Here is a 54,514-nt window from a genome sequence, read left to right on the forward strand (position 1 = left end):
CGCGGCGAGATCGGGCCCGCCGACAGCCAGCGCGGCGCGGCCGAGCAGCCGGGCGTAGCCCAGCTCCCGGGCGGTCCGGGCGGCCGCCAGGGCCGCCGCCCACGCCCGGTCCACCGCTCCGGAACGCGCCTCGGAACGGGCGGTCTCCAGCCGCGAGCGGGCCTCGGCGGAACGGCTCTCGAACTCGTCGGTACGCATGGCCACCTGCGGGAGTACGGGATTCCTCGGATACCGCGCGGTACCGGGACGACCCTAGCGTCCGCGACCATGACCAACAGACTGTCCGAGCCGGATTCCCGGGCCCGTGCCCGGTGGGGTGGGATCGCCGCGGTGGTCGCCGGGCTCACCGGCGCGGGGGCCGCGGTGTTCCTGGTGCTGGTCCCCCCGGCCGTTCCGGAGGGCGTCTTCAGCTACCCGCTGACGGCCGCCGGCTTCGCCGTCGCCCAGTCCGCGTTCTTCGTGCACCACCTGGTGGCCGCCGCGGCGTTGGACTGCCTGCGCCGGGCCGGGCTGGCCGGGCACGGACGCGGGGCGAACGCGGCCGGCCTCGCCGCCGTCGTCGTGCTGGTGTTGCTGGGGCTGCAGGAGCTGGTGGCGATCGGGGCGGCAACGGCTCCCTACCCGTCACCGCGGACCGATCTCATCGAGGCGGTGTACGGCGCGATCAGCGTCGCGCTGGCGATGGTGCTCGTCTGGCTGGGCGCCCGGGTCGTCCGAGCCGGGATGCTCACCGGCGCCGGTCGATGGTCGGTGCTCGTCGCGGGACTCTACGTGTTCGTCCCGTTGACGCCTGCCACGTTCGGCCCGCACGTCCTGGCCCGTCTGGCGATCGGCGGTTGGCTGCTGCTGTTCGCCTGGATCGGGGTGGCGATGCTGCAGTGGACGACCGCCGGACGCGGGTCTCCGGCGGTGCCGCTGTGAGGCCCGTCCCCCGGGCGGCGGGGTGACGGGACCGTCGGGGACCATCAGGGGAGGTGCGGGCCGCCGACCAGGACGTGGCCCCGACGCAACCGACCTGCGGAGGAACCTCGGTGAGCGCGAGCACGGAGCCGGCGGCGGCCACAGCGCAGCGGGACACCGGTGACGGCACCGGCCGGCGCGGCCGCGACCTCCGGCCGTTCACGACGGCGGCGACCCTGCTGCTGGTCGCCGTCTGCGGCGGCGTCGCGGTCGCCCTCACCATCGGCGACGACGGCTACTGGGGCCAGGGCGGGCTGCCCGTGCCCGACGACGTGGTCCGGATCGGCACCGTGCTGGCGCGGGTCGCGACGGTCGCCGGGATGGTGCTCGCCGCCGGATCGCTGCTGGTCGCCGGGTTCGTGGCGGCCCCGCAGTCGTCCGGCACGGTGGACGTGCAGGGCTACCGGGCGCTGCGCCGCGGCGGGCTGGCCGCGCTGCTCGGCGGCGTCGCCGGGATCGCCGCGGGCTGGCTGTCGGTGGCCGACATGTCCGGCACCTCGCTCGGTGATCTGGCCACCGCCGGGCCGTTCGGCTGGCTCGGCGCGGCCGCGACGCTCAACGAGCCGATGGGCTGGATGCTGGCCGGGTTCGTGCTGCTGCTGGTCGCCGCGGGCGCCGGGTACGTGCTGAGCTGGAAGGCGACCGCCGCGCTCGGCATCCTCGCCGCGGCGACCGCGCTGTTCCCGGCCGCGGTGCACCCGGCCGCCACCGGGATGGCGCACGACTGGAGCGGCGACGGCGTGATGCTCCGGACCGTCGCCGGGGTGGTCTTCCTCGGCGTCGCCGCCGCGCTGGCCGCCTACCGGATCCACGGCGGCCCGCTCACCGGTGCGGCCGGACGCCGCGGCCGGGCGGTGCTCGTCACCGCCGGATCGGTGTACCTGGTCGGCGAGATCGTCTTCCAGGTCGTCGTCGTCTGGAACGGGCCGTGGGCCGGGTCCGCCTACGCGACGACCGTGGCCGTCTCCGCGGTGCTGCTGGCGCTGCTGGTCGCCGGGACGGCGGTGCTGGCCCGGTCGCTCACCTCGGCCCGGCCGGACGCCGCCGGCCGGCTGCTCCCGCTGCTCGCGGTGGCCGGGGCGCTGGTCGCCGCGCTCGGCGTCGCCGGGACCCGGCTGGTGCCGCCGCGTTTCCTGGTCCGCCCGGACACCGCGCTGGAGACGCTGATCGGCTGGAACATCGACCGGCCGTTCACCGCGCTGACGCTGCTGGTCGAGTGGCGCTGGAACATCGTGTTCGGCACCGGGGCGCTGCTGCTCGCCGCACTGTACGCGCTCGGGGTGCGCCGGCTCGCCGCCCGCGGCGTGCGCTGGCCGGTCGGCCGGACCTGGGCCTGGATGCTGGGCTGCGCGGCGCTGCTGCTCGCGACGTCGTCCGGGCTGGGCTTCTACTCCCCGGCCATGTTCAGCGTCCACATGATCAGCCACATGACTCTGAACATGCTCACCCCGATCCTGCTCAGCCTGGGTGGCGCGGTGACGCTGGCGCTGCGGGTGCTGCGCCCGGCCGGCCGGGGCAACCCGCCGGGGCCCCGGGAGTGGCTGCTGGCCGCGGTGCACTCGCGGGCCGCCCGGGTGCTCACCCATCCCGGCTGCGCCGCGGTGCTGTTCGTCGGGTCGTTCTACGTCCTGTACTTCACCTCGCTGTTCGACGAGGCGCTGCGGTTCCACTGGACGCACCAGCTGATGAACCTGCACTTCGTGCTGGTCGGCTACCTGTTCTTCTGGCCGCTGATCGGCGTCGACTCGGCGCCGCACAAGCTGCCGCACCTGGGCCGGCTGGCGGTGCTGCTGGCGACCATGCCGTTCCACGCGTTCTTCGGGATCGCCGTGATGAGCTCGTCGAACGTGCTCGGCGAGAACTTCTACGCGCAGGTCGGGCTGCCCTGGCTCGATCTGGCCGCCGACCAGAGCGTCGGCGGCGGGATCGCCTGGGCCACCGGCGAGCTGCCGATGTTGCTGGTGATGGTGACGCTGGTGGTGCAGTGGTCCCGGGACGACTCCCGGGAGGCGGTGCGCACCGACCGGCAGGCCGACCGGGACGACGACGCCGAGCTCAGGGCGTACAACGAGATGCTGGCGAAGCTGCGCCAGGGCGGCTGATCAGGCGTAGGCCGGGGCGCCGGGAGCCGGGGCGGCCCGCAGCACCACCCCACCGGCCCGCAGCCGGGCCGCGACCGCGGACGGCAGCCCGGAGTCGGTCACCACGGCGTCGAACCCGGTGAGGTCGGCGACCCGGAAGGTGCCCACCCGGCCGTACTTGTCGGAGCCGGCCACCAGGTAGGACCGGGCGGCCACCTCCATTGCGGCCCGCTTCACCGGCACCTTGGCCTCGTGCGGCGTGGTGCTCCCCCGCTGCTCGTCCCAGGAGCTGGTCGAGATCAGCGCGACGTCGAGGTTCAGCTCGCGGACCGCACGCGCCATCAGCTCCCCGACGGTGGACCGGTTGGCCCGGTCGACCCGCCCGCCGACGTGGTAGAGCTCCAGTCCCGGGTGCTCGCTGAGCAGCACCGCCGTGGTCAGGTCGTTGGTCACCACGGTGAGCCCGGTGTGCGACCACAACAGCGGCGCGACCTGCCCGAGGGTGGTGCCGGCGTCGAGGTAGACGACCTGGTCGTTGCCGATGCGGAGAACATCGCCGGCGGCGTGCAGGAGATCGGCATCTCGCCGATCGTCATCCCGTTCCTGGTCGCCGCCGCGGTGTGCACGATCACGGTTCGAACATCCTCGGCGTGATGACCGCCGCCGCGATCATGCAGCCGGCTGATCGAGACGCTGGGCCTGTCGCCGATCGCGGTGTACCTGGCCTGCGCCACCGGGGCGCAGATCATGAAGCACGCGAACTCGTCGGGCTGGTGGGTCACCACGTCGCTGTCCAACATGACGGTGGGCCAGGGCATCCGGTCGATCGGCGTCGCGTCGGTCATCTCCGGGGTCACCGGGTTCGCCGTGCTGTACCTGTTGCTCGTGACCGGCATCGTCTGAGTCACCCACCACCACCGCAGGAGGAGACCGTGCCCCAGCTCGGCGCCATCGCCGACGACCTCACCGGCGCGACCGATCTCGCGATCGTCCTGACCGCGTCCGGGTTCCGCACCACCGTCGTGCCGGGTGAGGTGATGGCCGGCGGCCCGCCGTCGTCGGTGGACGACGCCGACGCGGTGGTCGTCGCGCTCAAGAGCCGCACCGCCCCGGTCGAGCAGGCCGTGGCGGAGTCGCTCGCGGCGCTCGACGGCCTGCGCGGGGCCGGGTGCACCCGGTTCCTGTTCAAGTACTGCTCGACGTTCGACTCGACCCCGGCGGGCAACATCGGCCCGGTCGCCGACGCCCTGCAGGACGCGCTGGGGTCCCGCTGGACCGTGGTGGCACCGGCGTTCCCGGCGAACGGCCGGACCGTCTACGCCGGGCACCTGTTCGTCGGTACCGACCCGCTCGACGAGTCCCCGATGCGCGATCACCCGCTCACCCCGATGCGTGACTCCAGCCTGGTCCGGCTGCTGGCATCCCAGGTCCGCGACGGCACCGCGGCCGTCGGGCACGTCGGGCTCGGCCACGTCGAGGCCGGCCCGGAGGCGCTGCGCCGGGCGCTGGACGAGGCGGTGGCCGCCGGGGCGCGCTACCTCGTGGCCGACGCCGTGCGCGACGCCGACCTGGTGGCGCTGGTCGAGGCCACCGCCGACCTGCCGCTGCTGACCGGCGGCAGTGCGGTCGCCCAGGGCCTGTCCGGGCCGCGGGAGGTCGCCGAGGTCGCCGTCGCGGTCGGGGACGGGCCGCGCGTGGTGCTGTCGGGCAGCGCCTCGCAGGCCACCCAGCGGCAGGTCCGCGCCGGTGTCGCGGCCGGACGCGGGATCAAGCTGGATCCGGCCGCGCTGCGCGCCGACGCCGCGGCCGAGCACGCCGCGCTGGCCGACCGGGTGCTCGACGCCGGCGCCGCCGACGGCCCGGTCGTGGTCCACGCGACCGCCGAGCCCGGCGACGTCGCCGACCCGGCGGACGCACCGCTGTTCGAACAGGCGCTGGCCGCGCTGGCCCGCGAGCTGGTCGACCGGGGCGTCCGCGCGATCGCCGTCGCGGGGGGCGAGACCTCCGGTGCCGTCGTCGCCGCGCTCGGCGTGCGGAGCCTGGCCGTCGGGCCGCGGCTGGACCCGGGGGTCGCCTGGTCGCTCGCCGAGCGGTCCGGGTCCGGGGAGCCGCTGGCGCTGCTGCTCAAGTCCGGCAACTTCGGCGGCGAGGACCTGTTCGTGCGGGCGTGGACCGCCGGGGCGGGCCGGTGACCGGCGACGTCCCGGCCCACCTGCTCCCCGTCGCGGAACGGCTGTGCACGGCCGGGCACCGGCTGGCCGCACTCGGGCTCAGCCCCGGCTCGTCGGGGAACCTCTCCGAGCGCTCCGGCGACGCCGTCGTGGTGACCCCGACCGGTGTCGGCCTCGCCGACCTGGGCAGGCCCCGCTCGCGCCGTACGCCGCACCCGGCTCGCAGGCGCTGGCCGACGGGCTCACCGCGCTGCCCGGCAGGTTCACCTCGGCGCTGCTCGCCCACCACGGGTCGCTGGCCGGCGGCACCGGCCTGAACCGGGCCGTCGACGCCGCCGTCGAGCTGGAGGAGGCGGCGCGGGTGGTGGTGCTGCTCACCGGCACCCCGGCGCGCTGGCTGGACGACGACGCGGTGCGCGAGCTGACCGGGCGCTACGGCACCCACTGGGATCTGCCGGCGGGCTGAGTCCGATCAGCCCTCGACGTACTCCGTCTCGCGGTCCGGGGTACGGACCGATCCCAGGGTCTCGTCGGCCCAGCTCGCGGCCTTGCGCAGGCGCAGGCTGTTCGTCACCACCAGGAACGACGAGATCGCCATCGCCGCGCCGGCGAGCAGCGGGTTGAGCAGCCCGGCCATCGCGACCGGGATCGCGGCGGTGTTGTAGCCGAACGCCCACCACAGGTTCCCGCGGATCGTGCCCATCGTGGCCCTGGCCAGCTCGACGGTCGCCGGGAGCACCCGCAGGTCGTCGCGCACCAGCACGACATCGGCCGCCTCCAGCGCCACGTCGGTGCCCGACCCGACGGCGATGCCCAGGTCCGCGGCGGCGAGCGCGGCGGCGTCGTTCACCCCGTCGCCGACCATCGCGACCGTCCGGCCCTGCGCCTGCAACGCGCGGACGTGGTCGACCTTGTCGTCGGGCAGTGCACCGGCGACGACGTCGTCGATCCCACAGGCCCGCGCGACGGCGTGCGCCGCGGCCGGCCGGTCACCGGTCAGCAGCACCGGCCGCAGGCCCATCGCGACCAGCTCGGCGACGGCGACCGGCGCGGACTCCTTCACCGGATCGGCCAGCGCGATCACCCCGGCCAGCCCGTCGCGCACCTGCACGGCGACCACGGTGTGCCCGGACGCCTCCCAGCCGGCGATCCGCCCGGCCAGCGCGCCGGTGTCGGCGGGCGGGCGGCCGACCGTGATCGCGACGCCGTCGACGGTGCCGCGGGCGCCGAGGCCGGGCAGCGCGACGAACTCGCCGACCTCGGGGACCGCCAGCCCGGCCTCCCGGGCGTGCCGGCGGACGGCGGCGGCGATGGCGTGCTCCGAGCCGGACTCGACGGCCGCGGCCCGGGCCAGCAGCAGATCGGCGTCCACCCCGGGGACGGCGGCGACGTCGGTGACGGTCATCCGGCCGGTGGTCAGCGTGCCGGTCTTGTCGAGCACGACGGTGTCGGCGGCCCGGGTCGCCTCCAGCGCCCGGTAGCCCTTCACGAAGATCCCCAGCTCGGCGCCGCGGCCGGTGGCGACCATCAGCGCGGTCGGCGTGGCCAGCCCCAGGGCGCACGGGCAGGCGATGATCACGACGGCGATCGCCGGGCCGAGCGCGCCCGCCCAGCCGGCGCCCGCGAGCAGCCAGCCGCCGAGCGTCAGCACGGCCAGCACCAGCACGACCGGCACGAACACCGACGACACCCGGTCGACCAGCCGCTGGGTCGCCGACTTCTGCACCTGCGCCCGCTCGACGGCGGCGATCATCCGGGCCAGCCGGGTGTCCGCGCCGACCTGTTCGGCGACGACCACCAGGCGCCCGCCGGCCGGGATGGTGCCGCCGGTGACCGTGTCGCCCGGGCCGACCTCGACCGGGACCGGTTCGCCGGTCATCGCGCTGGTGTCGACGGCCGCGGCACCCTCGGCGACGACGCCGTCGGCGGCGATCCGCTCACCCGGCCGGACCAGGAAGCGGTCGCCGGCCCGCAGCCGCCCGACCGGGATCCGGGTCTCCGTCCCGTCGACGAGCAGGGTGACCTCGTCGGACTCCAACGCGGCCAGCGAGCGCATCACCCGGCCGGCCGTGCGCCGGGCACGGGCCTCGAAGTAGCGCCCGGCCAGCACGAACGTCGTGACGCCCGCCGCGACCTCCAGGTACAGCGGGCCCGACGGGTGCAGCACCGCGTCCCACCCGGTCAGCGTGGTGCGGGTGTCCAGGAACGCCATCTCGCCCAGCGACCAGGCCGACGCCGAGATCACGCCCAGCGAGACCAGCGTGTCCATCGAGGTGGCGCCGTGCCGCAGGTTCACGAACGCGGTCCGGTGGAACGGCCACGCCGCCCACACCACGACCGGCAGCGCCAGCGCGACGACCACCCACTGCCAGTACGGGAAGCGCAGCGACGGGACCAGCGACATCGCCAGCGACAGGTCGGCCAGCGGGATGAACAGCACCAGCGCGACGGCCATCCGGGTGCGCAGCCTGCGCAGCGCGGTGTCGTCCTCGGTGGCCGCGTCGCCGGTGTCGGTGACGCCGGGCCGCAGCTCGGTGGCCCCGTAGCCGGCCTTGCGGACGGTGCCCAGCAGCGTCTCGACGTCGGTGCCGGCCGGGTACTCGACCGTCGCCCGCTCGGTCGCCAGGTTGACGGTCGCCCGGACGCCCTCGAGCTTGCCGAGCTTGCGCTCCACCCGCCCGACGCAGGCCGCGCAGGTCATGCCGTCGATCCGCAGCTCGACCCTGCGGACGTCCACGACGCCGTCGATGCTCACTCCTCCATGGTTCTACACGAGGTCAAACCTCGACCACCCGGGACCGCGGTACCCCGGAGCGGCGTCGAACACAACCGCCCAGTACAAACAAGGGTGTGACGACCACCCCCGAGGAGGACGGATGATGGCCGCAAAGAGGAGCGCGGGGAAGGGGAAGAACCCGCTCACCGCCAAGAACGGGCCGTCCCAGGCGACGGTGCTCGGCATCATCGTGGTGGTCGCCTTCGCCGCCCTCGTCGGGTTCGGGGTGTACTGGAACAACCAGCCGGCCGAGCTGATCGTGCCGCAGAACGCGACCGCCCAGGGCGTCCCGACAGGGAACCCCGACGCGCCGACGAAGATCGACGTCTACCTCGACTTCCAGTGTCCGGCGTGCAAGCAGTTCGAGGAGATGTCGGGATCGACACTCGACGAGCTGCGCAACAACGGTCAGGCGGAGATCATCTACCACCCGATCGCGATCCTGGACCGGGCGTCGACGGACCGGTACTCCTCCCGCTCGGCGGCCGCATCCGGCTGTGCCGCGGACGCCGGCGTGTTCCCCGAGTTCGAGAAGTTGCTCTACGCCAACCAGCCCACCGAAGGCGGCCCGGGACTGACCACCGAGCAGCTCGGGCAGCTCGGCGAGCAGGCCGGCGCCGGCCCCGAGTTCACCCAGTGCGTCGAGGACGAGCGCTACGAGACGTGGGCTCAGGGCATCACCCAGCAGGCGTTCCAGGCGGACGTTCAGAGCACCCCGACCGTGCGGGTCAACGGACAGCCGCTGGAGCAGCCGACGCCGGACGCGCTGCGCCAGGCCGCCGTGGGCTGAACCCCGCGAGCTGATCACGGACCGGGCACCGCGCACGGTCCGTGATCCCAGGCCCCGGAGCATCCCGGGCCCCCTCCGGCACCACGGGAAGGCGACACGATGGCGGACGACCGGGCCAGGGCGATCCTGGCCCGCCTCGGCGGGGCGGCGAACGTCGTCGAGATCGAGGGCTGCATCACCCGGCTGCGGACCGAGGTCCGTGATCCCGGGCTGGTCGACCGGGCAGCGCTGCAGAAGCACGCGCACGGCGTGGTCGTGGCCGGGACGGTCGTGCAGGTCGTCGTCGGGCCGGAGGCGGACATGATCGCCGACGACATCGGGGACCTTCTGTGACCGTGCACGTCACGGCACCGCTGGCCGGGCGGGTCGCGCCGCTGATCGCAGTACCCGATCCGGTGTTCGCCGAGCAGATGCTCGGCTCCGGTCTCGCGATCGAGCCGCCGGGCGGGCTGGTCGAGGCCGTCGCCCCGATCTCCGGGACGCTGGCGAAGCTGCACCCGCACGCCTACGTCGTCGTCGGTGACGACGGCGCGGGTGTGCTGGTGCATCTGGGCATCGACACGGTCGGTCTCGGCGCCTTCGTCGTGCACGCCGAGGAGGGCGCCCAGGTCACCGCCGGCCGGCCGGTCGTCACGATGGACGCGGACGAGGTGCGCGCTCGCGGCCTGTCCGCGATCTGCCCGGTGGTGCTGATGGACTCCGCACCGGGCGGCACCCACGCCCACGCGACCGGCGAGGTCCGGCCGGGCGATCCGCTCTTCACCTGGGACGCCTGAGTCCGCCTCACTCACCGAGATGCAGCTCAGCGGGCCGGTGCGTGCCCCGCGACCCCGGTGACGTGCATCTCGGCGCCGCGCCGCGCCGTCTCATCTGCGCAGCGGGCAGTCGAGGCACAGACCGTCGGGGTCGAGCGGGCGCCGTTCCCCCTGGCGTTCCTCCCAGGCGGCGCGGCGCTGCTCCGCCACCCGCTTCCACTCGCGGCGCTGTCCCTCGGTGTCCAGTGACGTGCCGATGAGCAGGGCGAACCAGAACATCAGGAGGATGCCGCCGCCGGCGACGAGATAGGTCGTCATCGGGGCCACCCCCGCTCGCGGATGGCCGGACCGTGCTTCCGGGAACTGACTGTGGTGCCGTCATGGTCGTGCATGGCGCACCCCCTTCAGCGGCTGTTGCCGCTGCTCAGGATCAGGAGGACAGTATGCGTGCGAACAACCGCCTGCACCAGACCCGATGCAATTTCCGACCCATGCAATTGCACGGGAGCCGCCGGTAACATGATCGCAGGCCCGGGCGTGGAGGAGTGGACATGACCGTCACACACGGCCCCGTCGTCATCCGGCGGCGCCTCGGTCACGTCCTCAAGCGGCTGCGCAGTGACCGGAACCTGCAGCTCGCCGAGGTGGCGAAGCGGCTGGAGATCTCGCCGTCGAAGCTCAGCCGGATCGAGACGGGTGCGGTCGAGCCGAAGTACCGGGACGTACGGGACCTGCTGGACATCTACGAGGCCCCGGTCGAGCAGCGGGACCGGGTGCTGGACTGGGCGACGGAGGCGAAGTCGCCGGGGTGGTGGGAGCCGTTCAGCCCCACGGTGGTCGCGAGCGAGAACCTGGACATGCTCGCCTCCCTGGAGGCGGAGTCCCGGTCCAAGCGGACCTTCGCCATCCCCGTCTCCGGCCTCCTGCAGACCGAGACGTATGCCCGCAGCCTGCTCGGCGCGAGCCAGCTGGGCATGGCGGCCGAGGAGGTCGACCGCATGGTGCAGATCAGGATGCGCCGGCAGGACGTGATCGACACCGAGCGGACCGACGCGGCACCACTGGAGATCCACGTCGTGCTCGACGAGGTCGCGCTGCACCGGGTGACCGACCCGGCGATCGTCCGGGGACAGGTCCAGGCCCTCCTCGAGCGGATGGAGCAGCCGAACGTGACGCTGCAGATCCTGCCGTTCAGCGCCGGCTGGACCCGCGCCACCAGCACCTTCTCGATCTTCGAACCGCGCGACCCGGACACCGACTGGCCGGTCGTGAACGTCGAGAGCACCGAGAACGACGGCTACTACGACGGCGAGCAGACCGTCGCGATCTACGAGGCGGTCTGGCGCGACCTGCTGACGAAGGCACTGGACGAGACGGCGACCCGGCAGGTGCTGCTCGCCCGGCTCAGCTCCTGAGCAGTCAGCCGCGCAGGCGCTCCACGTCGAACTCGCCGTTGCGCACGCCGGCGACGAAGGCCGCCCACTCGACGTCGGTGAAGCTCACCTCGGCGCCGTTCACGGTCGAGCGGACGACCACGCCGTCCTCGGGCGCCGCGACCGCGACGCACTCGCCGCCGATGCAGAAGGAACTCGTGACGAACCGGTTCTCGGACAACGACGACCTCGATCTCGCTGGGCCTACGGGGAGCCACGCCTGGCCCGGGGCTTCGGCCCACACCGGACTCCAGGCGGCGACGCCGCAGGGTGGTGTGCTCCGGAACACCGGTGGCGGCACAGTAGTGGATCCCCGACGCCGGGTCGCAGCCCACCCCCGCACACCCGTTCGCTGCGCTGCACACCCCATGCAGCGGGTGTGCGGCGAGGTCAGGGGGTGTGCACTACGGCTGAGGAAGATCGAACTCCCCGGCCCGCACGCCGGCGAGGAACGCCTCCCACTCGGGCGCGGAGAAGCGCAGCGCACGATCGGGGTCCGAGCTGACCGCGACTTCGACACCCTCCCGGGTGACGGTCACCGCGACGCAGTCACCGCCAACACAGAACGAGCTGGTGCGGAATCGGCCGGGAAGTGCCATGCGCCCCACCTTCGTGTCACGGTGTCACCGAGACACTGACGGTACGTGTTCCCGCCGCCCACGACGAGTCACCCGTCGATCGCCACCTCGCTCGGCGTCGCGGCGGCCCGGTTCTCCGCCCGCCGGATCAGCACGATCCCGCCGAGGATCAGCACCCCGCCGAGCAGCTGCATCAGCGTCGGCTGCTGCGCCACCAGCAACCAGGCCGCGAGCACCCCGAACAGCACCTCGGACAATCCGACGAACGACGCGACCCGGGTGTCGAGGCGCCGGATCGCGAGGATGCCGGTGACGTACGGCAGCGCGGTCGCGAGGACGACCAGCATCCCGAGCAGCAGCAGCCAGCCGAGCTCGGCGCCGCCGAGGGTCCCGACCGGGGCGCCGGTTTCCCAGGGGGTGATCCCGAGCAGCCCGGTGACGGTCAGCGAGACCGCGCCGACGACCATCCCGCCGGAGATCATCAGCAGCGGCGGGACCTGGCCCTCGCGGTTCCCGCCGGGCAGCGCGAAGTAGACGCAGACGCAGACCGCGGAGGCCAGTCCCCAGAGGATCCCGACCAGCTCGACGCGCTGCGGCCCGAACGGGTCCACGACGAACACCAGACCGGCGAGCGCGACGAGACACCCGGCGAGGGTGATCGCCGACGGGGTGCGCCGGGTGGTGATCCAGGTCCAGCCGACCAGCAGCACCGGGGCGAGGAACTCCAGCAGCAGCGCCACCCCGACCGAGAGGTACTGCAGCGCGTGGAAGAAGCACAGCTGCACGCCCGCCACCGCAAACAGGCCGAAGATCACGATCTTGCGGCGGGCCGCCCGGTCCGGCCGGTGCCTGCGGGCCAGTACCACCGCGACCGGCAGGAGCAGCAGCGCGGCCCCGGCGATCCGCATCAGCGTGGTGAGGCCCGGCGACCAGCCGGCGTCGAGGAAGGCGGCGCCGAGCGGGCCGGAGAAGCCGTACGCGGCCGCCGAGACCAGCGCCCACGCGAGTCCGCGGACCAGGTGGTCCCGTGTCACGACCGAAGTACTCATAGACTCCTGACACTAGGAACCGAAGATGTCAGGGGTCAACATGGAATTCGCCCATGACACCCAGGTCGTGCTCGCGGCGACCGCGTCGCTGGTGAACACCGGGCTGACCGACCCGGACGTCCTGGGCGACGCGGCGCTGTTCGAGACCTGGATGGACGGCCAGCCCTACACCGGCGACCGCGCCCGCACCGACGACGAGCGGGCCGCCGTCCGGGCGCTCCGGGATCGGCTGGTCGCACTCTGGCCCCCCGCCGCGCACACCGGCCGGGACTCGGACACCCCCGCCGGCCCGGGAACGGGCACAGCGGGAACAGGCACAGCGGGAACAGGCACAGCGGGAACAGGCGCAGCCGCCCCCGACCGCGACCGCACGGTCGAGCTGGTCAACGCGATACTCGCCGAGACCGATGCGCGCCCCCGGCTGGCCAGGCACGACGGCTGGGACTGGCACCTGCACGTCACCCCGCGCGACGCGCCGCTGGCCGACCGGATGGGCGCCGAGATCGCGATGTCGGTGGTCGAGCTGGTGCGTGGCGACGACCTGTCCCGGCTGCGCCGGTGCGCCGGCGAGGACTGCGACGCCGTGCTGGTCGACCTGTCCCGGAACCGCTCGAAGCGCTTCTGCGACACCGGCAACTGCGCGAACCGGGCGCACGTGGCCGCCTACCGGGCCCGGCGGGCGGGCCGCGGCTGAGCGGTCACACCCGGTCCAGGTGCCGTTCGAGCAGCGCGTTCACCTCGTCGGGGCGCTCGTAGTTCAGCAGGTGCGCCGCGTCGGCGATCTCGGCGTACTCGGCGCCGGGGACGGCGTCGGCGATCTCGCGCAGCGTCGCCGGCGGTGTCGCCGGGTCGTCGGCACCGGCCACCACCAGCGCCGGGACCGACACCGAGCCCAGCTCGGCGCGGATGTCGAAGGCGCCGACCGCGGCGCAGCAGGCTGCGTAGCCGCCGGGCCGCGCGGCGCGCAGCATGTCCAGCAGCCGCTTCTCCCCCGCCGGGTCGCGGCGCGCCCAGTCCTCGACGTACCAGGTGCCCGGCCGGGACGCGACCATCGCCGCGGTCCCCTGCTCGCGCACCGTCGCCGCACGCTGCGGCCAGGCCTCCGGGTTCGGGAACCGGGCGGCCGTCGCCAGCACCGCGATGCTGCGGACCCGCTCGCCGCCGTGCACGCCCAGCCACTGCCCGATCGCGCCGCCGATCGACACGCCCACGTAGTGGAAGTCGGTGTCCCCGACGACGGCCAGCGCGCCCTCGGCCAGCTCGGCGATCGTCAGGTCGTCGGTGACGTCCGGCGACCCGCCGTGCCCGGGCAGGTCGAAGCGCACGCAGCGGAACCGGTCGGACAGGGCCGCCACCTGGGCGTCGAACAGGTGCAGGTCGGTCCCCAGCGACGGTCCGAACAGGAGGACCGGGGCGGGCTCGGGGCCGTCGGCGACGTGATGCAGGTCCAGTGCCATGCCCCCATCGTGCCCTCCCTGCGTCCGGTCGGACGCTGCGCGGGGCGGTCCGGGTTCGTAGGGTTCCGGGCGAGGCACCGTCGCCGCAGCCGGGAGGACCACCGATGGCCGAGCTCGAGACGTTCCGGATGCTGATCGGCGGCAGGCCCACCGACGCGGCGTCCGGTGCCACCTTCGAGACCCGGAACCCGTACACCGGACGCCCGTGGGCGTCGGTGCCGGACTGCGGTCCCGCCGACGTGGACGCCGCCGTCGCCGCGGCCCGCTCCGCGCTGGACGGCGAGTGGGGCGCGATGACGCCGTTCGCCAGGGCGGCGTGCCTGCGCCGGCTCGGCGACCTGGTCACCGAGCACGCGGAGGCGCTGGCCCGCACCGAGGTCGCCGACTCCGGCAAGCTCTACCGGGAGATGATCGGCCAGCTCACCGGCCTGGGCGGCTGGTACCACTACTTCGCCGGGATCGCGCCGACGATCGAGGGCCGCCAGATCCCGTCGCCGAACCCGGACTACCTGGTCTACACCCGCCGCGAGCCGGTCGGCGTGGTCGCGGCGATCACCCCGTGGAACTCGCCGCTGCTGCTGATGACCTGGAAGCTGGCGCCCGCGCTGGCCGCGGGCTGCACGGTCGTCGTCAAGCCGTCCGAGCACTCCCCCGCCTCGACGCTGCGCTTCGCCGAGCTGATCGAGCAGGCCGGTTTCCCGGCGGGGACCGTGAACGTGGTGACCACGAACGACCGGGACACCGCCGCGCACCTGGCCGGCCATCCGGGAATCGACAAGGTGGCCTTCACCGGCTCGACGGCGACCGGCCGGGCCGTCGCGCGGGCGGCCGCGGAGAACATCGCCGCGGTCACCCTGGAGTTGGGCGGCAAGTCGCCGCAGGTGGTCTTCCCGGACGCCGACCTGGCTGCCGCCGCGAACGGGATCGTCGCCGGGGTGTTCGCCGCCACCGGGCAGACCTGCATGGCGGGCTCGCGGCTGATCGTGCACGCCGACGTGCACGACGAGCTGGTCCGGCTGGTCGTCGAGCGGGCGTCCACGATCCGGCTCGGCGACCCGAACGCCGCGGACACCGAGATGGGCCCGGTCGCGAACGAGCCGCAGTACGAGAAGGTGCTCGGCTTCTTCGACACCGCACGAGCGGAGGGCAACACGATCGCCTGCGGCGGCGCCGCGGAGAGCGGCCTCGGCGGCCTGTTCGTGCAGCCGACGGTGGTCACCGGGGTGACACGGGAGTCGACCCTGTTCCGCGAGGAGGTGTTCGGGCCGGTGCTCGCCGCGCTGACGTTCACCGACGAGGACGAGGCGGTGAAGCTCGCCAACGACACCCCGTACGGGCTGGCCGGTGCGGTGTGGACGAAGGACGTGCACCGCGCCCACCGGATCGCCGGCCGGATCCGCGCCGGATCGGTCTGGATCAACGCCTACCGGGCGGTCGCCCCGAGCGTGCCGTTCGGCGGGTTCGGGCGGTCCGGGATCGGCCGGGAGAACGGGGTGCACGCGGTCGACGGGTACCTGGCCGACAAGGCCGTCTGGGTGGAGCTGTCCGGCGGCACCCGGGACCCGTTCACCCTGGGCTGAGGGCCGCGTCAGTTCCAGATGGTGACGTAGACCGGCGGCCGGAACCGGGACGGCGACACCCCGGCGCCCGGCTCCCGCAGCAGCCGCATGGCCTCCGGGGTGCTGAGGAAGTTCCGCAGCGAGCCCGCCCCGGCCGAACGCCGGTCGATCGGCAGCATCGTGACGAACCAGACGACCTCCATCGGGGTCCCCGGCACGTCCAGCGGCACCAGCTCCCGGCGCCGGGTGCGGTGCACGGCCAGGTGCGCCAGCGACGGCGTGACGCCCGCGCCACCGGCGGCGGCGTCCCAGGCGGCGGTCTGGTGCGGGAACACCCGCATCCGCGACTCCGGGACGCCGAGCCCGCGCAGCAGCCGTGCGACGTCGCTGCCCGGGTCGGTCGCGTCGGCGTCGACCAGCCACGGCCACTGCCGGGGCGAGCCGCGGAACCGGGCGCCGGGCGCGCCCAGCACCACCATCCGGCTGCGGAAGACCGGTTCGCTGACCAGCGGGATGCCGCGCTGGCCGGAGAGGTCCGGGCCGAGCGCGGCGTCGGCCAGCCGCTGCGAGACCAGCGCCGCCATCTCCGAGGTGACGGCCACACCGACCGACACGTCGACGGTCCCGGACGAGCGGGCCCCGAACGCGTCGGCCAGCGGGCCGCCGGCGAACTCGACGACCGTGTTCGAGCCGATCAGCCGCAGCGGTTCGGGGGCGCCGTTCGCCGACCGGACGGCGGCCTCGGCCTCCGCGCCGAGCGCCACCATCTGGGCGGCGATGGTGAGCAGCCGGTTCCCGCCCGCCGTCATCACCATGCCGGTGCCGCCGCGGGTCAGCAGCGGATCGCCGAGGTACTTGCGCAGCGCCGCGATCGCCTGCGAGACAGCGGGCTCGCTCACCGAGAGCGCGTCGGCGGCAGCCTTCACCGAACCCAGGCGCGCCACCAGGACGAACGCGGACAGCTGCGTCAACGTCATGCCGGTCAGTCTGGACCCACGCCCGCCGCGAGCACACCTAAGTGATCGGTTATCTGCTGCTGGTGGCGACCCGCCGGGTGCACGACGATGGTGGCGCTGCAGCGCGGCAGGAGGGAGCGGACATGTCTGCGACGGACCACACGCACAACGGGTGGGGGGGGCGTCCGCTCGAGGTGCTCCGCGACATCTGGTCGGCGAACGCGCGCACCGGCGACGAGATCGAGGAGCAGCTGCGCGGGAACCGGCCGAAGGTCTGCCGCAACATGCGCTCGATCGGCTTCGGCGGGATGGACCCCGACGTCGTCGCCCCCGGTGAGGGCACGAACACCCCGGTGGACAGCGACATCCGCAGCGCCTGGCGGGCGACCCTGGAGCGCGAGGGGAAGCTGCACCCGCAGGGCAGCGCCGCGACCGGCCCGGCCCGGCCGCGCACCGATGACTGATCCCGGCGCGCCCGGCTCGGTGCCGGAGCTGACCGCTCTGCTGCGCGACGGCGGCTATCTCGCCGACCGCGGGCTCGCCACCGCCGTGCACGTGGCGCTGTCGCTGCGGCGGCCGATCCTGCTGGAGGGTGAGGTCGGCGTCGGCAAGACCGAGCTGGCCAAGACGCTCGCGACGGTGCTCGGCCGGCGGCTGATCCGGTTGCAGTGCTACGAGGGCATCGACACCGGCCAGGCGATGTACGAGTGGGACTACGCCCGCCAGATGCTCTACATCCGGGCGATGGGCGAGCGGGACGCGACCGCCCCCGGCGAGGTGGTCTCCGCGCTGTTCGGGCCGGACTTCCTGGTCGAACGACCGCTGCTGGACGCGGTGCGGGCCGGGTCCGGCGCGGTCCTGCTGATCGACGAGATCGACCGCGCCGACGACGAGTTCGAGGCGTTCCTGCTGGAGCTGCTCGCCGAGTTCCAGGTGACCATCCCGGAGATCGGCACCATCCGCAGCGACGATCCGCCGCTGGTGCTGCTCACCTCCAACCGGACCCGCGAGCTGCACGACGCGCTCAAGCGGCGCTGCCTCTACCACTGGCTGGGCTACCCGGACGCCGAGCGCGAGACCGAGATCGTGACGGTCCGAGAGCCCGGCGTCGGGATCGAGCTGGCCCGCAAGGTGGTGGCCGCGGTGCACCGGCTGCGCGAGCTGGACCTGGCCAAGCCGCCGGGCGTCGCGGAGAGCATCGACTGGGCCAGGACGCTGGCCTTCCTCGGCGAGGACCTCGACCCGGACAGCGCCGAGCTCACCCTGGGCACCGTCGTCAAGGACCACGAGGACATCGAGCTGGTCCGCGGCCGGCTCGACGACCTGACCGCCGGATGAGCACGGCCGGCACCGACCTCGTCCGGGTGCTCGTCGCGTTCACCCGGCGGCTGCGCACCGAGGGGGTCCCGGCCGGCTCCGGTGACCTGCTGACGTTCACCAGGGCGGCGGCCGTGCTGGACCCGACCGACCTGACCGACCTGTACTGGGCGGGACGGGTCTGCCTGGTCACCCGGCGCGACCACCTGGCCGTCTACGACCGGGTGTTCGCCGCGTTCTTCCTGGACCGGCCCGATCCGGTCGACGAGCTCGTCCGGGTGCACGCGGGCACCGCGGCCGCCACCGACTCGGCCGTGCAGATCCCGGCCGCCGAGCCCGGCGACGACCGGGAGGAGGACGAGGCCGCCCGGCTCGGGCCGGTCGCGTCGGACATGGAGCTGCTGCGCACGCGGTCCTTCGCCGGCTGCACCGGCGACGAGCTGGTCGCGATCCGCCGGATCATGGCGGCGATCCGGCTGTCCCCGCCCCGGCGGCGCACCCGCCGGACCCGCCCGGCGCGCTCCGGGCCGGTCCCGCACCTGCGTGCCACGCTGCGCCGCAGCCTGCGCTCGCAGGGGGTCCCGATCGATCCCGCCTGGCGCCGCCGCCGGATGCGGACCCGCCCGCTGGTGCTGCTGCTCGACGTCTCCGGGTCGATGGCCGACCACTCGCGGGCGCTGCTGCAGTTCGCGCACGGCACCCAGCACGCCGCCCGGTCGCTGTTCCGGGTCGAGGTGTTCTGCTTCGGCACCCGGCTCACCCGGCTCACCGCGGCGCTGCGCACCCGGCATCCGGACGACGCCCTGCGGCGGGCCGCCGCCGAGGTCGTCGACTGGGAGGGCGGGACCCGGATCGGCGACGCGATCGAGTCGTTCGTCCGCGGGCCCGGACGGCGCGGTGCCGCCCGCGGCGCGGTCGTCCTGATCTGCTCGGACGGCCATGACCGCGGCTCCCCCGCCGTGCTGTCGGCGGCGATGGAACGCCTGGCCCGGCTCTGCCACCGGATCGTCTGGGTCAGCCCGCATCCCGCCGCGGTGGCCGGGCGCGGCCCCGTCCCGGTGGGCATGATGGTGGCCGAACCGCACGTGACCGCCGTGGCGGCGGGCCACGACCTGCGCAGCCTGGAGCAGCTCGCCGCGCTGCTGCCGACGCTGCGATGACCGGGAGGGGAGCCGGGACGTGCACTGGAGCGTGAGCATCCGGACCCGGGGTGATCGGCCGATCACCCACGACGAGGTGCTGCGGCTGGCCGACGCCGTCGCGGTGCACCGCGGCGTGGCCAGCGGCATCGGCACCCCGGGCTACGGCGCGCAGATCGTGGTCACCGCCGACGGCGAGCAGGACGCGGTCCGGCGGGGCCGGGAGGTGTTCGCCGACGTCGTGGAGCGGGCCGGGCTGCCCGCCTTCCCGGTCGTCGGGGTGGAGGCGGTCAGCGAGGAGGACGACGCGCTGCCGGACCCGGCGGAACCGGACCCGCTCCCGTGATCAGGCTCGGCTCGCTGGCCGGGTACGCCTTCTCCGGGCCCCGGCTGCTCGGCGGCTGGACCCCGCCGCCGGTGCCCGCGGTGTACGCGATCCTCTACCGGCCCGATCCGCAGCGCGAACGGTTCGCGGTGACCTGGGTCGGGCACAGCGAGGACCTGAGCGCGGAGGGGCTGCCGTTCCGGCACCGGCGCAGCCCGTGCTGGGTGCAGCGGGCCGGATCGAAGTGGGCGCTGCACATCGCGACGCTGGAGGTGCCCGGCGGCGGGCCGGGGCACCGCAGGGCGATCGCCGAGGAGCTGATCGGGCTGTACGAGCCGCGCTGCAACACCGAGCGGTTCGACCCGTCCTGGCGGGCCGAGTGGATCGGCGGGTACTCCGACGCACCGTCCACCGCGCCGCTCCCCCCGCCCCGGCCCGGGAGCCCGGCCGGGGACGCCGACGGGGCGCCCGGGCCGGGATGACCCCGGCCCGGGGCGAGTGCCCCGGGCCCGGCTCTCACCCGGCCGGGCGGTACCCCACGGCCTCGGTGAGCCGGGACCGGCGCCGGCCGGACGCCGGCACGGCGACCACCGGGCGCTGCGGCACCGGGGTCGCGCCGCGGACGATCTCCTCGGCGAACCCGTAGAGCAGCGGGAGCGCGCCGGCGACCGTCCCGGCCGAGCGGTTGACGTGGTCGAGCCCCGGCCCGATCCGTGCGGCGTCGGCGTCGATCCGGCGGACCGCCTCCGAGCACTCCTCCAGGGTGGTCGCGACCCGGGTCAGCAGGGTGCCGACCCAGGCCAGGTAGAACGCGAGACCGGCGATCAGTGCGACGACCGCGAGCACCGACAGCACCACGAGCAGGGTCATCACCGACCGCCTCCGTTCGTCGTCGTGGCGGACCGGTCCGGCGGGACGCGGCCCAGGAACAGGTGGTGTTCCAGGCCCTCGGCGAGCACCCGGTCGACCGCGTCACCGGTCTGCGGGATCAACGTCGTCGAGGCCGTGTTGGCGGTGATCGCGAGCAGCGTGTCCCGGATCCCGGCGACCCGCCGGTCGATGATCTTCACGAACCACACCAGCAGGCTGAGCAGTGCCGCGACCGCGAGAACGACCACGAAGCCCGCGACGACCGCGATCCACCACGCGGTGATCTCCTCCGGACCCATCTCACCCTCCCAGCCGGCCGCGGCCGCGGCGCAGGCCGGCGGTGATCGCGTCGGCGTGCTCGACGGTCGTGGCCAGGTCGGCCAGCGGCCGGGTGTTCCGTTCGGCGTCCTGCAGTGCGGCGTCGATCGCCGGGGCCTGCCGCCCGATCCGGTGTGCCAGCACCAGGATCGGGACGACCAGCGCGACCACCACCAGGACCACCGCGATCCCGATGGCGAACCCGACGTACCAGCCGGTCATACCGACTCGCAGAAGTCGCGGACCGGCGCGAGCTCGGCGTTCACCGAGCCGACCACCGCGGGGACGGTCGCGGTGGACGCGGCGATCGCCCGGACCCCGCCGGTCAGGTCGGCGAGGGTCCGGCTCACGTGGCGCAGGTGCAGGATGACCCGGAGCAGGCCGATCCCGGTGACGGCGATGATCAGCGCCGCGATGATCAGTGTCGCCCAGGCGGCAGCGGGCATCAGGGGTTCCCTCCTCGTTCGGGGGCGCTCGGCAGGAGCGTCGCGACGCTGCCGGCGTAGCGGGTGGCCCCGACGGCCACCTGCCGCACCGTCGCGTCGGTGGTGGCGAGCAGCCCCGGGACGGGTTCGAGCCGTCCGGCCAGCCGCCCGCCGTCGGCCAGGATGTCGTCGGCGGCCCAGCGGATCCGCTCGACCGCGGCCAGCACGCGGTTGAGCAGCACCACGACCACCGGGAACACCACCAGCAGCAGGATCGCGTTCCCGATCCACCAGAGAGTCATCGTCGTCCTCCTAGGAGTGTCCGGGCCGGGTGCTCGGCCCGAGGAAGCGGCGCACGACCCGGCGCAGCGCCATCAGCGCGGCCGAGACGGCGATGCCGAGCGCACCGACCGGCCGCGCCCGGACCACGGTGGCCGTCCCGCCGGACCCGGCGCCGTTGATCTTCGCCTCGACGCAGTCGGCGAAGCCGCGCAGCAGCACCCCGGAGACGTCGGCGATCATGCCGCGGCCGAACTGGGCCGCCGCGCCGGAGACCTGCAGGTCCTGGGCGACCGTGACCTCGGTCCGCCCGCCGGACCCGGCGGCCAGCCGCATCGTCATCGTCATCTCGGCGGTGCCCTTGCCCTTGTCCTCGGAGCCGGCCGCGTGCAGCACCATCCGGCGCGCGGACTCGTCGGCCTCGACGAGCTCGGCGACCCCGGAGAACCGCAGCGCGACCGGTCCGAGCCGGGTCACCACCCTGCCCTCGTAGCGGTCGTCGCCGACCTCGCGGGTGAGCTCGGCCCCCGGCAGGCAGGGCACCAGCCCCGGCAGGTCCTGCAGCTCCGCCCAGACCCGGTCGGCCGGGGCGGCCACGGTGAACCTGTTCTCGATCAGCACGGCTCAGTCCCCCTTCACCGGCGGCGCACCGGAGTAGTCCTGCCCGGTGCGCAGCGCCTCCCAGACCCGGTCGGGCAGCAGCGGCATGTCGATGTTGCGGACCCCGGTATGCCGGATCGCGTCGAGCACGGCGTTGGCGAACGCGGCCGGCCCGCCCACCGTCGCGCACTCGCCGACGCCCTTGGCGCCGATCGGGTGGTGCGGGCACGGGGTGACCACCTCGTGCAGCTCGAAGCCCGGCGTCTCCCAGGCGGTGGGCAGCAGGTAGTCCATGAAGTTCGCACCGACGACGTTGCCGTCGCCGTCGTAGGTCTGGAACTGCATGCTGGCCATCGCGTACGCCTCGGTCAGCCCGCCCATGATCTGTCCCTCGACGATCATCGGGTTGATCCGGACCCCGCAGTCGTCGACGGCGACGAACCGCAGCACGTCCCACACCCCGGTCTCCGGGTCGATCTCGACCGTGGCGATGTAGCAGGCGAACGGCCAGGTCAGGTTCGGCGGGTCGTAGTAGGCGTTGCCCTCCAGGCCGGGCTCCATCCCGTCCGGCATGTTCGTGTACGCCGCGGCGGCGCACTCCTGGATGGTCACCCCGCGGCCCGGCGCGCCGCGCACGTGGAACCGGCCGAGCTCCCACTCGACGTCCTCCTCGGACACCTCCAGCAGGTGCGCGGCGAGCTTGCGCGCCTTCGCCCGGATCTTGCGGGACACCATCGACACCGCGGCCCCGGCCACCGGGGTGGAGCGCGAGGCGTAGGTCCCCATCCCGTACGGCGCGGTGTCGGTGTCGCCCTCCTCGACGACGACGTCGTCGGCGGGCAGTCCCAGCTCGTGCGCCACGATCTGCGCCCACGTCGTCTCGTGCCCCTGGCCCTGGCTGCGGGCGCCGGTGCGGAGCATCGCCTTGCCGGTCGGGTGCACCCGCAGCTCGGCGGAGTCGAACATCTTGATGCCGAGGATGTCGTACTCGCGGCTGTTGCCGGCCCCGAGCGGCTCGGTCATCGTCGAGATGCCGATGCCGAGCAGCCTGCCGCGCTCGCGGGCCGCGGCCTGCTCGGCGACGAAGTCCTGGTAGCCGATCGCGTCCAGGCCCAGCTGCAGGCACGTGCCGTACTGGCCGGAGTCGACCAGGAAGCCGAACGGCGTCCTGGCCGGGAAGGCGTCATCGGGCAGCAGGTTGATCCGGCGGAACTCGGCCTGGTCCATGCCCAGGTCGTCGGCCGCGGCCTGGATCATCCGTTCCTGGAAGTACATCGCCTCGGTGACCCGGAACGAGCACCGGTAGGCGACGCCGCCGGGGGCCTTGTTCGTGTAGGCGCCGTGCGCGCTGATGTGCCCGACCGGGACGTCGTAGCAGGCGAACGCCGAGTGCAGCAGGCCCACCTTGAACTTGCTGGGCTGGGCGTCGGCGAAGAACGCGCCCTGGTCGGTGGTCACGTGCATCCGGACGCCGAGGATCTTGCCGTCGCGGCGCAGCGCGAGCTCGCCGTCGAGGTACATGTCCCGGCCGAACCCGGTGGAGCTGAGGTTCCCCGACCGGTCCTCGACCCACTTGACCGGTTTCCCGGTGAGGATCGAGCAGAGGATCGAGCACACGTACCCCGGATAGACCGGCACCTTGTTGCCGAACCCGCCGCCCAGGTCGGGCGAGATCACCCGGATCATGTGCTCGGGCAGCTCGGCGACCAGCGCCACCGCGGACCGGATGATGTGCGGCGCCTGCGAGGTCATGTAGATCGTGAGCTTGCCGGTGGCCACGTCGAAGTCGGCGATCGAGCCGCACGGCTCCAGCGGCGACGGGTGGCTGCGCGGGTAGTGCAGCGACAGCGTGGACACCGTGTCCGCCTCGGCGAAGGCCCGCTCGGTGGCCGCGGCGTCGCCGACGTCCCACCGGTAGGTCAGGTTGTCGGTCTGGCCCTCCTTGTCGTCCCGGATCACCGGGGCGCCGGGCTCCATCGCCTGCTTCGGGTTGACCACCGGCGGCAGCGCCTCGTACTCGACGACGATCGCCTCCACCGCGTCCCGCGCGATGTACGGGTCGTCGGCGACCACGCAGGCCACCTCCTGGCCCTGGAAGCGGACCTTGTCGGTGGCCAGCACCGCCTGCGTGTCGTAGGACAGCGTCGGCATCCAGGCCAGGTTGCGCCGGGCCGCCATCTCCCCGGTCAGCACCAGCCGGACCCCCGGGACCGCCCAGGCGGCGGAGGTGTCGATGCTGACGATCCGGGCGTGCGCCAGCGGGCTGCGCAGGATCTCCATGTGCAGCATGCCGGGAAGCACCACGTCGTCGACGTAGGTACCGCGGCCGCGGATGAACCGGGCGTCCTCGGCCCGCTTGCGGCTGGCGCCGAGCCCGCCGATCCTGACCTCGTCCAGTGTGTCGGTCATGGTCGTCGTCCCCTCAGCCGGTCGCGCCGGCGCGCTGCTTCGCGGCCGCCCAGAGCACGGCCTTGACGATGTTCTGGTAGCCGGTGCAGCGGCAGAGGTTGCCCGACAGCGCCCACCGGACGTCCTCCTCGGACGGGTCCGGGTTGCGGCGCAGCAGCTCGGTGGCGGCGAGCATCATGCCCGGGGTGCAGAACCCGCACTGCAGGCCGTGCTCCTCGCGGAACCCCTCCTGGATCGGGTCCAGCTCGCTGGGCGTGCCCAGACCCTCGACGGTGGTCACCTCGTGCCCGTCGGCCTGGACGGCGAGCATCGTGCAGGACTTGACCGGCTCACCGTCGTAGAGCACGGTGCACGCCCCGCAGTTGGTGGTGTCGCAACCGATGTGGGTCCCGGTCAGACCGAGGCCCTGGCGCAGCAGGTGGGCCAGCAGCAACCGCGGCTCGACCTCCGCCGAGCGCGGTTCGCCGTTGACCGACACCGTGATCCGGCGCTGTTCCACGCCGTCCTCCTTCGTGGTCGGAACGCTCATCAGGCGGCCACCCCAGCGGTGGCGAACCCGGCCAGTGCGCGCCGGGTGAAGGTCGCGACGACCTGCCGCTTGTACCCGGCGCTGCCGCGGTGGTCGCTGCGCGGGCGGGCGGTGCCCGCGGCGAGCTCGGCGGCCCGCTCGATCGCCTCGGGCTCCAGCCGGGTGCCGACCAGCGCGTCGGCCGCCCCGGTCGCGGCCAGGGTGGTGGCGCCGACCCCGGTGAGCGCGAGCCCGGCCCGGGTGACCCGGCCGTCGGCGGCGATCTCCAGCGCGACCGCGAGCCCCGCGGTGGCGAAGTCGCCGACCCGGCGCTCCAGCTTCAGGAACGCGCCGTGCCGGGTGTCGCGGGCCGCGGGGACCCGGGCGGCGACGGCGATCTCGTCGTGCTCGAGCGCGTTCTGGAACGGCCCGGTCGCGAACTCGCCGACCGGGATCCGGCGCTCGCCGCGGACGCTGCGGGCGACGACCTCACCGCCGAGGGCGATCATCGCGGCGGCCCAGTCGCCCTGCGGGTCGGCGTGGCACAGCGAGCCGACGAGCGTGCCGCGGGTGCGCACCACGGGATCGGCGACCAGCGGCGCGCAGGCGGCCAGCGTGGGATGCCCGCCGGGGAGCAGCTCGGAGCGCTCCAGGTCGACGTGCCGGCACAGCGCGCCGATCTCGAGCGCGCCGTCCGCGGTCTCCCGGTGGTGGCGCAGCCCGGGCAGGCCGTTGATGTCGACGAGCAGCGCAGGCTGGGCGAACCGCAGCTTGAGCAGCGGGATCAGGCTCTGCCCGCCGGCGAGGACCTTCGCGTCCGGATCACCGGCGAGCAGCGCGAGCGCCTCGTCCAGGGTCCGGGGCGCCTCGTAGCGGAATCGTGGTGGGTACACGGCGTCTACTCCTCGTGCCCGGCGCGCCGGGCCGGTACCGGATCCGGTGGTTCGGGGATCGCCACCGGCCCGGCGTCGTCCTCCGGATCGGGACGGGGGTGCTGGTGCGGTGGCCACGGGCCGGCCACCGGCTGGCCCGCCACCTTCATGAACTCGACCACCGCCGGGAACGCGAAGACGGTCGGGCTCGCGGCGGGGTCCGGGGAGCCCGGCGGTGCGCCGAACAGCTCGGCCATCCGGGGGTTGCGGTGGCTCCTGTCATCGGGTTCCGTCGTCATCGTCGGTCCCGCCCTTCCGGCGCGCGTGCGTCATGATCAGCGGCACTCTGCCCTGACGTGGCCCAGAGCACATCCGGCTCTTAAGCGAAGGCTTAAGGTGACTTGCCCGCCGGTGTGGCCGGGGACACGATGGCGCGATGCAGGTCCCCGCCCACTTCGAGTACCGACGGGCCACCGACGTCGACGACGCCGTCGCGTTGCTGGCCCGCTTCGGTCCGGAGGCGAGGGTGGTCGCCGGCGGGCACAGCCTGATCCCGATGATGAAGCTCCGGCTCGCCCAGCCCGAGCTGCTGGTCGACATCAACGAGCTGAGCGAGCTGTCCGGGGTCCGGCTGCAGAACGGGCCGGACGGCCCGGAGCTGCGGATCGGTGCGCTCACCCGGCACGCCGAGCTGCTGGACTCCGCGCCGGTCGGCGAGCACGCGGCGATGCTGCACGACGCCGAGCGGGTGATCGCCGACCCGATCGTGCGCAACCGCGGGACCGTCGGCGGGTCGATCTGCCAGGCCGACCCGTCCGAGGACCTGTCCGGCGCCTTCACCGCGCTGCGCGCGGTCGCGGTGATCCGCGGCGCCGACGGCGAGCGGACGGTGCGGGTGCGGGAGTTCTTCCGCGGCCCGTACGAGACCGCGGTCGGCCCGGCCGAGGTGCTCGTCGAGCTGCGGGTGCCGGTCCTGGCGGGCAGCGGCAGCAGCTACCTCAAGGTCGACCGCCGGGCCGGCGACTGGGCGGTCGCCGCCGCCGGGGCCGTGCTGAGCCTGCGCGACGGCCGGGTGAGCGCGGCCGGCCTGGGGCTGACCGCGGTCGGGGCGCCCGACTTCGGCGCCCCGGACGCCGAGGAGTACCTGCTCGGGCGCACCCCGGATCCGGAGACGTTCGCCGAGGCGGGCCGGATCGCGGCCCGGGCCTGCCGGCCGGTGGCCGACCAGCGCGGCCCGGTGGACTACAAGCTGCACCTGGCGGGCGAGCTGACCGCCCGGGCCCTCACCGCGGCGGCCGCCCGCGCCGCGGACCGGTGAGCGGCCGTGCAGATCAGGGTCAGCGTGAACTCCGCCGAGCGGGTGCACGAGGTCGAGGCGCGGCTGCTGCTGGTGCACCTGCTGCGCGACGAGCTCGGCCTGACCGGCACCCACTGGGGGTGTGACACGTCGAACTGCGGGGCGTGCACGGTGTGGCTGGACGAGGTACCGGTGAAGTCGTGCACGGTGCTCGCCGTGATGGCCGACGGGCACCGGGTGCGCACCGTCGAGGGGCTGGAGGGCCCGGGCGGCCTGGACCAGGTGCAGCGGTCGTTCATCGAGTGCCACGGGCTGCAGTGCGGCTTCTGCACGCCCGGGATCCTGATGACGGCCCGGTGGCTGCTCGACCGGGTCCCGGACCCGACCGAACAGGAGATCCGGGAGGCGATCAGCGGGCAGGTGTGCCGGTGCACCGGCTACGAGAACATCGTCCGCTCGGTCCGGCACGCCGCCGAGTCCGAACAGGCCGAACAGGCCGGTTGGGCCGCGTCGTGACGCCGGCCGGGTTCGGTCCGCTGCGGCGCAAGGAGGACGTGCGGCTGGTCCGCGGCCGGGGCCGGTTCGTCGACGACATCGCGCTGCCCGGGATGCTGCACGGCGCGATCCTGCGCAGCCCGCACGCGCACGCCCGGATCATCTCGGTCGACACCAGCGCGGCCGAGTCACACCCGAAGGTCCGGGTGGTGCTCACCGGGGCGGACCTGGCCGCCCGGGACATGGCCTGGATGCCGACCGCGTCGCACGACGTGGCCGCGGTGCTGGCCTGCGGGAAGGTGCACTTCCAGGGTCAGGAGGTGGCGTTCGTGGCCGCCGAGGACCGGTACGCGGCGCGCGACGCGCTCGCCCTGATCGAGGTCGAGTACGAGCCGCTGCCCGCCGTCGTCGACGCCCGGACCGCGCTCGATCCCGGCGCGCCGCTGGTCCGCGACGAGCAGCCGGGGCGCACCGACAACCACGTGTTCGACTGGGAGAGCGGCGACGCCGCCGCCACCGACACGGAGTTCGCCGCCGCCGAGCACGTGTCGACCTGCGACCTGGTGTACCCGCGGGTGCACCCGGCGCCGCTGGAGACCTGCGGGATCGTCGCCGACGCCGACCCGGTCGAGGGCCGGCTCACCGTGCACGCCACCACCCAGGCGCCGCACACCCACCGGGTGCTCTACTCGCGGATCGCCGGGGTGCCCGAGCACCGGATCCGGGTGGTCGCACCGGACATCGGCGGCGGCTTCGGGAACAAGGTCGCGATGTACCCGGGCTACCTGTGCGCGGTCGTCGCCTCCACCGTGACCGGACGCCCGGTGAAGTGGACCGAGGACCGCTCGGAGAACCTGATGGCGTCGTCGTTCGCCCGCGACTACCACATGCGCGGCGAGATCGCGGCGACCCGCGACGGCCGGATCCTCGCCGTCCGGGTGCAGGTGCTCGCCGATCACGGCGCGTTCAACGCGACGTCGCAGCCGTCGGCGTTCCCGGCCGGCTTCTTCGGCGTCTTCACCGGCTCCTACGACCTGCGGGCGGCGCACTGCCGGGTCACCGGGGTGCACACGAACAAGGCCCCCGGCGGGGTCGCCTACGCCTGCTCGTTCCGCATCACCGAGGCGTCCTACCTGGTGGAACGCCTGGTCGACGTGCTCGCGCACGATCTCGGTCTCGATCCGGCCCGGCTCCGGATGGCGAACCTGCTGCGCCCCGAGCAGTTCCCGCACCCGACGCCGACCGGCTGGGAGTACGACTCCGGCGACTACCCGGCGACGCTGGGCCTCGCGCTGGAGATCGCCGGCTACGACGAGCTGCGCGCCGAGCAGGCCGCCCTGCGCGCCGGATACGAGCGCACCGGCCGCGGGCGGCTGCTCGGGATCGGCCTGAGCTTCTTCACCGAGGCGGTCGGGGCCGGGCCGCGCCGCACGATGGACATCATGGGCCTGGGCATGGCCGACGGCGCCGACCTGCGGGTGCACCCGTCCGGCGACGCGGTGCTCGCCGTGTCCTGCATGAGCCAGGGCCAGGGGCACGAGACGACGTTCGCCCAGCTGATCGGGCACGAGCTGGGAATCCCGGCGGACCGGGTGCAGGTCGTGCAGGGCGACACCGACCGGACGCCGTTCGGGCTGGGCACCTACGGCTCGCGGTCCACCGCGGTCTCCGGTGCCGCGACCGTGGTCGCGGCCCGGCGGGTGCGGGAGCGGGCCCGCCTGGTGGCCGGGGCGATCCTGGAGATCGACCCGGCCGACCTGGAGTGGGTGCCGGGCCGCTGGCAGGTGCGCGGGAACCCGACGGTGGGGGTCTCGCTCACCGAGATCGCCGCCGCCGCGTACTACGGCCGGGAGCTGCCGGACGACGTCGAGGGCCAGCTGGACGCGTCCTGCGTGTACAACCCGCCGAACCTGACGTTCCCGTGCGGCGCCTACCTGTGCGTGGTGGAGGTGGACCCGGTGACCGGGGAGGTCCGGGTGCGCCGGTTCGTCGCCGTCGACGACTGCGGGGTGCGGATCAACCCGATGATCGTGGCCGGCCAGGTGCACCGCGGCCTGGCCGATGGGATCGGGATGGCGCTGATGGAGCTGATCACCTTCGACCCGGACGGGAACCATCTCGCCGCGTCGTTCATGGACTACCTGCTGCCCACCTCGATGGAGTGCCCGTCCTGGGAACTGGGAGAGACCGTGACACCGTCACCGCACCATCCGATCGGCGCCAAGGGCGTCGGTGAGTCCGCCACCGTCGGGTCACCGGCGGCCGTCGTCAACGCCGTGCTGGACGCCATCGGTGTCCGGCACGCCGACATGCCGCTGACCCCGGCCCAGGTGTGGCGGGCCGTGCAGGGCCGCCCGCTGCGCCCCGACCTGGCGATCCGGTGAGCCCGGTGACCAGCGGCGAGATGCTGGCCAGGGTCAGCGACCTGCGCGCGCACCGGACCCCGTTCGTGCTCGCCACCGTGGTCCGTGCCGAGCGCCCGACCAGCGCGAAGCCCGGCGACCGGGCGGTGGTGCTCGCCGACGGCACGATCGACGGTTTCGTCGGCGGTTCCTGTGCCGAGTCGACCGTCCGGTCGGAGGGTCTGCGGCTGCTGCGGGCCGGTGAGTCCGGGCTGCTGCGGATCACCCCGGACGGCGACGACGGCGGCGACCCGGTCGAGGGGCTGCGCACCGTCGGCAACCCGTGCCTGTCCGGCGGGACCCTGGAGATCTTCCTGGAGTCGATCGTCCCGCCGACGATGGTCACCGTCGTCGGCGACTCGCCGGTGGCCAGGGCGCTGGCCCGGGTGGGCCGCAGCCTGGAGTTCGAGGTGACCGCCTGGCCGGCGCCGGAGCAGCCGGTCGCGCCGGACACGGCCGGGGTGGTCGTCGCCTCGCACGGCCGCGACGAGATCCCGGTGCTGCGCGCGGCGCTGGCGGCCGGCGTCCCGTACGTCGCCGTCGTCGCGAGCCGGCGCCGGGCCGACGCCGTCCGCGCCGACCTGGTCGCCGCCGGTGTCGCCGAGCCGGACGTGGCCCGGCTGCACGGGCCGGCCGGTCTGGACCTCGGGGCGCGGACCGCCCCGGAGATCGCGCTGTCGGTGTTCGCCGAGCTGCTGGCCGGCCGGTCCGGCGCACCGCCCGCCGCGCCCGCTGCCGTCCCGGCCGGGCCGGCAGCCCAGACAGTGCCGGCGGCGCAGGCAGGGCCGGCGGGGCCGGCGGCGGCGGTCGATCCGGTGTGCGGCATGACGGTCACCGCGGCCGCCCCGACGCCGTCCGCCGAGCACGGCGGGACCGTGCACTGGTTCTGCTGCGACGGCTGCCGCCGGGCCTTCCTGGCCGGGACGGCGGACGGCTGAGGCCGGCCGCCCGGATCAGGCGACCTCCTCCCAGCCGAGCCGGTCGGTCCAGCGCTCGCCGTGGTCGGCGGCGCCGTCGTGACCGCGCTCCGGGGCCGGGCCGGGATCCGCGGTGCCGATCGGGCCGGGGCCCGCGGGCTCGGTGTCGGCCGGGGTTGCGGGCACGGTTCCTCCGGGGGTCGAGGTCCCGCCGTGCCCGGGGTCGAGGGCCCGGGCACGGCGGGGGTTCGGAGCCACGACCGGGGACCACGACGCCTGCCGGGGGATGTCCGGCGGCGGGGAGCAACGCCGGACGGCGGCGCCGGTGTCCGCCGCGACCCCGTGCGGCGAGCGGGTCACGGCACCGACGGGGCAGGACGTTACGAGGTCGTACCGGGGTGGGTTCGCTTCCTGAGAGTGCACTCCGCCGAGCGGGTCCGGCGGGACGGCGGGCGGGTAGGCGTTCGGCTCGTCGGCGCACCGGTACCGGCCGGACGCCGCATCGCCGTTCACGGCCGGTGGCCCGCTCATGCCAGCACGATCCGGTCGTTCTCGACGCGGACCGGGCGGGCCGCCAGCGGCGCGCCGGCCGGGCCCTCCAGCGGGGCGCCGCCGTCGATGTCGAAGACGCTGCCGTGGCAGGGGCAGCTGATGCCGGTCGCGGTCACCTGGTCGACCAGGCAGCCGGCGTGCGGGCAGGTCGCGTCGAACGCGGCGAACGTCCCGGCCTGCGGCTGGGTGACGACGACGCCGTCCTCGGCGAACACCCGGCCGCCGCCGACCGGGATGTCGGACGCCGCGGCCAGGCCCTGCTCGGCGCCCTGCTCGGCGGCGGCCTGCGGTTCGGCGGAGGGGACCGGGGCGGCCGGTTCCGGGGCGGCGCCGGTCCCGGCGGGTGCTGCGGCCCGGGGTGTGCCGTAGGTCGAGCAGCCCGCGGCGCAGCACGCCGCGGCGGCGGTGCCCACGCCGGCGAGCAGCCTGCGGCGGGTGATCGGGGACATGCGGGGCCTCCTGGTGCAGATCGGGATTCGCCGGCCGGGCGGGCTCAGAACACGAGGCCCTGGCCGGTGAAGAACCACAGCGCGGAGGTGAGCCACACCCCGGCGAGGACGGCGAGCAGCACGCCGCCCGCCACCGCGAGTGCCCAGCCGGGCACGCCGCGCCGGTGCAGCAGCAGCATCTTGGTGACGAACGCGCCGTAGAACACACAGCCCAGCACCGAGTGCAGCAGCACCGACGGTGTCGCCCCGGACCAGCCGAACGCGTACAGACACTGCGCGGCGACCGGGACGGTCACCAGCACCGCGATCCGGCCGGACCACCGGTGCACCGTCGCGACCGACGGATCGGCGTAGCCGCGGCGCAGCATCCGGCCGGTGACGCCCTGCAGGATCGCCAGCAGCAGCGCCGCGGAACCGAGCCACGCCTTGGCGGCGGCGCCGCTGGAGAACCCGGCGAGGTTCACCGCGACCCCGGTCCCCTCGTGCTGGCGGGCCCACACGCCGAGCGCGACCGCGACCAGCGACCCGATCACGACCGGGAGGATCACGGCGCGCAGCGATGGGCCGACCGGCCCGCGCGGGTCCAGCGCGGTGTCCGTCGCTGCGTCCGTCGCTGTGTCCGTCGCTGTGTCCGTCGCTGCGGCCGGGCCGGCGGGGCGTTCGGCGAGCCCGGTCGCAGCGGGGCCGGGTCCGCGGTGGCCCCCGGCGGCGCCGGTGCGCCGCCGGGAACCGGACCCGGCCGGGGACCTCTCGTGGCCGGCGTCCCGGGACGGGCGGCCGGGCGCGACGGCTCCGGCGTCCCGCGCCGGGCGGCGCGGCGGGTCCCCGACCGGTTCCTGCTCCCCGGTCCGGCTCCGCGGGTCGGCGCGGTCGTCGGCCGGGTACCCCGGTGGGGCGCTCCGGCCGTAGGGCTCGAAGAGCTCCCCCGGGGCGTTCGCCCGCCGCCGCCCGGCGGTGCCCGCGCGGCGGTCGGCGTCGCCCGGCGGGCCGGGGGACCACCGGTCGTCGCGGGCGGGATCGGGCCGCGCGGCGCGGGGCCGCGGGCGGCGGGCCCGGCGGCGGGGCGGCGGCGGCACCGGTTCGAGCCACTCCCGCGGGGCGGGACCGACCGGGGCGGAGCCGCCGCTGTCCTCCGGGGTCCGCGGGTTCGGGACGATCGGCGCGAAGCCGAACGGATCGGTGGTCTCGTGGTCGGCGTGCCGCGCGCCGCGGCCCATCAGTACCCGCCCCCGCCGTAGTCGCCGGCCTCCGGGGCCGCGGGGGCGGCCGGGGTTGCGGGTGCCCCGGTCGGCGGCCCGGTGCCTGCCGGGGCGGTCGGCGCGGTGAACTCCCAGGTCCGGCCGCCGGTCGAGGCGGTGCCGGCGGCGGTGCCGTCCTGCACGGTGTACTCGACCCAGCTGCCGTCGTCGGCGGTCAGCCGGGTGGGGCCGTCCTGGGCGACCGGGCCCCGCGTCCACGACTCGACGCTCGCGTCGTCGCAGACGTAGGCCTTGGCCAGGCCGTCCTCGACGGTGATGTCCACGCTGACCCCGCGGTCGGCCGACCATCCCGAGTAGAGGACGGGCCCGGCCGGTGCGGCCTCGGGCGCCGGGGAGCCGAGCGCGAGCGCACCGGTGGCCTGTTCGACGGCGGCCGGTTCCGCGGGCTGGGCGGTCAGCACGACGTTCGCGGTCGCCACCCCGGCACCGACGGCGGCCACCGCGGCCAACGTCAGCAGCGGTCCGGTGATCCGCATGTCAGCCCACCTCGATCCGGACCGAGTCGAACGCGGGGGTCTGGTTGGCGCGCTGCATCATCGGTGTGCGGTGCGAGCCGTCGCCGGCCCAGGACGAGCACTGCAGCTCGCCGGCCTGGTCGACGCCCGGGACCTCGATGGTGACGCTGTCCGGGGTGGTGCCGCCGCCGCCGTCCTCGGTGGCCTCGAAGAACAGCGGGGCCGGGGCGGAGTCCGGGGCCTCGGCCGGGTCGGCCAGGATCCGGCAGGCGGTGTGGAAGTGGCCGCGCTGCAGGCCCTCGCCGTCGAGCAGCGACGACTCGACGTAGTAGCCGCCCTGCGCCGCGGCGAGGAACCGGTCGCGGACCAGGTTGCGGGTGCTGACGGTGAGCGAGAACGGCTCGCCCGGGGCGACTCGGTCCGGCGCCTCGGTGATCAGCAGCGACGGGCTGCGCTCGGCGTCGGCGACCTCGCCGAACGCGGTCGACACGCAGCGCGGGGCCTCCTGGAAACCGTTGTGCGCGGTGAGCCGGCTGGCGGAGCAGTCGGAGGCGAGGATCTCCAGCGCGGCGTCGGCATCCTGGTCGGGGCCGTCGTTGTTGCCGGCCTCGTCGTCCTGGCCGTTGCCGTCGTCCTGGCCCTCCGGGGCCGGGTCCTGGCCCGAGCCGTCGGAACCATCGGCGCCATCAGCACCGCCGGCACCATCAGCGCCGCCGGATCCATCAGTGCCATCAGCACCGTCGGTGCCCGAGCCGCCGTCCGGGTCCTGCCCGGGGGACGACGTCCCGTGGTCGTGCCCGCCGGACTTCGAGCCGGAGCGCGGCCCGGAGCCGGTGAGCCCGGTCCCGGAGAGGGACTCGGCGATGTTCTCGGCGGCCGGGCCGTCCCGGTCGGCGGTCGCGGCACCCGCCGCGTAGGCGGCGGGCCCGGCGACGAGCAGGCAGGCGACGAAGGCGGCGGCCGCGGCCGTTCGGCGGCGGTTGGTGGTGGACGGGCTCATCGGTGACGACTCCTCGGGGCGGTCCGGTCGCGGTGCGAGCCGGCGGATCGGGACCCGCGACGGCGGTACGCGTGCTCACGTTCGCCGGACGGGTGGGCGTCCTGGTCGGGTTCGAGTGGATGTGCGCCGGACACGCCGCCGAGCGGGTCGTGGCCGGCCGGGTCCGGGTCGAGGGGACCGGGCGGATCGGGATCGAGGCCGTCCGGCGCGTACGGGTCCGGCGCGAAGCCGTCGACCGGATAGCCGTCCGGTGGGTGGCCGTCCGGTGGGTGGCCGTCCGGTGGGTGGCCGTCGGGTGACCGGCCGTCCCGCGCGACATCGTCCGGTCCGAGGCCGGCCGGCGGGTACGGCTCCGGGGCGAACCCGTCCGGCTCGTGGCGGTCCCCTGCCGACCGGCCGGGCCGGTACCCGTCCGGGGCGAGCAGGTCGGCGACGGTGTCCTCGCCCGGCGCGGCGTGCGCCCCGCCGGTCCGCGGGCGCACCTGCGGTGCCCGGGCGAGCTCATCCCACGGGTCGGGCGGGCCGACCGCGAGCGCGGCCCGCGCGGGTGCGGCGCCGTCGTCGCGGGCCCGCCGCGGCCGCGGGATCGCCCCGCCGGCCGGGAGCAGCCGGGACACCTCGGCCAGTGCGGACGCCCCGGCCGGGCGGCCCCGGCGGTAGAGCGTCATCAGCAGACCACCGGCGGCGAGCAGCGCCACCCCCACCACGAGACCCGGGACGACCAGGTCGGACGGGGTGCGGACGCTGTCCGGGAGCGGCGGCGCGGGCAGCGCGTCGTAGTCGACCAGGCCGGTCGACTCCAGGTAGCCGAGGTGCCGGGTGACGTAGGTGTCGGCCTCGATCGCGAACTGGCGCATCAGCTCGTTGCGGGTGCCGACCCGGACCTCGGTGATCGCCGGCAGCACGCTGCCGTGCGCGGCCCGCAGGATCTGCACGAACTGGCGGTCGTAGTCGGTGCCGGTGCGCGCCGTCAGATCGTTCATCCAGGCGATCTGCTGGTCGTTCGGGCGGCTGGGGAGCTGCACGCCGAGCTGCTCGGCGACGGTGCGGACCTCGGCGTCCAGGTCGTGGTGCTCCACGCCGAGCTTGCGGGCGACCTCGCGGACGGCCGGCGAGCTGGCCTGCTGCTCGCCCTGCTGCCCGGTGGGGGCCTCCCACAGACCGGCGAGGCGGACCTTCTCCAGCAGGTCGCGGTCGGCGGGGCCGAGCGGGCCCCACTGGGTCTGGGTCCAGCCCTGGACGGCGGCGAACGGTGCGGCGGCGACCCACGACTGGGCCACCGCGACAACGACGACACCGGCCAGCGCGACCAGGATCGACCAGCGGAGCGGGCCGGGGATCCGGCGGGACATCAGCTTCTCCTCGTGTTTCTCAGACCTGGGCGAACTGCTCGGTGTGCACCCGGTCCTCCGGGACGCCGAGCGAGTGCAGGGTGTCCAGCACGTCGGACACCAGCTGCGGACGGCCGCAGATGAAGTAGTCGTGCCTGCGCGATCCGCCGGCCCCGTCCAGATCGGTCAGCACCGCGGACAGCAGTGCGGTGTCGATCGGTCCGGTGGCGCCTGCCCAGTCCCGCGACGGGCGCCGCAACACCTCGGTGACCTGCAGGTCGAGCAGGGTCCGCAGATGCGCGAGCTCGGCCCGGAACAGCAGGTCGGCGCGGTCGCGGGCGTGCACGACGAGCCGGTACGGGCGCCGGTCACCGCGATCCGCTGCGGTGCGCAGCATGCTCATCATCGGGGTGATCCCGACCCCGCCGGCGATCAGGACGAACCCGGTCGACGGCACGGCGTCCGGGGTGAACGAACCGTACGGACCGTCCACCCACACCGGATCGCCGCGGCGCAGCTCGCGCAGCCGGGAGGCGAAGTCACCGGTGTGCCGGACGGTGAACTCGATCCGGCCGCCGTCCACCGCGGACGAGGCGATCGTGAACGGGTGCTCCTCGACCGACATCCGCTCCAGCCGGAGCCAGGCGAACTGCCCGGGCCGGAACCAGGGCCCGGAGTGCCGTCCGCGGCGCTGCAGGACCAGCGTCGACACGGTCGCGCTCTCCGGCCGCACGACGTGCACCCGGAACTCGCCGGCGTCGCCGACCGCCCGCATCCCCCAGCGCACCAGGAGCACCCCGACCAGGAGCAGGCCGAGGATGCCGAGCACCGGGCCCATCACGGCGTCGGTCACCAGGTTGTTCAGCCACAGCACGTGCAGCGACGACGCACCCACGACCAGTGCGGCCAGGCTCAGGTGCACCCACCGCCACACCTCGTGGGTGCCGGAGCGGACCCCGCGCACGGCGAAGAGCAGCAGCACCGCGATCGCGACGGTCCCGATCGTGGCGGCCTGCCCGCGGGCCGGCGCCGACATCGGGACGAGCAGCCAGACCCGTTCCGGGTGGTCGGCGACCACGCACGCCAGGTGCAGCGCGACGAGAGCACCGGCCAGGATGCCGAGCCTGCGGTGCAGGCCGAGCAGCGTCTCCAGCCCGAGCGCGCCGGACAGGCCGCGCACCCGGGAGGGCAGCACCGCGACGACGACCAGCGCGGACAGCGCGAGCAGCCCGGTGAGCACCGACATCTGGTGCAGCAGCGGCTGCGGACCGGAGCGGAGCATCCAGATCACCGACGGCCCGACGAGGGCCGTGACCAGCACCGATCCCCAGATCAGGCGGGCGCGGCGGTGCGCCAGCCAGGCGTCGGCGGGATCGTCGCGCCGGACGGGTGCGGTGACCTGGTGCGAGCCGGGCCGGCTCACGGCGTGCCGGGCGCGGGCCCGGCGGTCGTGGCGGGTGTCCGGCGGGCGGCGCGTGGGCGGGGCTGCGCGACACGCGGGGATCGACCCGCTACGGTCGCGCGGACGTCGGGAACACGTCCGGGCAGCAGAGGACCTGGGTGGTTCATCGGGTCACTTCCGGTTCGGGGAGCGGGCCGGGCGGGGGTTCCCGGCCACCGGGGCGGCTCTGGGGGGAGCGGGCCGCCGACCGGCAGCGTCGAACATAGGAAGTGTGCGGCGCCGAGGTTGCGTTCCTGAGAGGCGTCACCGCCGTCCGGGCGGCGCCGTCCGGCGAACGGCAACCGATCGGGCCGCCCGGAGTAGTGCTGTCCGTCCGGATGGAGCCGTCACTCTCAGGCGTGGCCGTTCACCGACGGTGGGCGTCCTGTCCCCCGCCGAGCCGCACCGGACACCCGGCGGGCCGCCCCCGCGGCGACGGCCGGCCCGCGGGACCGTGCGTCAGGCGGGCGCCGGGGTAGCCGAACGGACGCCCTCGGCGAGCTCGGCGGCGAGCTCCCGCACCGCGGACGGCCCGCCTTCCCCGAGTGCCTCGACGAACGCCGTCCCGACGATGACGCCATCGGCGTACCCGGCGATGTCGGCCGCCTGCTCGGCGGTGCGCACGCCCAGCCCGACGCAGACCGGCAGGGTCGCGACCTCGCGGACCCGGGTCACCAGGTCTCGGGCCTCGGCGCCGACCGACCGGACGCCGGTCACGCCCATCAGCGACGCCGCGTAGAGGAACCCGCGGCTGGCCCGGGCGGTGAGCGCCAGCCGCTCCGGCGTCGTCGTCTGGGCGACCAGGAAGATCCGGTCCAGGCCGTGCCGATCGGAGGCGTCCAGCCACTCCTGCGCGTCGTCGGGCAGCAGGTCCGGGGTGATCAGCCCGGAGCCGCCCGCCGCGGCCAGCTCGGCGGAGAACCGCTCGATGCCGTAGCGGTCGATCAGGTTCCAGTACGTCATGACGACGGCCGGTGCGCCGGCCTCGACCACCCCGCGGACGGCGGTGAACGCGTCCCGGCTGCGGGCACCGTTGTCCAGGGCCTGCTGGGTGGCCCGCTGGATGACCGGGCCGTCCATCAGCGGATCGGAGTACGGCAGGCCGACCTCGACGACGTCCACCCCGCCCTCGACCATCGCCCGCATCGCCTCGACGGATCCGGCGAGGTCCGGGTAGCCGACCGGCAGGTAGCCGATCAGCGCCGCCCGGCCCTGGCCGCGGATCTCGCCGATCCGCTCGGCAACGCTCCGCACGCCGGTCATCGGACCTCCCCGTCGGCCACCGTCTCCTCGGTGACGGCCCGGCCCTCGTCGTCGATCAGCTGGAAGTACGTGGCGGCGGTGTCGACGTCCTTGTCGCCACGGCCGGACAGGTTGACCAGGACGATCGCGCCCTCGCCGAGCCTGCGGCCCTCGCGCAGCGCCCCGGCCAGCGCGTGCGCGCTCTCGATGGCCGGGATGATGCCCTCGGTGCGGCAGAGCAGCCGGAAGGCCTCCATCGCCTCGGCGTCGGTGACCGACTCGTAGCGGGCCCGCTTCATGTCGTGCAGCCAGGAGTGCTCCGGCCCGACGCCGGGGTAGTCCAGGCCGGCCGAGATGGAGTGCGAGTCGCGGGTCTGGCCGTCCTCGTCCTGCAGGATGAAGCTGCGGGAGCCGTGCAGCACCCCGACGTCGCCGCCGCCGATGGACGACGCGTGCCGCGGGGTGTCGATGCCGTCGCCGCCCGCCTCGAAGCCGACCAGCTCGACGCCGGCGTCGTCGAGGAAGGCGTGGAAGATGCCCATCGCGTTGGAGCCGCCGCCGACGCAGGCGCACACCACGTCGGGCAGCCGCCCGGTCAGGGCCTGGACCTGCTCGCGCGCCTCGACGCCGATGATCCGCTGGAAGTCGCGGACCATCGCCGGGAACGGGTGCGGCCCGGCGACCGAGCCGATCAGGTAGTGCGTGTCGGCCACGTTGGTGACCCAGTCGCGCATCGCCTCGTTCATCGCGTCCTTGAGGGTGCGCGTTCCGGAGGCGACCGGCCGGACCTCGGCGCCGAGCATCCGCATCCGGGCGACGTTCAGCGCCTGCCGCTCGGTGTCGACCTCGCCCATGTAGACGACGCAGTCCAGGCCGAGCAGCGCGGCCGCGGTCGCGGAGGCAACGCCGTGCTGGCCCGCGCCGGTCTCGGCGATCACCCGGCTCTTGCCCATCCGCTTGGTGAGCAGCGCCTGGCCCAGCACGTTGTTGATCTTGTGCGAGCCGGTGTGGTTCAGGTCCTCGCGCTTGAGCAGGATCCGCGCACCGCCGGCGTGCCGGGCGAACCGGGGCGCCTCGGTGAGCAGGCTCGGCCGGCCGGAGTACGTCCGGTGCAGCTCGGCGAGCTCGGCCTGGAAGGCCTCGTCGGTCATCGCCGCGTGGTAGGCCTGCTCCAGCTCGTCCAGGGCGGCGACCAGCGCCTCCGGGACGTAGCGGCCGCCGAAGCGGCCGAAGTACGGGCCGGTCTGGTCGACCAGCCGCGCCGGGCCCCCGGCCGGGGGGCGGGCGGTGTCGGTCACGAGTCACTCCCTGACGGATCTGCGGAAACCCGCGATCGCCGGGCGCCGCACGTCGGTGACGGACCCCGGTCCGATCGGGTGCAACCCGACGGTACACCGCGCCCACCACCGACTTTGCGCCGCACGGACGCCGGACCGGGCGTCCCGGCGGGCGTCAGACGAAGCGGGGGCGGCCGACCACCCAGCCCAGGATCATCTCGGCGACGATCACCGCGGCGAGCAGCGCCAGCGACGCCGTCCAGGTCCCGGTGATCCCGTGCAGCATGCCGAACAGGAACGGGCCGGCCGCGCCGAGCAGGTAACCGAAGCCCTGCGCCATCGCGGACAGGTCGGTCGTCTCCGCGGTCTCCCGGGTGCGCAGCGCGATCAGGCCGAGGCCGAGCGGGAAGACCGCCATCCCGACGCCGAGGAGCACCGTCCACAGCCAGGGCGCCGCCGCGGGGGCGACGGCGAGGCCGACGATCGCGGCGAGCGAGCAGAACGCCAGCCCGACGATCCAGCCGGACTGCGAGCTGCGGTTCAGCGCGATCGGTGGGATGAGGAAGCTCAGCGGGATCCCGATGACGTTGATCAGCGCGAGCATCAGCCCGGCGGTGGTGCGCGGGATGCCCTCGGAGACGAACAGCTCGGACAGCCAGCCCATCGCCACATAGGCGACGCAGGCCTGCAACCCGAAGAAGGCGGTGAGCGCCCAGGCCAGTGGGCGGCGCAGCATCGACCGCCGCTGCACCCCGGCGGTCCGGGCCGGGGCCGCGGCGCCGTGCCGGGCACCGGTCGCCCAGACGACCAGCGCGCCCGCGGACAGCGCCGCCCAGGCGCCGACCGCGCCGCGCCAGCCGAGCAGCGGTTCCAGCATCGGGGTGAAGGCGGCGCCGAGCCCGCCGCCCGCCGCGAGCGCCGCGGTGTAGATGCCGGTCACCCGGCCGACGGCGTGCGGGAAGGACTCCTTCACCACGACCGGGATCAGCACGTTCCCGATCGCGATGCCGGAGGCGGCGATGAACGTCCCCCCGAGAACCACCCAGGGCCCGTCGACCACCCGCAGCACCAGCCCCGCGGTGAGCACGGCGAGCGCGACGCCGATCGCCCTGGCCACCCCGAGCCGCCGGCCGAGCAGCGGGGCGACGATCGCGGCGAGGCCGAAGCAGATGGTCGGCACCGCGGTGAGCAGCCCGGTCCACGGTGCGGAGGCACCGAGACCGTCCCGCACCTCGCCGAGCACCGATGCCATGCTGGTGACGGCGGGCCGCAGGTTGGTCGCGGCCAGCGCCACGCCGACGACCAGCAGCGGGGTGCCGACCAGCGCCCCGGTCCGGTGTGACGCGGCCCGGCCGGTGGTGTTCGTCCCCCCGGCCCGGGTCCCCTGATCAGCAATGCTCACGAAACGATATTGTTACAGACGTAGGATGTTCGGATGAAAGGATGTCCCGGTGCCTCTCGTCACAGCACGTCGCGGCAGCCTGGTCGACCAGGTCATCGCCCAGATCCGGGACGCCATCTCGTCCGGGCAGTGGCCGGTCGGTCACCGCATCCCGGCCGAGGCCGAGCTGACCGCGCGGCTGGAGGTCGGCCGCAACACCGTCCGCGAGGCGGTCCGCGCGCTCGCCCACGGCGGCCTGCTGGAGGTGCGGCAGGGCGACGGCACCTACGTGCGGGCGACCTCGGAGCTGTCCGGCGCGCTGCGCACGCTGTGCGGGCCGGAGCTGCGTGAGGTGCTGGAGGTCCGGCGGACCCTCGAGGTCGAGGCGGCCCGGCTGGCCGCCGCCCGGCGCACCGACGAGGACCTGGCCCTGCTGCGCCGCTCCCTCGCCGACCGGGACGTGGCCGTCGAGGCGGTCGCCGCGGCCACCCGCAGCGGCACCGAGCCGGGCACGCCCGAGGTGGAACGCGCCGCCCGGGCCGACACCGACTTCCATCTCGCCGTCGTGCGCTGCTCGGGCAACAGCCTGCTCGTCGAGCTCTACCGCGGCGTCGTCGAGGCGGTCGCGGGCAGTGTCGTGACGACGATGCCCAGCACCGTCGGCACCGACGACGACGTGTCGCACACCGGGATCGTCGAGGCCATCGAGGCGGGCGACGTGGAGCGCGCCGCCCGCGAGGCCGGTGACTTCCTGGAGCGGCTGATCGACCGCCGGGGCTGAGCCACCGGGCGGACGCGGTCCGCCCGGCCACCGCTCACCGAGCCGGCGACCCACCCCGCCGAGCGACGACGGCGGACCGCGCGGGCGCCCGGCACCCGGGGCCGCACCGCGGTTAGCCTGCCTCGCCGGACGCGATTTCACCCCGAACGATCGAGGAGTGCGCCGGCGTGCTGAAGGGTTTCAAGGAGTTCCTGCTGCGCGGGAACGTCATCGATCTCGCGGTCGCCGTCGTCATCGGCGCCGCCTTCACCGCCGTGGTCACGGCGTTCACGACGTCGTTCCTCGAGCCGCTGCTGCGGCTGTTCTCCGGCGGCGAGAACGCCGTCCCGCCCGGCACCATCCCGCTCACCGACGAGGTCCGGCTGGACTACGCCGCGTTCCTCAACGCGATGATCCAGTTCATGATCACCGCCGCGGTGATCTACTTCCTGGTCGTCTTCCCGATGAAGTGGCTGCAGGAGCGCCGGAAGAAGGCCGACGAGCAGACCCCGAAGACCGACAGCGAGCTGCTCGCCGAGATCCGGGACCTGCTCAAGGAGCAGGCCGAGCGGGAGCGCGAGCGCGCCCTGGCAGCGACCGCGACCGCGACAGCGGCACCGGCCCCGGCCGGGCCGTGGCCGCCGCACGGCCAGCCGGTCCCCCAGGGCCAGCCGGCCCCCCAGGCCCAGCCGGTCCCGCCGGGCCGGCCGGCGGCGCCGTACCCGCCGGACGCGCCGCGCCGGTCCCGGCACCGCGGCTGACCGCGGCCGCACCGCGGGTCCGACCGCGGGACCCGTTCCGCCGGCACCGAACGAGATCGCGGCGAAACGGTTTCGATTCGACACGGTGACAGAGGGCGACCAGGCTGACCCGGTCGCGGTGGACGTGGGTCCATCCGCGGGAGGGGGCGGACCGATGGCCGAGGTCACGACGAGGACCGGGGAGGACCCGCCCGCCCTGCGGCGGGTGATGGGCCCGAAGCTGCTGCTGCTGTTCATCGTCGGCGACATCCTCGGCACCGGGATCTACGCCCTGGTCGGCCAGGTCGCCGAGGAGGTCGGCGGGGCGGCGTGGCTGCCGTTCCTGGTGGCCTTCGCGGTCGCGATGGTCACCGCGTTCTCCTATCTGGAGCTGGTCACCAAGTATCCGGCCGCGGCCGGCGCCGCGTTGTACGCGCACAAGGCGTTCGGCATCCACTTCCTGACGTTCATGGTCACCTTCGTGGTGATGTGCTCGGGGATCACCTCGGCGTCGACGGCGTCCCGGGCGTTCGCCTCGAACCTCAACGAGGGCTTCGGCCTCGACCTGGGCAACAGCGGGATCGTGCTGATCGCGCTGGGCTTCATGGTGCTGGTCGCGGCGGTCAACTTCCGCGGCGTCGGCGAGAGCGTGAAGGTCAACGTGGTGCTCACGCTGGTCGAGCTCTCCGGCCTGCTGCTGGTGATCCTGGTCGGGGTGTTCGCGATCGCCGGCGGCAACGCCGACTGGGCCCGGGTGGTCGCGTTCGACACCCCGGAGGACAAGGGCGTGTTCCTGGCCGTCACCTCGGCGACGTCGCTGGCGTTCTTCGCGATGGTCGGCTTCGAGGACTCGGTGAACATGGCCGAGGAGTGCCACGAACCGCGGCGGATCTTCCCGAAGATCATGCTCACCGGCCTGACCATCACCGGCGTGATCTACGTGCTGGTCGCGATCTGCGCCGTCGCGCTGGTGCCGGTCGGCCCGCTCGCCGCGAGCGAGACGCCGCTGGTCGAGGTGGTCCGGGCCGGCGCGCCGGGCATCCCGGCGGACGCGGTGCTGCCGTTCATCTCGATGTTCGCCGTCGCGAACTCGGCGCTGATCAACATGCTGATGGCGTCCCGGCTGCTCTACGGCATGGCGAACCAGGCGGTGCTGCCCAAGCAGCTGGCCCGGGTGCACCCGTTCCGCCGCACCCCGTGGGTGTCGATCATCTTCACCACGCTGATCGCGTTCGCGCTGATCACCTACGTGTCGCTGGACGACGAGTCGGACGTGGTGTCCGCGCTCGGCGGCACCACCTCGCTGCTGCTGCTCGCGGTGTTCACGATCGTCAACATCGCGGTGCTGGTGCTGCGCCGCGACCGGGTCGACGCCGACCACTTCCGGGCGCCGCCCGGGCTGCCGGTGGTCGGGGTGATCACCAGCGCGTACCTGGTGCTGCCGTTCTCCGGGCGGGACGCGATCCAGTACGAGCTGGCCGGCCTGCTGCTCCTGCTGGGGCTGATCCTGTACGGGATCACCATCCTGCTCAACCGCAGGCTGGGCGTGCGGAAGACGACGCTGGACCCGGCCGAGCTCGACGGCTGAGGGACCGGGCCGCCCGGCTGCGGCCCGGCCGGTCCGGGCGCGCGGTCCGGCCGGGCAGCCCGGGATCAGCTGCTCGGGGTCAGCTCGCGCACCCGCCCGGCCAGCTCCTTCTCGAAGAAGTCGAAGAAGCCGTCCGGGTCGGGCCCGGCGTTGATCAGCGCGAGCCGGTCGTAGCCGGCGTCGACGAACTGCTGGGCGACGGCGAGATGCCGCTCCACGTCGGGACCGGCGCCGAACACGTCGGCCATGTCCTCGACCCGCACGAACCGGGTCGCGGCCTCGAAGTTCCGCACGTTCGGCAGCTCGGCCTGCACCTTCCAGCCGGCCGGGCCGAACCGGAACTTCTCGTGTGCGGCGGCGAGCGCCTCGTCCTCGGTGCGGGCCCAGGCCAGCGGCACCTCGGCGTAGCGGGCGCCGGTGCCGCCGGCGGCGGTGTAGGCCGAGACCAGGTCGGTGCGCGGCTCGGTGACGAACAGCGCGTCGCCCAGCTCGGCGGCGATCCGCGCGGCGTTCGGCCCGCCCGCGGCGACCGCGATCTCCGGGAGCGGATCGGGCAGGTCGAACACCTGGGCGTCGGAGATGCCCAGGTGCTTGCCCCGGTAGCTGCGGTAGCCGCCGGACCAGAGCAGCCGGATGATCTCCAGCGCCTCTCGGAACATCTCGTGCCGCACCCCGGTGACCGGCCACTCCGCGCCCGTCACGTGCTCGGAGAGCCGCTCGCCCGAGCCGACACCCAGGGTGAACCGGCCGTCGGCGAGCAGCGCGGTGGTCGCCGCGGCCTGGGCGATGATCGCCGGGTGGTAGCGGATCATCGGGCAGGTCACCCCGGTGGCCAGGTGGATCCGCTCGGTCCTGGCCGCGATCGCGGCCAGGATGGACCAGGCGAAACCGGAATGGCCGTGGCTCTCCAGCCACGGGTGGTAGTGGTCGGAGATCTCGACGAAGTCGAAACCCGCTTCCTCGGCGCGGACGGCCTGGCGCACCATCTCCTGCGGTGTGAAGGCCTCGGCGAAGAGCTTGTAGCCGATCTGCATGTCCGGGGGCTACCCGGGATCCGCGCCGTCACGCCTCGGCGAGCCGGTGCACAGTGGCGCCCTCCGTGCGGGCCTGCCACGGAGACCGCCACCGAGACCGCCACCGAGACCGCCGCGGACACCCCGCAGCCGGGTGCCGGACCGGTGCCCGGCCGGTGCTCAGCCGAGGTCGACGATCGCGGCGACCGGGCCGCCGCCCTCCGGCCCCTGGTGCGCCGCGGACACCGAGACGAACGCGGCCGGATCGCCGGTGACCGCCGCCGTCACGCCACCGACACAGGCCTTGATCTGGCGGTGCCAGTGCACGTCGGAATCGTCGAGCATGGCGTTGCGCCGGCCCCGGACGGTGCCGTCCTGGGACGCCTCGCACTTGAGGAACACGTTCACCAGCCGGCCCTCCAGGTCGGAGGTGTGCGCCCGCTCGGGCAGGTCCAGCCCGGCGTCGCGGATCGCGTTCCAGATGCCGTCGGCGTCGAGCGCGTCGGTCATCACCGAGTGCCCGATCCGGTAGCGACCGCCGACGCCGCGGGCGTTGCCGACGACGACGACCTGCGCCCGGTCCAGCTCCACCCCGGACGAGCAGGACGCGACGGCCGAGTACAGGTCCCGGTCGTGCATCACGTCATCGTCGGTCGGCATCTCGATCTCGCCGAGCGCGACGGCGACGCCGAGCGCGGTGCAGCCGTTGGACAGGTCCATCGACTCGTGGGTGTGCTCGGTCCACACCGTCTTCCCGCGGGACTTGGCGTCGCGGATGGTGGAGATGGTGAGCAGCGGGGTCTTCGTCTGGACGTAGTGCACGTCGGCCGGGTCGGTGATGCCGGCCCGCTTCATCGCCGCCTGCACCGCGTCCGCCACCTTGGTGATCATCGGCGTGCGGCCGATGTCCTCCGGCGCGAGCTGCTCGCTGATCGCGAACCCGACGGTGAGCCGCGGCTCCTCGGACGGCGTGGCCTCCTCCGGCGGCACCGTCGCGAAGATCGTCGCGTGTGGGCTGAGCACCCCGTCGGTGCCGCCGGACCAGACGATCGGCACCTCGCGGACCTGCTCGGCGGGGGCGCCCTTCTCCACGAGCACCTCGCGGAACGCGCGGTCGGCGATGATCCGGGTGTAGTCGTTCACCCCGCCGTTGCCCTCGGTCTTGCCGATGATCGCGACGACCCGTTCGGCCCGCAGCACCCCCTCGTCGATCAGCGCGGCGAGCTCGCTCGCGTCGGCGACGGAGTGGATCGGGACCTTGCGCACCTCGATGGCGTCGGGCATGACGGCTCCTTCCGTTGACGGACTTCAGTCGGGGACGACGACGGTCCCGGCGGCGCCCGCGGCGGCGTCCGGGAGATGATCGAGATCGGTGATGACGGCCCTGGTCCCGCCGGCCTCGACGAACCGGCAGGCCGCGTCGACCTTGGGGCCCATCGAGCCGCCCGCGAAGTGGCCCTCGGCGGCGTGCGCGCGCAGCGCACCCACCCCGACGACGCCGAGCGGCTCGGCGTCCGGGGTGCCGAAGCGCAGCACCGCCTGCGGCACGTCGGTGCCGATGACCAGCACGTCGGCCCGCACGGTGCGGGCCAGCAGGGCGGCACCGAGATCCTTGTCGATCACGGCCTCGATGCCGGTCAGATCGCCGGTGAGCTGCCGGACGACCGGGATCCCGCCGCCGCCGTTCGCGACGACGACGAAGCCGGCGTCGACCAGCGCCCGGACCGCCGGGCCGTCGACGATCTCCAGCGGCTCCGGCGAGCCGACCATCCGGCGCCAGCCGCGCTCGCCGCGGTCCTCCCAGTGCTGGCCGTGCTCGACCAGCACCGCCGCCTCGGCGGCCGGGAGGTAGCGCCCGATCGGCTTGCTGGGCCGCATCAGACCCGGATCGTCGCCGGCGACGATCGTGCGGGTGACGACGGCCGCGCTGCGCCGGTCGATCCCGGCCCGGGCCAGCGCCGCGTCCAGCGCGGTGGTCAGCACGAAGCCGAGCGTCCCCTGGGTCTGCGCACCGCACCAGTCCAGCGGGACCGGCGGGACGACCGCCGCCGCCAGCTCGTTCTTCACCAGCAGGTTCCCGACCTGCGGGCCGTTGCCGTGGGTCAGCACCACCTCGGTGCCCGCGGCCAGCAGCCCGGCGACCGCACCCGCGGCGACCTGCGCGGCGGCCACCTGGTCCTCCGGCCGGGCGCGGCCGTCCGGGGCGGTCATCGCGTTGCCGCCCAGCGCCAGCAGCACCCTCACGACGCCCGCCCCAGCAGCGCGTCCAGGGTGCGCGTCCCGGCGGGCAGCCCGTGCGCGTCGTAGTAGCCGAACATCGCGTCGAACCAGGCGCCGCGGCCGGACGGGCCGGGCACCCGCTCGGCGGTCGTCCCGGCCTCGGCGGCCAGCTGTGCGACGGTGCCGGTGCGCGAGGCCAGCTCGTAGGTCGCACCCTCGTGACCGGGCCCGGTGAGCACCGTCGCGGCGACCTCGGCGATCTCGGCCAGGTCGGCGAAACCGAACGGGGCGTGCACGTCGTAGGGCACCCGGACCGGCCCGGACAGGTCCAGGTTCTGCAGGTAGGCGCCGGGCTGCAGGATCGTCCAGCGCAATCCGGAGCGGCGCACCAGGTCCTCGGACCGGGCCTTGCCCAGGTGGTGCGGCATCGCCGGGACGTACGGCGAGGCCACCGAGTGGTAGACCACCCGGCCGACGCCCGCCGCGCGCAGCCCGTCGAGCCATCCGCCGACCAGCGCGGGCTCGTCCGGGTGCATGTTGGGCGCGATCAGGTACGCTGCGGCGCAGCCGGCGGCCGCGTCACGGACCCGATCGGCCCGGCCGAGCGGGACGGCGTCGGCGCCGCGCCTGCGCAGCGCCGCCCGCACCGCCCGGCCGGTCACCCCGTTCCCCCCGGGGATCGCGATGCGCACCTGTGCGGCGCCCATCTACAACCGGTCCACGCCGGCGTGCGCGGCGCCCGCGAGGGTCGCGTAGCCGGGTCCGCGATCGAAGAACGCGTCGTCGGTCGCCGACCAGGCGGCCCGCCCGGCCCGCTCGGCGCGGGTGGCCGCCTCGTCGACGCCGAGTGTGTCGTCGTCGATCGAGCCGGTCAGCACGACGCCGTAGTCGGCCAGCGCGGACCCGGCGGACACCTTGTGCCACAGCACGTCCCGCACCACGGCGGCGGGATCGCGGGCGAGCGGGTCACCCCAGCCGCCGCCGCCGGTGGTGCGCACCCGGATGATCTCGCCGGCCGCGACGGGTTCGGCGTCGGCGAGCGCGTCGACCTGCCGCTCGTTCGGCCCACCCGGGTCGATCACGACCTCGAACCGCCGCCCGGCCTTCCCGCCGCGCACCCCCCAGCAGGACAGGATCGAGCGGTCGGCGATCGACATGAAGTGGCCGTCGCGGAGCATCCGGATGTGCTTCTCGTAGCCGAGGCCGCCGCGGAACTCCCCCGGCCCGCCGGAGTCGACGGCCAGCGACAGCGACTCGACGAGGAACGGGAACCGGGCCTCGGTGAACTCGGTCGGCAGGTTCCGGGAGTCCGGGACGACGTGGATGGTGTCCTCGCCGTCGGCGTAGTAGCGGCCGCCGGAGCCGCCGCCGAGCACCTCGCGCATCAGGTAGGGGCGGCCGTCGACGTCCTCGCCGTACACGCCGGTGTAGCGGATCGTCTCCTGGTCGGCGGGCATCCGGCCGTCGACCGCCTTCGCGACGACCCCGGCGAGCACGCCGAGCAGCCGCAGGATGACGAAGGTGCGGGCGTTCGTCGGGGCCGGGAACACCGGGGTGAGCAGCGTCCCGGGCGGCGGGAACCGCATCTCGATCAGCGGGACGATGCCCTCGTTGACGTCGAGCTCGGCCATCCGCTCCGGCGAGTCGGCCAGGTTCCGCAGGATCGGGGCGAGCCACTTCTTCAGGAAGACGCCGTCGGAGTAGTCGCCGCAGTGGTTGATCGGCCCCTTGGCCTGCGGTGAGGTGCCGTCGAAGTCGATGATCAGGCGCTCGCCGTCCGGGTCGTCGGCGGCGGTGCGGGTCAGCGTGATCCGCTGGGTGTGCAGCCGGGGCGCGTCGACGCCGTCGTGCTCGGCGTAGTCCTCCCAGGTCCAGCTGCCGACCGGGATCCGGCCGAGGATCTCCCGGCGGTAGGTCTCGGTGGTGCGCGCGATGATCGCGTCGAAACAGGACTCGACGGTCTCCACCCCGTAGCGGTCGAACAGCTCGCCGAGCCGGCGCGCGCCCATCAGGCAGGCGGAGCACTCGGCGTCCAGGTCCGCCGAGAGCGACTCCGGCATCCGCGAGTTCCGGGTCATGATCGCCAGCGCGGCCCGGTTGGGGACGCCCTCGTCCCACAGCCGGATCGGCGGCACCATCAATCCCTCCTCGAACACGCTGGTCGCGTTCGACGGCATCGAGCCGGGCACCGCGCCGCCGATGTCGTCGTGGTGCCCGAACGCCTGCACGAACGCGACCACCCGGCGGTCTCCGGCCGCCCCGGCGAACACCGGGACGGTGACGCACAGGTCGGGCAGGTGCCCGATGCCGCCCTCGGAGCGGTAGACGTCGTTGTGGAAGAAGACGTCGCCCTCGCGCATCCGCTCCAGCGGGAACTCGCGGGCGATCGGGTGCACCAGCGCCGAGTAGGAGCGGCCGGTGAGCTTGCGCAGCCGCCGATCGTGGATGCCGGCCCGGAAGTCGTGCGCGTCGCGGATCATCGGGCTGCGGCTGGTGCGGGCGATGGCGGTCTCGACCTCCATCTCGACGCTCGCCAGCGAGCCCTGGACGATCTCGACCAGCACCGGATCGGCGCTCGCACCGGCGTCGTCGGTGAGGGCGCCGAACGGGAACTGGGTGGGGGCGCGGCGGGAACCGGTCACGACTGGGCCTTCCGGGTCACGATGATGTTCAGGAACCCGTCGACGCGGGCGGTGAAGCCCGGGTGCAGCGGGACAGTGGAGCCGAACTCCTCGACGATCGCCGGGCCGTCGACGGTCGCGCCGGGCGGAAGGTCGGTGCGCCGGTACACCGGGGTGTCGACGAAGCCGTCGGCCGCGGCGAAGCAGACCGGGCGCCGGCCGGCGGGCGTCACGACCGGCTCGGCGACCGGGTCGTGCCGCGGGATCTCCGGGCGCCGGATCGGCCCGATCCCGGACACCCGCAGGTTGACCCACTCGACCTGCTGGTCGTCGTCGCCCGCGAAGTCGTAGCCGTAGAGCGCGCGGTGCGCGGCGTGGAACGACCCGGCGACCTCGTCCAGGGTGGCGGCGGTGACCGGGCCGTCCGGCACCGGGACCCGCACCTCGAACGCCTGCCCGAAGTAGCGCAGGTCCGCGGAGCGCACGAAGCCGTGCCGGTCGGCGGCGAAGCCCTCCCGGGTCAGCGCGGCGGCGGCCTGCCCGGTGAGGTCGTCGACGATCCGGGCGACGGCGGCCGGGTCCAGCCGGTCGGCGAGCGCGACGTGGGTCTGCACGTAGTCGTTCTTGACATCGACGGTGAGCAGGCCGAACGCGGAGACGTTGCCCGGGTTCGGCGGCACCAGCACGGTCGGCACGCCGAGCACGTCGACCAGCCGGCACAGCAGCAGCGAGCCGGAGCCGCCGAACGTGGTGAGCGCGAAGTCGCGCACGTCCAGTCCGCGCTTGACGGTGACCTGGCGCAGCGCGTTCGCCTGGTTCCAGGCGGAGATCTCCAGGACACCGGTCGCGCACGCCTCCGGGGTGAGCTCCAGCTCCTTGGCGAGGCGCTCGATCCCGGCGCGGGCGGCCTCGACGTCCAGCGGGATCTCGCCGCCGAGCAGGTGCGGCGGGATCCGGCCGAGGAACACGTGCGCGTCGGTGATCGTGACGTCGGTGCCGCCGCGGCCGTAGCAGAGCGGGCCCGGATCGGCGCCCGCCGAGTGCGGGCCGACCTTCAGGGTGCCCTCCGGGGAGATCCAGGCGATCGATCCGCCGCCCGCACCGACGGTGACGACGTCGATCATCGGGATCTTGGACGGGAACCGGCCGACGGTGCCCTCGGTGGTCAGCGTCGGTTCGCCGCCGATCACCACCGACACGTCGGTGGAGGTGCCGCCGCCGTCGGAGGTCAGCACCTTGTCGAAGCCGGCCTCCCGGGCGATCAGCCCGGCGCCGAGCGCGCCCGCGGCCGGCCCGGAGAGGACGGTGGTGATCGGCTGGTGCACGACCTCGTCGGCGGAGAGCACGCCGCCGTTGGACTTCATCACGTAGAACGGGATCTCGCGGTCGTCGTAGCGGGTGAGCCGGTCCTTGATGTTCGAGACGTACGCCGACAGCCGGGGTTTGACGGCGGCGTCGACGAGCACGGTGGTGGCCCGCTCGAACTCGCGGTACTCGCGCAGCACCTCGCTGGACAGCGACACCACGGCGCGCGGGTGCTCCTCGGCGAGGATCTCCCGCATCCGCTCCTCGTGCGACGGATCGGCGTAGGCGTGCAGGAAGCAGACGCCGAGGGTGTCGACGCCGTGGTCGCGGAACCAGCGGGCGACCTCCCGGGCGCCCGCCTCGTCGAACGGGCGGACCTGCGCGCCGGTGTGGTCGAGCCGGCCCTCCACGCCCTTCACCAGGTCGCGGGGCACGATCCGGTTCGGCTTGACCCAGAAGTAGGAGTTGCCGTAGCCGTCCGGCACGGACTGGCGGGCGATCTCCAGCATGGCCTCGTAACCGGCGGTGGTGACGAAGCCGAGCCGGCCGACCTTGCCCTCCAGCAGCTGGTTGGTGGCGACGGTGGTGCCGTGGCTGACCGCCTCGACGTCGGCGCCGGTCGCCCCCAGCAGGTCGAGCACCTTGTCGATCCCGGCCAGGAACCCGTCGGCCGGGTTGGCCGGGGTGGAGGGGGTCTTGGTGGTGACGAGCTCGCCCGTCCCCTCGTCGACGGCGACGACGTCGGTGAACGTGCCACCGGTGTCGATGCCGATCCGGATCCGCCGGGTCATGGGGCTCCTCCCGCTCACGCGTCGCTGGCTCCGATTCAACCGGCCCCCACGCCGAGCTGACATGGCAAGGAATGCCGAAGACCCGGCGATCAACTGACAGGTTCTGCCGATGGTGTCGGGGCGGTGCCGACCGGTCAGGCGGCGAGCGCCTCGGCGGCACCCGTGCACTCCACGACGTGGATCTTCGGGTCACCCGGGTCGCGGGCCCGCCAGCTGCTGGACCGCGGCGATCCTGGCGTCCAGGCGCGCCGAGTGCACACCCTGCGCGGCGCGCCGGGCACGGTCGAGCGCCTCCCGTCCGGCGTCGAGCGTGCCCGTCCCCAGGTAGGACTCGGCCAGCCAGGTCAGGTAGAGCGCGACCTCACGCGCATGCTCCGGGGGGTAGCCGTCGATCGCGGCGTCCAGCAGCGGCGCCGCCGACCGCGGATCACCGAGCTCGATCATGCACCGGGCGGCCATCACGTCGATCTCGCTCCGGTCGAGCCAGTAGACCCATTCCGGTTCGGCGACGCCGGGCGAGCGCTGCTCGAAGGCGTCGTCCGCCGCGTCCAGCGCGCGTCGGGCGCCGTCGCGGTCGCGGGCACGGGCCGTGGCCCAGGCGACGCGTTCCCGGAGCAGCGCACGCACCACCGGCGGCGCCGTCCGGGTGCCGGCGACCGCCGTCCTGGCCAGCAGCACCGCATCGGCCGGGTCCCCGACGGTGGCGACCTGATAGCTGAGGGAGGACAGCAGCTGCCCGGCGAGCGCCCGGTCCCCCGCCTCGGCCGCCGCCGTCGTCCCGGACAGGTAGACACGTTGCGCCTCGGCGTGCCGGCCCGCATCGGAGGCGACCCACCCGGCGAGCTGGGACAGCTCTCCGACGCCGGTCAGCAGGCGTCGGCGGGTGGTCTCGGTGCAGCAGCTCTCACGGACGAGTGTCCGCGCCTCCCGCAGCTCGCGGGCGACGATCGGGAACAGATCGTTCCCGCCGACGACGTCGTCCAGGTGCCGCAGTTCGACGATCCGCCGCTCCAACTCCGTGGCGAGCGCGTCGCCGACCCGGCGCCCGGCCCGCAGCTGCACCCGCATCGGGGTGTCCGCGACGAGCCACTCGTGGGCGATCCGCAACGCGTCGTCAGCCGGACCGTGGAGCCGTTCGACGGAGACGCCGAGCACCCGCGAGTACGCGGTCACGTGCTCGGGCCGGATCGCCCGCGCGCCGGTCTCCAGGTGACCGAGCAGGGCCTTGCTGTAGTGGGTGCGGCCGGCCATCGCCGCGAGGGTCACCCCGGCCTCGACCCGGGCCGCCCGCAACCGCCCTGCGAGGCCCTCCGGCACCTGCTCCACCGACCCTGTAGTCGCCTGTAGACGGCCGAACCGTTCCGGCCGATGTTGCGATCCGCAACGCTACCCGGGTCGTGGCCGTCCGAGGAGGGGACTCCCGTGGGAGATCGAGTGTTCAGCGTCCATGCGACGCACCCGGGTCGCCCGGGCACGGTGGAGGTCGTCCATGCCAGCGAGCGGGCAGCCCGCGAGTACGCGGCGGACCGGTCGCGCGACGACCGCGTGCTCGCAGCGTCGGTGACCGCGTTCCGGATCGGGGAGCTCGGGACCCGGCAGTGGGTTGCGTGGTACGTAGACGGGGAGGAGCAGCCGCTCCGGTTCGACCGGCCCAACCTCTACCCCGACGGGTGACGGGCGCGAGGACGTCGACCAAGATCCGTGTCTTGGGAGTGGAGACGCGCGCCAGGCGCCTGTGCACTCCCAAGACGCGGATCTTGATCCGGCCGGTCAGCCGGCGAGCGCCTCGACGGCGGCCGCGACCTCCAGCAGGTACCGGTCGGCGCCGTGCCGGGTGACGATCTGGATGCCGATCGGGAGCCCGTCGGCGGTCGTGCCGAACGGCACCGAGATTGCCGGGCAGCCGGTCACCGTGATCAGGTAGGCCGAACGCATCCAGTCCAGGTAGGACTCCATCGGGCGGCCGTCGATCTCGGTCGGGAACTCCTGGTCGGCCGGGAACGGCGGGACCTGCGAGACCGGAAGGACCAGCACGTCGTGGTCGGTGAGGAACTCGCGCATCCGGTGCACGAGCGCGGTCCGCCGCCGGTAGGCGAGCGCGACGTCGGCGCCGGTCAGCGACTCGCCGGCCCGGATGTTCGCGGCGAGGGACGGCTTGAGGTCGTCCGGGTGTGCCGCGAGCAGCTCGCCGAACCGGGCCTGGAAGTGCCAGGCGCGCAGCGTCCGGAAGCACTCGTCGGCGCCGGACAGGTCGGGGGCGGCGCCGGTGACCGAGGCGCCCGCCCCGGCCAGCGCCGTCCCGGCGGCCTCGACGACGCCCGCCACCGCGGGATCGACGGCGAAGGCGCCGC

Annotated in this window: 62 protein-coding genes (2 of these 62 cut by a window edge); 25 read left to right on the forward strand and 37 right to left on the reverse strand. The window is 74.4% G+C overall.

The annotated features are described in order from the left end of the window. Window positions 1–198: the 5' portion of a helix-turn-helix transcriptional regulator gene (locus ABZ881_RS00835; RefSeq protein WP_358480677.1), read on the reverse strand. 1,248 nt of this gene lie to the left of the window's left edge; only the first 198 of its 1,446 coding nucleotides appear in the window; its start codon is at window positions 196–198; its stop codon lies off the left edge, out of view. A gap of 69 nt (window positions 199–267) precedes the next feature. On the opposite strand from ABZ881_RS00835, the gene ABZ881_RS00840 reads away from it, so the two are divergent. After that, window positions 268–921, forward strand: coding sequence for a hypothetical protein (locus ABZ881_RS00840; RefSeq protein ID WP_358480678.1), 654 nt, complete (start codon window positions 268–270; stop codon window positions 919–921). 110 nt (window positions 922–1,031) lie between these two features. Then, complete coding sequence (locus ABZ881_RS00845; RefSeq protein ID WP_358480679.1) at window positions 1,032–3,062, forward strand: cytochrome c oxidase assembly protein; 2,031 nt, start codon at window positions 1,032–1,034, stop codon at window positions 3,060–3,062. Here the strand turns inward: ABZ881_RS00845 and ABZ881_RS00850 are convergent, their stop codons facing one another. Then, complete coding sequence (locus tag ABZ881_RS00850; RefSeq protein ID WP_358481091.1) at window positions 3,063–3,584, reverse strand: DeoR/GlpR family DNA-binding transcription regulator; 522 nt, start codon at window positions 3,582–3,584, stop codon at window positions 3,063–3,065. Between ABZ881_RS00850 and ABZ881_RS00855 the strand changes: the two genes are divergently transcribed. From ABZ881_RS00855 to ABZ881_RS00870, 4 genes are read left to right on the forward strand one after another with little or no spacing between them, the layout of a single operon-like run. Continuing rightward, complete coding sequence (locus ABZ881_RS00855; protein WP_358480681.1) at window positions 3,510–3,695, forward strand: hypothetical protein; 186 nt, start codon at window positions 3,510–3,512, stop codon at window positions 3,693–3,695. The two genes, ABZ881_RS00850 and ABZ881_RS00855, sit on opposite strands and share 75 nt — an antisense overlap. Before the next feature lie 39 nt (window positions 3,696–3,734). After that, entirely contained in the window at window positions 3,735–3,944 is a 210-nt protein-coding gene (locus tag ABZ881_RS00860) for a hypothetical protein (RefSeq protein ID WP_358481093.1), read from the forward strand. A gap of 29 nt (window positions 3,945–3,973) precedes the next feature. Next, complete coding sequence (gene otnK / locus ABZ881_RS00865) at window positions 3,974–5,233, forward strand: 3-oxo-tetronate kinase (RefSeq protein WP_358480683.1); 1,260 nt, start codon at window positions 3,974–3,976, stop codon at window positions 5,231–5,233. A 43-nt stretch (window positions 5,234–5,276) separates the two neighbouring features. After that, on the forward strand, window positions 5,277–5,678 hold the full coding sequence (locus ABZ881_RS00870; protein WP_358480685.1) for a class II aldolase/adducin family protein: 402 nt from the start codon (window positions 5,277–5,279) through the stop codon (window positions 5,676–5,678). A 6-nt stretch (window positions 5,679–5,684) separates the two neighbouring features. On the opposite strand, the gene ABZ881_RS00875 is transcribed toward ABZ881_RS00870, so the two are convergent. Then, window positions 5,685–7,967: a heavy metal translocating P-type ATPase gene (locus tag ABZ881_RS00875; RefSeq protein ID WP_358480687.1), complete on the reverse strand. Its 2,283-nt coding sequence runs from the start codon at window positions 7,965–7,967 to the stop codon at window positions 5,685–5,687. Window positions 7,968–8,091: 124 nt separating this feature from the next. Here ABZ881_RS00875 and ABZ881_RS00880 point away from each other — a divergent pair, with 124 nt between their 5' ends. The 3 genes from ABZ881_RS00880 (at window position 8,092) to ABZ881_RS00890 (ending at window position 9,554) form a co-directional block, all read left to right on the forward strand. Beyond that, complete coding sequence (locus ABZ881_RS00880) at window positions 8,092–8,778, forward strand: thioredoxin domain-containing protein (protein ID WP_358480689.1); 687 nt, start codon at window positions 8,092–8,094, stop codon at window positions 8,776–8,778. 99 nt (window positions 8,779–8,877) lie between these two features. After that, on the forward strand, window positions 8,878–9,111 hold the full coding sequence (locus ABZ881_RS00885; protein WP_358480691.1) for a PTS transporter subunit EIIB: 234 nt from the start codon (window positions 8,878–8,880) through the stop codon (window positions 9,109–9,111). Next, window positions 9,108–9,554: a PTS glucose transporter subunit IIA gene (locus ABZ881_RS00890; protein WP_358480693.1), complete on the forward strand. Its 447-nt coding sequence runs from the start codon at window positions 9,108–9,110 to the stop codon at window positions 9,552–9,554. Before ABZ881_RS00885 ends, ABZ881_RS00890 begins: the two co-directional genes overlap by 4 nt. A gap of 90 nt (window positions 9,555–9,644) precedes the next feature. Here the strand turns inward: ABZ881_RS00890 and ABZ881_RS00895 are convergent, their stop codons facing one another. Next, complete coding sequence (locus ABZ881_RS00895; protein ID WP_358480694.1) at window positions 9,645–9,851, reverse strand: hypothetical protein; 207 nt, start codon at window positions 9,849–9,851, stop codon at window positions 9,645–9,647. Window positions 9,852–10,084: 233 nt separating this feature from the next. Here ABZ881_RS00895 and ABZ881_RS00900 point away from each other — a divergent pair, with 233 nt between their 5' ends. Continuing rightward, on the forward strand, window positions 10,085–10,948 hold the full coding sequence (locus tag ABZ881_RS00900) for a helix-turn-helix transcriptional regulator (RefSeq protein WP_358480695.1): 864 nt from the start codon (window positions 10,085–10,087) through the stop codon (window positions 10,946–10,948). Between the two features lie 4 nt (window positions 10,949–10,952). Here ABZ881_RS00900 and ABZ881_RS00905 read toward each other — a convergent pair whose 3' ends face one another. The 3 genes from ABZ881_RS00905 to ABZ881_RS00915 all read right to left on the reverse strand — a co-directional run bounded on the left by ABZ881_RS00905 (window position 10,953) and on the right by ABZ881_RS00915 (window position 12,578). Continuing rightward, window positions 10,953–11,147 carry a DUF397 domain-containing protein gene (locus tag ABZ881_RS00905; protein WP_358480697.1) on the reverse strand — a complete coding sequence of 65 codons (195 nt, stop codon included), beginning with the start codon at window positions 11,145–11,147 and terminating at the stop codon, window positions 10,953–10,955. Between the two features lie 223 nt (window positions 11,148–11,370). Next, the gene (locus tag ABZ881_RS00910) at window positions 11,371–11,565 is read right to left on the reverse strand and encodes a DUF397 domain-containing protein (RefSeq protein WP_358480699.1); all 195 of its coding nucleotides are present in this window, start codon (window positions 11,563–11,565) and stop codon (window positions 11,371–11,373) included. A gap of 68 nt (window positions 11,566–11,633) precedes the next feature. Further along, window positions 11,634–12,578 (reverse strand): DMT family transporter, encoded by a 945-nt coding sequence (locus tag ABZ881_RS00915; protein WP_358480702.1) that lies wholly within the window; start codon window positions 12,576–12,578, stop codon window positions 11,634–11,636. A 55-nt stretch (window positions 12,579–12,633) separates the two neighbouring features. On the opposite strand from ABZ881_RS00915, the gene ABZ881_RS00920 reads away from it, so the two are divergent. Further along, complete coding sequence (locus tag ABZ881_RS00920) at window positions 12,634–13,287, forward strand: CGNR zinc finger domain-containing protein (protein WP_358480704.1); 654 nt, start codon at window positions 12,634–12,636, stop codon at window positions 13,285–13,287. A gap of 4 nt (window positions 13,288–13,291) precedes the next feature. On the opposite strand, the gene ABZ881_RS00925 is transcribed toward ABZ881_RS00920, so the two are convergent. Continuing rightward, a complete protein-coding gene (locus tag ABZ881_RS00925) occupies window positions 13,292–14,050 on the reverse strand; it encodes an alpha/beta fold hydrolase (RefSeq protein WP_358480705.1) in 759 nt (252 codons plus the stop codon). Between the two features lie 104 nt (window positions 14,051–14,154). Here ABZ881_RS00925 and ABZ881_RS00930 point away from each other — a divergent pair, with 104 nt between their 5' ends. Beyond that, window positions 14,155–15,630 (forward strand): aldehyde dehydrogenase, encoded by a 1,476-nt coding sequence (locus tag ABZ881_RS00930; protein WP_358480707.1) that lies wholly within the window; start codon window positions 14,155–14,157, stop codon window positions 15,628–15,630. An 8-nt stretch (window positions 15,631–15,638) separates the two neighbouring features. On the opposite strand, the gene ABZ881_RS00935 is transcribed toward ABZ881_RS00930, so the two are convergent. Continuing rightward, window positions 15,639–16,586, reverse strand: coding sequence for a LysR family transcriptional regulator (locus ABZ881_RS00935; protein ID WP_358480708.1), 948 nt, complete (start codon window positions 16,584–16,586; stop codon window positions 15,639–15,641). 122 nt (window positions 16,587–16,708) lie between these two features. On the opposite strand from ABZ881_RS00935, the gene ABZ881_RS00940 reads away from it, so the two are divergent. Genes ABZ881_RS00940 through ABZ881_RS00960 form a run of 5 tightly spaced genes read left to right on the forward strand, consistent with a single transcriptional unit; the run spans window position 16,709 to window position 19,828 of the window. Next, window positions 16,709–17,029: a hypothetical protein gene (locus ABZ881_RS00940; RefSeq protein WP_358480710.1), complete on the forward strand. Its 321-nt coding sequence runs from the start codon at window positions 16,709–16,711 to the stop codon at window positions 17,027–17,029. Further along, window positions 17,022–17,903 carry a MoxR family ATPase gene (locus ABZ881_RS00945; protein ID WP_358480711.1) on the forward strand — a complete coding sequence of 294 codons (882 nt, stop codon included), beginning with the start codon at window positions 17,022–17,024 and terminating at the stop codon, window positions 17,901–17,903. The genes ABZ881_RS00940 and ABZ881_RS00945 overlap by 8 nt, the downstream gene beginning before the upstream one ends. Then, complete coding sequence (locus ABZ881_RS00950; protein WP_358480713.1) at window positions 17,900–19,042, forward strand: VWA domain-containing protein; 1,143 nt, start codon at window positions 17,900–17,902, stop codon at window positions 19,040–19,042. The genes ABZ881_RS00945 and ABZ881_RS00950 overlap by 4 nt, the downstream gene beginning before the upstream one ends. A 31-nt stretch (window positions 19,043–19,073) precedes the next feature. Beyond that, window positions 19,074–19,367, forward strand: coding sequence for a hypothetical protein (locus ABZ881_RS00955; RefSeq protein ID WP_358480715.1), 294 nt, complete (start codon window positions 19,074–19,076; stop codon window positions 19,365–19,367). Continuing rightward, a complete protein-coding gene (locus ABZ881_RS00960) occupies window positions 19,364–19,828 on the forward strand; it encodes a hypothetical protein (protein WP_358480717.1) in 465 nt (154 codons plus the stop codon). The genes ABZ881_RS00955 and ABZ881_RS00960 overlap by 4 nt, the downstream gene beginning before the upstream one ends. A 34-nt stretch (window positions 19,829–19,862) precedes the next feature. On the opposite strand, the gene ABZ881_RS00965 is transcribed toward ABZ881_RS00960, so the two are convergent. The 10 genes from ABZ881_RS00965 to ABZ881_RS01010 are packed head-to-tail and all read right to left on the reverse strand — an operon-like array spanning window position 19,863 to window position 25,926. Next, window positions 19,863–20,216 (reverse strand): hypothetical protein, encoded by a 354-nt coding sequence (locus tag ABZ881_RS00965; RefSeq protein WP_358480720.1) that lies wholly within the window; start codon window positions 20,214–20,216, stop codon window positions 19,863–19,865. Beyond that, the gene (locus tag ABZ881_RS00970; protein WP_344023040.1) at window positions 20,216–20,515 is read right to left on the reverse strand and encodes a hypothetical protein; all 300 of its coding nucleotides are present in this window, start codon (window positions 20,513–20,515) and stop codon (window positions 20,216–20,218) included. The genes ABZ881_RS00965 and ABZ881_RS00970 overlap by 1 nt, the downstream gene beginning before the upstream one ends. A 1-nt stretch (window position 20,516) precedes the next feature. Beyond that, a complete protein-coding gene (locus ABZ881_RS00975) occupies window positions 20,517–20,756 on the reverse strand; it encodes a hypothetical protein (protein ID WP_358480722.1) in 240 nt (79 codons plus the stop codon). Beyond that, window positions 20,753–20,980: a hypothetical protein gene (locus tag ABZ881_RS00980; RefSeq protein ID WP_358480724.1), complete on the reverse strand. Its 228-nt coding sequence runs from the start codon at window positions 20,978–20,980 to the stop codon at window positions 20,753–20,755. Before ABZ881_RS00980 ends, ABZ881_RS00975 begins: the two co-directional genes overlap by 4 nt. Further along, the gene (locus ABZ881_RS00985) at window positions 20,980–21,261 is read right to left on the reverse strand and encodes a hypothetical protein (protein WP_358480725.1); all 282 of its coding nucleotides are present in this window, start codon (window positions 21,259–21,261) and stop codon (window positions 20,980–20,982) included. The genes ABZ881_RS00980 and ABZ881_RS00985 overlap by 1 nt, the downstream gene beginning before the upstream one ends. A gap of 10 nt (window positions 21,262–21,271) precedes the next feature. Continuing rightward, window positions 21,272–21,859 carry an SRPBCC family protein gene (locus ABZ881_RS00990; RefSeq protein ID WP_358480726.1) on the reverse strand — a complete coding sequence of 196 codons (588 nt, stop codon included), beginning with the start codon at window positions 21,857–21,859 and terminating at the stop codon, window positions 21,272–21,274. A gap of 3 nt (window positions 21,860–21,862) precedes the next feature. Continuing rightward, a complete protein-coding gene (locus tag ABZ881_RS00995; protein ID WP_358480728.1) occupies window positions 21,863–24,247 on the reverse strand; it encodes an aerobic carbon-monoxide dehydrogenase large subunit in 2,385 nt (794 codons plus the stop codon). Window positions 24,248–24,260: 13 nt separating this feature from the next. Continuing rightward, window positions 24,261–24,776 carry a (2Fe-2S)-binding protein gene (locus tag ABZ881_RS01000; RefSeq protein ID WP_344023028.1) on the reverse strand — a complete coding sequence of 172 codons (516 nt, stop codon included), beginning with the start codon at window positions 24,774–24,776 and terminating at the stop codon, window positions 24,261–24,263. Beyond that, window positions 24,776–25,648, reverse strand: a complete 873-nt coding sequence (locus ABZ881_RS01005; protein WP_344023026.1) for a xanthine dehydrogenase family protein subunit M — start codon at window positions 25,646–25,648, stop codon at window positions 24,776–24,778. Before ABZ881_RS01005 ends, ABZ881_RS01000 begins: the two co-directional genes overlap by 1 nt. Window positions 25,649–25,653: 5 nt before the next feature. Then, window positions 25,654–25,926 carry a hypothetical protein gene (locus tag ABZ881_RS01010; protein ID WP_344023024.1) on the reverse strand — a complete coding sequence of 91 codons (273 nt, stop codon included), beginning with the start codon at window positions 25,924–25,926 and terminating at the stop codon, window positions 25,654–25,656. 137 nt (window positions 25,927–26,063) lie between these two features. Here ABZ881_RS01010 and ABZ881_RS01015 point away from each other — a divergent pair, with 137 nt between their 5' ends. From ABZ881_RS01015 to ABZ881_RS01030, 4 genes are read left to right on the forward strand one after another with little or no spacing between them, the layout of a single operon-like run. Continuing rightward, window positions 26,064–26,945, forward strand: coding sequence for a xanthine dehydrogenase family protein subunit M (locus ABZ881_RS01015; protein WP_358480731.1), 882 nt, complete (start codon window positions 26,064–26,066; stop codon window positions 26,943–26,945). A 6-nt stretch (window positions 26,946–26,951) separates the two neighbouring features. Further along, complete coding sequence (locus tag ABZ881_RS01020) at window positions 26,952–27,440, forward strand: (2Fe-2S)-binding protein (protein ID WP_358480733.1); 489 nt, start codon at window positions 26,952–26,954, stop codon at window positions 27,438–27,440. Then, entirely contained in the window at window positions 27,437–29,803 is a 2,367-nt protein-coding gene (locus tag ABZ881_RS01025; protein WP_358480735.1) for an aerobic carbon-monoxide dehydrogenase large subunit, read from the forward strand. The genes ABZ881_RS01020 and ABZ881_RS01025 overlap by 4 nt, the downstream gene beginning before the upstream one ends. A gap of 5 nt (window positions 29,804–29,808) precedes the next feature. After that, on the forward strand, window positions 29,809–30,759 hold the full coding sequence (locus ABZ881_RS01030; protein ID WP_358480737.1) for an XdhC family protein: 951 nt from the start codon (window positions 29,809–29,811) through the stop codon (window positions 30,757–30,759). Window positions 30,760–30,774: 15 nt separating this feature from the next. Here ABZ881_RS01030 and ABZ881_RS01035 read toward each other — a convergent pair whose 3' ends face one another. The 10 genes from ABZ881_RS01035 to ABZ881_RS01080 form a co-directional block, all read right to left on the reverse strand. Next, window positions 30,775–30,924 (reverse strand): hypothetical protein, encoded by a 150-nt coding sequence (locus tag ABZ881_RS01035; RefSeq protein WP_358480739.1) that lies wholly within the window; start codon window positions 30,922–30,924, stop codon window positions 30,775–30,777. Between the two features lie 341 nt (window positions 30,925–31,265). Further along, window positions 31,266–31,739, reverse strand: a complete 474-nt coding sequence (locus ABZ881_RS01040) for a Rieske (2Fe-2S) protein (protein WP_344023012.1) — start codon at window positions 31,737–31,739, stop codon at window positions 31,266–31,268. Window positions 31,740–31,783: 44 nt separating this feature from the next. Further along, on the reverse strand, window positions 31,784–32,956 hold the full coding sequence (locus tag ABZ881_RS01045; RefSeq protein ID WP_358480741.1) for a DUF6529 family protein: 1,173 nt from the start codon (window positions 32,954–32,956) through the stop codon (window positions 31,784–31,786). Next, window positions 32,956–33,474, reverse strand: a complete 519-nt coding sequence (locus ABZ881_RS01050) for a hypothetical protein (RefSeq protein WP_358480743.1) — start codon at window positions 33,472–33,474, stop codon at window positions 32,956–32,958. The genes ABZ881_RS01045 and ABZ881_RS01050 overlap by 1 nt, the downstream gene beginning before the upstream one ends. Before the next feature lies 1 nt (window position 33,475). Next, window positions 33,476–34,453 carry a hypothetical protein gene (locus ABZ881_RS01055; RefSeq protein WP_358480745.1) on the reverse strand — a complete coding sequence of 326 codons (978 nt, stop codon included), beginning with the start codon at window positions 34,451–34,453 and terminating at the stop codon, window positions 33,476–33,478. Then, window positions 34,450–35,805, reverse strand: a complete 1,356-nt coding sequence (locus ABZ881_RS01060) for a DUF4142 domain-containing protein (protein WP_358480747.1) — start codon at window positions 35,803–35,805, stop codon at window positions 34,450–34,452. The genes ABZ881_RS01055 and ABZ881_RS01060 overlap by 4 nt, the downstream gene beginning before the upstream one ends. A 19-nt stretch (window positions 35,806–35,824) precedes the next feature. After that, the gene (locus ABZ881_RS01065; RefSeq protein WP_344023003.1) at window positions 35,825–37,207 is read right to left on the reverse strand and encodes a ferredoxin reductase family protein; all 1,383 of its coding nucleotides are present in this window, start codon (window positions 37,205–37,207) and stop codon (window positions 35,825–35,827) included. Between the two features lie 477 nt (window positions 37,208–37,684). Then, on the reverse strand, window positions 37,685–38,488 hold the full coding sequence (gene trpA / locus ABZ881_RS01070) for a tryptophan synthase subunit alpha (protein WP_358480749.1): 804 nt from the start codon (window positions 38,486–38,488) through the stop codon (window positions 37,685–37,687). Further along, on the reverse strand, window positions 38,485–39,765 hold the full coding sequence (gene trpB, locus ABZ881_RS01075; RefSeq protein WP_358480751.1) for a tryptophan synthase subunit beta: 1,281 nt from the start codon (window positions 39,763–39,765) through the stop codon (window positions 38,485–38,487). The genes trpA and trpB overlap by 4 nt, the downstream gene beginning before the upstream one ends. Window positions 39,766–39,919: 154 nt before the next feature. After that, a complete protein-coding gene (locus tag ABZ881_RS01080) occupies window positions 39,920–41,146 on the reverse strand; it encodes an MFS transporter (RefSeq protein WP_358480753.1) in 1,227 nt (408 codons plus the stop codon). Between the two features lie 49 nt (window positions 41,147–41,195). Here ABZ881_RS01080 and ABZ881_RS01085 point away from each other — a divergent pair, with 49 nt between their 5' ends. The 3 genes from ABZ881_RS01085 to ABZ881_RS01095 all read left to right on the forward strand — a co-directional run bounded on the left by ABZ881_RS01085 (window position 41,196) and on the right by ABZ881_RS01095 (window position 44,213). After that, window positions 41,196–41,906: an FCD domain-containing protein gene (locus tag ABZ881_RS01085; protein ID WP_358480755.1), complete on the forward strand. Its 711-nt coding sequence runs from the start codon at window positions 41,196–41,198 to the stop codon at window positions 41,904–41,906. A 167-nt stretch (window positions 41,907–42,073) separates the two neighbouring features. After that, window positions 42,074–42,646, forward strand: a complete 573-nt coding sequence (gene mscL, locus ABZ881_RS01090) for a large-conductance mechanosensitive channel protein MscL (protein WP_358480757.1) — start codon at window positions 42,074–42,076, stop codon at window positions 42,644–42,646. 154 nt (window positions 42,647–42,800) lie between these two features. Then, a complete protein-coding gene (locus ABZ881_RS01095) occupies window positions 42,801–44,213 on the forward strand; it encodes an APC family permease (RefSeq protein ID WP_358480759.1) in 1,413 nt (470 codons plus the stop codon). Window positions 44,214–44,278: 65 nt separating this feature from the next. On the opposite strand, the gene ABZ881_RS01100 is transcribed toward ABZ881_RS01095, so the two are convergent. The 7 genes from ABZ881_RS01100 to ABZ881_RS01130 form a co-directional block, all read right to left on the reverse strand. Continuing rightward, the gene (locus ABZ881_RS01100; RefSeq protein ID WP_358480761.1) at window positions 44,279–45,247 is read right to left on the reverse strand and encodes a TIGR03557 family F420-dependent LLM class oxidoreductase; all 969 of its coding nucleotides are present in this window, start codon (window positions 45,245–45,247) and stop codon (window positions 44,279–44,281) included. Window positions 45,248–45,406: 159 nt separating this feature from the next. After that, window positions 45,407–46,510: a ring-opening amidohydrolase gene (locus tag ABZ881_RS01105; RefSeq protein WP_358480763.1), complete on the reverse strand. Its 1,104-nt coding sequence runs from the start codon at window positions 46,508–46,510 to the stop codon at window positions 45,407–45,409. 24 nt (window positions 46,511–46,534) lie between these two features. Then, window positions 46,535–47,470 carry a carbamate kinase gene (locus ABZ881_RS01110; RefSeq protein WP_358480765.1) on the reverse strand — a complete coding sequence of 312 codons (936 nt, stop codon included), beginning with the start codon at window positions 47,468–47,470 and terminating at the stop codon, window positions 46,535–46,537. Continuing rightward, a complete protein-coding gene (locus ABZ881_RS01115) occupies window positions 47,467–48,153 on the reverse strand; it encodes an NAD(P)H-binding protein (RefSeq protein WP_358480767.1) in 687 nt (228 codons plus the stop codon). Before ABZ881_RS01115 ends, ABZ881_RS01110 begins: the two co-directional genes overlap by 4 nt. Next, window positions 48,154–50,088, reverse strand: a complete 1,935-nt coding sequence (locus ABZ881_RS01120; RefSeq protein WP_358480770.1) for a hydantoinase B/oxoprolinase family protein — start codon at window positions 50,086–50,088, stop codon at window positions 48,154–48,156. Further along, window positions 50,085–52,163, reverse strand: coding sequence for a hydantoinase/oxoprolinase family protein (locus tag ABZ881_RS01125; RefSeq protein WP_358480771.1), 2,079 nt, complete (start codon window positions 52,161–52,163; stop codon window positions 50,085–50,087). Before ABZ881_RS01125 ends, ABZ881_RS01120 begins: the two co-directional genes overlap by 4 nt. A 189-nt stretch (window positions 52,164–52,352) precedes the next feature. After that, window positions 52,353–53,489, reverse strand: a complete 1,137-nt coding sequence (locus tag ABZ881_RS01130; RefSeq protein WP_358480772.1) for a helix-turn-helix transcriptional regulator — start codon at window positions 53,487–53,489, stop codon at window positions 52,353–52,355. 96 nt (window positions 53,490–53,585) lie between these two features. Here ABZ881_RS01130 and ABZ881_RS01135 point away from each other — a divergent pair, with 96 nt between their 5' ends. Continuing rightward, complete coding sequence (locus ABZ881_RS01135; protein WP_358480773.1) at window positions 53,586–53,837, forward strand: hypothetical protein; 252 nt, start codon at window positions 53,586–53,588, stop codon at window positions 53,835–53,837. Window positions 53,838–53,933: 96 nt separating this feature from the next. Here the strand turns inward: ABZ881_RS01135 and ABZ881_RS01140 are convergent, their stop codons facing one another. Beyond that, window positions 53,934–54,514, reverse strand: the end of a protein-coding gene (locus tag ABZ881_RS01140; RefSeq protein WP_358480774.1) for an amidase family protein. Its footprint extends 811 nt past the window's final position; 581 of the gene's 1,392 nt are visible here — the last part of the coding sequence; the start codon falls outside the window, past its right edge — the gene reads right to left on this strand; it ends in the stop codon at window positions 53,934–53,936.

Source organism: Pseudonocardia sp. NPDC046786 (assembly GCF_040645415.1).
Taxonomy (GTDB): domain Bacteria; phylum Actinomycetota; class Actinomycetes; order Mycobacteriales; family Pseudonocardiaceae; genus Pseudonocardia; species Pseudonocardia kongjuensis.

Coding starts and splice junctions, on each gene's coding strand:
- ABZ881_RS00840 (WP_358480678.1), top strand. CDS start 268: ATGACCAACAGACTGTCCGAGCCGGATTCCCGGGCCCGTGCCCGGTGG.
- ABZ881_RS00880 (WP_358480689.1), top strand. CDS start 8,092: ATGGCCGCAAAGAGGAGCGCGGGGAAGGGGAAGAACCCGCTCACCGCC.
- ABZ881_RS00885 (WP_358480691.1), top strand. CDS start 8,878: ATGGCGGACGACCGGGCCAGGGCGATCCTGGCCCGCCTCGGCGGGGCG.
- ABZ881_RS00895 (WP_358480694.1), bottom strand. CDS start 9,851: ATGACGACCTATCTCGTCGCCGGCGGCGGCATCCTCCTGATGTTCTGG.
- ABZ881_RS00900 (WP_358480695.1), top strand. CDS start 10,085: ATGACCGTCACACACGGCCCCGTCGTCATCCGGCGGCGCCTCGGTCAC.
- ABZ881_RS00910 (WP_358480699.1), bottom strand. CDS start 11,565: ATGGCACTTCCCGGCCGATTCCGCACCAGCTCGTTCTGTGTTGGCGGT.
- ABZ881_RS00920 (WP_358480704.1), top strand. CDS start 12,634: ATGGAATTCGCCCATGACACCCAGGTCGTGCTCGCGGCGACCGCGTCG.
- ABZ881_RS00925 (WP_358480705.1), bottom strand. CDS start 14,050: ATGGCACTGGACCTGCATCACGTCGCCGACGGCCCCGAGCCCGCCCCG.
- ABZ881_RS00930 (WP_358480707.1), top strand. CDS start 14,155: ATGGCCGAGCTCGAGACGTTCCGGATGCTGATCGGCGGCAGGCCCACC.
- ABZ881_RS00935 (WP_358480708.1), bottom strand. CDS start 16,586: ATGACGTTGACGCAGCTGTCCGCGTTCGTCCTGGTGGCGCGCCTGGGT.
- ABZ881_RS00940 (WP_358480710.1), top strand. CDS start 16,709: ATGTCTGCGACGGACCACACGCACAACGGGTGGGGGGGGCGTCCGCTC.
- ABZ881_RS00945 (WP_358480711.1), top strand. CDS start 17,022: ATGACTGATCCCGGCGCGCCCGGCTCGGTGCCGGAGCTGACCGCTCTG.
- ABZ881_RS00950 (WP_358480713.1), top strand. CDS start 17,900: ATGAGCACGGCCGGCACCGACCTCGTCCGGGTGCTCGTCGCGTTCACC.
- ABZ881_RS00965 (WP_358480720.1), bottom strand. CDS start 20,216: ATGACCCTGCTCGTGGTGCTGTCGGTGCTCGCGGTCGTCGCACTGATC.
- ABZ881_RS00970 (WP_344023040.1), bottom strand. CDS start 20,515: ATGGGTCCGGAGGAGATCACCGCGTGGTGGATCGCGGTCGTCGCGGGC.
- ABZ881_RS00975 (WP_358480722.1), bottom strand. CDS start 20,756: ATGACCGGCTGGTACGTCGGGTTCGCCATCGGGATCGCGGTGGTCCTG.
- ABZ881_RS00980 (WP_358480724.1), bottom strand. CDS start 20,980: ATGCCCGCTGCCGCCTGGGCGACACTGATCATCGCGGCGCTGATCATC.
- ABZ881_RS00985 (WP_358480725.1), bottom strand. CDS start 21,261: ATGACTCTCTGGTGGATCGGGAACGCGATCCTGCTGCTGGTGGTGTTC.
- ABZ881_RS00995 (WP_358480728.1), bottom strand. CDS start 24,247: ATGACCGACACACTGGACGAGGTCAGGATCGGCGGGCTCGGCGCCAGC.
- ABZ881_RS01000 (WP_344023028.1), bottom strand. CDS start 24,776: ATGAGCGTTCCGACCACGAAGGAGGACGGCGTGGAACAGCGCCGGATC.
- ABZ881_RS01010 (WP_344023024.1), bottom strand. CDS start 25,926: ATGACGACGGAACCCGATGACAGGAGCCACCGCAACCCCCGGATGGCC.
- ABZ881_RS01015 (WP_358480731.1), top strand. CDS start 26,064: ATGCAGGTCCCCGCCCACTTCGAGTACCGACGGGCCACCGACGTCGAC.
- ABZ881_RS01040 (WP_344023012.1), bottom strand. CDS start 31,739: ATGTCCCCGATCACCCGCCGCAGGCTGCTCGCCGGCGTGGGCACCGCC.
- ABZ881_RS01045 (WP_358480741.1), bottom strand. CDS start 32,956: ATGGGCCGCGGCGCGCGGCACGCCGACCACGAGACCACCGATCCGTTC.
- ABZ881_RS01050 (WP_358480743.1), bottom strand. CDS start 33,474: ATGCGGATCACCGGACCGCTGCTGACGTTGGCCGCGGTGGCCGCCGTC.
- ABZ881_RS01055 (WP_358480745.1), bottom strand. CDS start 34,453: ATGAGCCCGTCCACCACCAACCGCCGCCGAACGGCCGCGGCCGCCGCC.
- ABZ881_RS01060 (WP_358480747.1), bottom strand. CDS start 35,805: ATGTCCCGCCGGATCCCCGGCCCGCTCCGCTGGTCGATCCTGGTCGCG.
- trpA (WP_358480749.1), bottom strand. CDS start 38,488: ATGACCGGCGTGCGGAGCGTTGCCGAGCGGATCGGCGAGATCCGCGGC.
- ABZ881_RS01095 (WP_358480759.1), top strand. CDS start 42,801: ATGGCCGAGGTCACGACGAGGACCGGGGAGGACCCGCCCGCCCTGCGG.
- ABZ881_RS01100 (WP_358480761.1), bottom strand. CDS start 45,247: ATGCAGATCGGCTACAAGCTCTTCGCCGAGGCCTTCACACCGCAGGAG.
- ABZ881_RS01105 (WP_358480763.1), bottom strand. CDS start 46,510: ATGCCCGACGCCATCGAGGTGCGCAAGGTCCCGATCCACTCCGTCGCC.
- ABZ881_RS01115 (WP_358480767.1), bottom strand. CDS start 48,153: ATGGGCGCCGCACAGGTGCGCATCGCGATCCCCGGGGGGAACGGGGTG.
- ABZ881_RS01125 (WP_358480771.1), bottom strand. CDS start 52,163: ATGACCCGGCGGATCCGGATCGGCATCGACACCGGTGGCACGTTCACC.